Below are 54,500 nucleotides of genomic sequence, written 5' to 3' on the forward strand. Positions count from 1 at the left end.
AAATCCTCGCAAACACCCGGGAACGCCCCAGGAAAACTTGGGAAAGGACAACGAGGCCCGTTCAATCGCCGCTTCGGCTCCCGTTGATCCGGCGGGAACTTCGCCAGATCAAACCGTTAGAGCGAGACATGGATCGTCCGTCGGCCCTTCGGGCCTCATGAGCGGATCCACACATAACGCAGCATACTGTATTTCCCCCAAACATCTGTTCTGTAACGAAAAAACGGCAAAAAATCGGTAACGAGTGATGCCCGGAAAAAAATTACCTCCGCTTTACAATGGGTTGCGAGGGGGGTGGCCACGCCGTGCCACGCTGTGCCACGCTAGATTCGAGGGATTTATCGGGTAAGGGAGGGTGAAAATTACCGCTCATGCTCGTCCTCCTGCTCATGGTCGCGATCTCCATCTGGGCCCCGCTCACGCTCGAGGCGCGCCATCAATTCGCGGTCTTCCTGCTCGAGCTCCAACTCCAGCTGTCGGCTCCGCCGGTCCCGCTCGGGAGACTTCCGCATCTCCCCGATTTGACGCTCGGCCCGATCCATGAGTGCAAGCATCTCTTCTTCCTCGGACGGCGAGAGCATCGCGATCAGTGTTCGGGTTGCGGTAAATTCATCGAAGAGCTGCTGGCTCCATGCGGCCTGCCGCTTGCCAAGATGGATGACCGTCTCATTGAGAGTCGAGAGGTTCGAGGCGAGGTCCGCGAACATTGCGGACAGCTCATCTCGGGTCACAGGTGGTGGGGTGCTTTCGGATGGCTGCGATGCGCCAAGAAGATCGTCGCGGAGAGCGGCAAAGCTGGCTTCCATTGTCTGGCGGATCGGGTCTTCGAGGCGCTCGGGATCGGCGATTTTGTCTGCCTGGCGTTCCAGCTCTTCCACCCGGAGCTTAGCCTTCTCGAAGTCACGCTAGAGGGTCTCGATCGCCTCTTCAAGAGCTGCGGAAACGTTGCCGTCGTCAGGGTCTATCAGGGAGAGAGCTTTGGGTCCGAGATAGGGGCGAACGCGTGGATTCTTGTCGGTACTCATCTGGACATATCCTTCTGTCTTTCACGCACGGTTTCGGCCAGTTCGCGGGCATGGTCGAACGGGTCCTTGCGCTCGGTTTCGGGGGTCTTGTCTTTGGCGTCCGAGGGCTCGTGTGACCGCTCCTGGGAGGCGTCTTTCTCGGGCGTCTGCTCCGGATCCTTGCGCGCCTTTTCGGCCTCCTGTCGCGCCGCGTCAGCCGCGCGCGAAGCCTCGGCGAGATCGTCTTTCATGGCATCGCGCCAGGTAGAGAGCGCGTCCTGACGAACCCCGGTCGTCTCTTGGATCCGGGCCGCGAGCTTGTCGGAATCGGAGGTGAACAGGAGTGCCTCGTCGCGGGCGCGGCTGATCTGGACGTAGAATGATTTCTGCGAGGTCAGCGCTTCATCAGGTCCCATGGCGGCGATCACCCGGTCGACGGTGGCGCCCTGAACAGCGTGAGTAGTCGCTGCATAGTTGTATTGAATGCCGCGCGCTGCGAGCGCGTTCGGGTCCAGATCCAGCTTCGTGCCGTCCTCTTTCTCAATCGAAATCGAGCTCTGGCTGACGGCAGTGATCCGCCCTGTTTCGCCATTGGTGACGTTCGCCTCTTTGTCGGTGATCTTGAATCGGACAGCGTCTCCAGCAGCCACATTACGCTGGTCGGTGTCGTAGGCGATGAGGCTTTGCGCGGCCCGGCTGCCGGGCTGATGGGGACCGTCAGGGGGGTGCCACCTGCCTCGGAGCGCAGGATGAGAGAGCCCTTGTCGAGGTCGACTTGCACCACGTCATAGGTCTCGCCGCGGGAGATGCTAGACGCCTTCACGGAGCGCAGCGCATAGACCACGTCGCCGGTCTTGTAGGAGCGCACATCAGCCGCCTCGGCGCGGGTGAACTGAAGGGGCTCAAGGCTCCGGATCGTCACCTCCCTGCCCCGGATCTTGCCCTCATGTTTCAGCCCCTCGCGGATCGTCTCGTTCATCTCATTGCGCGTCTTGTTGGTGAGCGCGATGAGACGGGTTTTGGCGCGGTCGCTGTCACTGAGACCAAGCCAGGCCTCGGCAGCGGCCTCCTTGAAATCCTCCGACACACGGAGGTTGTCGCCGATCTTGTGGATCGCCGCACGGGCCTCACCTTTGATCGCGTGGTTCACGGCATCGCGAAGCGCAGGATCACGCTGGCGCTGGATGTCATCCATCACGGCGTTCGGGATCCCGGCTTTCTGAAGCTGGTCGAACGGCGTGCCGGCGGCGACCGCGTCGAGCTGCTTCACGTCGCCCAGAAAGACGACCCGCGCCACCCCGGTGCGGGTCGCGTGATCCATCAGCGTCCGCATCTCGCGCGACGAGATCATCGAGGCTTCATCGACGACCATGATGGTCTTCGACTTGTCGATCTCGACGGGATGGGTCCGTTCACGAGTGGTCAGTGAGGCGAGCGTAGTGGTTTGTGGGATGGCCTCCTGAAGGGCGGCAACGGCTACATGGGAGGGGGCATAGCCCTCGACCGTGTATCCGTGCTTTTCAGCGTAGTGCTGGAGCTTCCCCATGGCAAAGGTCTTGCCGGTGCCGGCATAGCCTTGGACGGCAACGTAGCGATCCTTGCGGGAGGAGAGTGAGAGGGCCACAGCGTCGCGCTGCCCCTCGGTCAGGGTGGTTTTGGAGAGTTGACGGGCAAGAGCCGCGTCGCCGGTCAGGCGCTGCACGATGCCCTTTTCCACCCCTCCCGAGCGCCGGGAGGCCCGCCAGGTGCGCAGGTTCTCCCGCTCGATCGCGACCGTGTGCATGTCAGTGAGATTTTCTTTTTCCTCGCCGGAGGCGATCAGGACCTTGGCCTTTTCCAGTCGCGCAACCTCGCGCTCGATCTCCGGCAGCCCGGCAACCTTGGCCGATCTCAGGGCGGTCTCCATCAGATCCACGCGCTCGTAGACGGAGGCGCGCTCGCTCAGATGGGTGTAGGCGCATTTTGACCGCCTGCCGGGCGTCGTTGCGCGGATCGAGCGCAGGCGTGGCCCCGAGGCCTTCGGCCTGACGCGCTTCGGCTTGTGTGATGGCGGCGGCCAGAACCCTTTCACTGACGCCCAATTTGAGGGCTTCGGCCCGCCAGCTTTCGCGGAGTTCGGCCCGATCAATGGCCCCTTGCTTGGCTGCCCGCGTAGCCAGCGCGGCCAGCTGGGAGGTGTGCGGTGTCACAGGCAGGCCGCGTTCCTGAAGGGACTTGAGGTTCTGCTGACCGCGCTTGGCAAAGCCCTGCACAAGGCGCTCATCGACGCCCTGGATGTTTACCTCGTCATATTTGCCCCGCTCCGTCTCATAGCCCAGAGCCCGGATGTTGCGATCAAGCTCGGTCCGGTAGACCTCGGTGATGATCTTACGATTGCGAAAGACCGCATCGTTATGCAGCGCCGTGAATCGACCTTCGCTGTTCTCCACCATTGTCGCGTTTCTCTTAAATACGAGACAGTACGCTTTGGCCGCCCATTCTTTCAAAAATTTTACCCATAAATATGAGACTTTTTATCTATCGCCATGACCCTATTGGGATTTTTTAACGCAGTTGGCTAGAGCGCTATTTCAGAATTATGGGCAACGCGACAGCTGCATATCGACCTCGACCCCGAGAGCGGTTACATCGTCACGTCCACCCTGACCACCGAAAATGTCGGCGACCCTGGTGCGCTGCCTGAGCTGCTGGCTCAGGTGGCGGACTTTGTCTGCTGTTTCATCGGCGATGATCCGAGATGTCTTCGGGCCGGATGTGGAGTTGGTTATTCCGCCACCGGGCAACGCCATCTCAGGCGATTGCGCGACCCGCAATGTCCATATCCAGATGAACGCCGACCACGGTCGCATCGCATGGCAAAAGTCTACCGGCTACGTTCAGCGCTCCCGTGTCGAAGCCCAGATCGACCGCTACAAGCAGGTGATCGGGCCCGCGCTACGAGGCCGAAATATGGAGTGCCAGACGACCGAGCCTCTAATCGCCATCGAAGCCCTCAACCGAATGACCGACCTCGGTCGCGCGGCCTATGAGCGTGTCATCTGTTCAGGCAGGGAAAGCGGCAAATGCGCCCTCAGCTTGATCTATGCTACACGCTCCGGGACATCCTTTACCTTTTCATTGGCGCGATGATCGGCGGCGGACTGGTCCTGAACGGCAGTGTGTTTCAGGGCCGCTCAGGACGTGCTGGCGGTCTTGGTCCCCTCTGGGTGGCCCGTCCCGGAGGCAGCACATCAAGGCTACTGGATCAGGCGTCGCTTTTTGTGCTGGAAAAGCGATTGCGGGCAGGTGGGATAACCCCCGTTTCCCCCGGGAGGTCGGACTTCTGGCGTAATCATCCTGACCTGACAGGCCCGTGGTTGCAGGATGCGTCCGCCGCTCTGACCCAGACGATCTTGTCCAGTCTGTTACTGATCGACTTCGAGGTCGTCATCATCGACGGCTCGATCCCTCCGCAGATCCGGAGCATCATCGTCGATCAAACACGAGCTGAATTTGTGTTACAGGATCTGCAGGGACTTGTTCTGCCCGAATTTCGCGCCGGACAACTTGGTCCCCTCGCCCGCGCTATCGGTGCCGCTGCCACCAGCCTGAACGCTCAGTACGGCATCGATCGGAGTGCATTACACGCAGCGATATGACCGCTGGATTCCCATTCCAGGTTCCAGACACATTCATTTCGGTCATGTCCTGCGATGCTTTCCTTATGCCCAGCATCATCATCCGCGCGCGCGCAGCTGGATGAGAAGGCTGTGGCTCCTGCGCAGGAGGGTCAGTGCCGTACCAGCGATCAGCAGCCACAGCGCGAGGGTCAGGGTCGGGACCCCTGCGAGGTTGGGGGCGACAGTGGCCACCAGCGCCGCGCCTGTTGCCAGCGCCATGCGGTGAGGTTTGGCCATGGGACCCCGGAAATCGGCCGGCACTCCCTGGGCACATCCAAATTCCCGGAGATACGCAGTCCCTATGGCCAGCGCCGCCGCTGCCCAGCCCAGGGCTGGCTGACCCGCGCCCAGCCCCAGCCCCGCGAGGATCATCGCGTCGGCCACGCGGTCGGGAACTTCGTTCCAGAACGGCCCGTCCGCCACGCCCTGTCCACCTTCGACCGCCACCATACCGTCGAGGAGATTGCAGAGCAGCCTGAGCTGACAGCCTGCCGCCGCGGCGACCAGCCCGGCCACGGAGGCAAAACCCGCACCAACGCCGGACACCCAGAAGCCTCCGCCTGCCAGCGCGGCGAACAAGATCGACAGTTGCGATATTCGGTTCGGCGAGACGCCGCGCCGGGCCAGCGCAGCGGCGGCCCGGTTGGCGAGTTTCGTGTCACGTGTGGCGAGGGGACGGCGATTAGGCATGGCGCTTCAATATCACAGTGTAAATGACAGCATAAGTCGTGGAGATCATCAGCGGGACAGAGAGCGTGGTCCAGAATGCGGGCGTACCGGCAAGGGAATGAGCGACCGTCAGCAGCGTCAAAGAGATGCTAAAGGCCGCCAGAGGCGGCAGCAGGTATTGCGCGGGACCGGAGACGCGCCGGAAAAGGCGCTCGATAACCTGTTTCAGAAACAGCGTGATCCCGGCGGTCAGTGCCCCCTGAACGAGACCCGCAACGAGGGGCGCTGGCATTGGGTGCGCACCGTTGGCAAAAGCCGCCCATCCTCCCATGAGGAGAAAGCCGCCGGTCGCATGGACCGCCTTGCCCTGCACCGCGCTCATACGGGCGGCCAGAAATAGCGGACCACGTGAAAGAAGATCGGTGCCGAGAACACAACCGAGTCCAGCCGGTCCACGAAACCACCATGGCCCGCGATCAGGTGCCCCCAGTCCTTCACCCCCTTGTCACGCTTGATAGCAGACATGACGAGCCCGCCAAAAAAGCCCATCACCGCGATCAAAAGCGCGATGACAAATGCCTGCCACGGGGCGAAGGGGGTCATCCACCAGAGCGCCGCGCCGAGAAGGCTCGCCGAGAGGACCCCGCCGAGGAAGCCCTCCCAGGTCTTGGACGGCGACAAGACCGGCGCGATCTTGCGGCGCCCAAAGAGCTTGCCGAACACATATTGCAGCACGTCCGATCCTTGAACGACCACCACGAGAAAGGCGATCAGCAGGATGGACTTTCCTTCAAAGCCAGGGATCCGGAGACTGAGCAACGCGGGGACATGGCTTGCGGCAAAGACGCAGATCATCAGCGCCCACTGGGTTTCCGACACCCGTGTCAGGAAATTTTCCACATTGCCCCTGAGCACGGCGACAATCGGCAGGAACAGAAAGGCGTAAACTGGTATGAAGATCGAATAGAGGCCGTACCAGTCGATCCAGATCAGGTAGTATTGCATCGGCAGAACGACAAAGAACGCGCCCACGAGCGCGTAATGGTCACCGCGGGATTTCGCCGTAAGGGTCAGGAACTCCCGCAAGGCGGCGAAAGACAGGAGCGCAAAGAGCCCCACGACCCCGGCGCGTCCGAAGACCATGGCGAGGGTCAGCAGCGCCACCATCGCCCACCAGGACCGGATTCGGGCCACCAGGTTCTCGATCACCGGATCGGCGCCGTCCGGTCCGGCCCGGCGGGACAGGATGCCTGCGATCAGCGACGCAAAGATCAGAACCGCGAGCACCCCCGCCAGGAGCTGCCAGAATTCCACCGGTGGGCTCATGTAACAGGGCCTTTCTCGCTGAGGATCAACAATGCGGCCCGGCAGCGCGCGAGAAAATCGTCCCGTGTCTCACCATCGCTCAGCCTCATCGCTTCGCCAAACCGCACCGTGCACAAAAGCGGGATCGGGATCACCTCGCCCTTTGGCATCACCCGGTTCAGGTTTTCGATCCAGACCGGCACGAGATCCACTGCCGGACGATGGCGTGCCAGATGATAGAGACCGGTCTTGAACGGGAGCAGGTGCTCCTCGCCCGTATTACGCGTGCCTTCGGGAAACAGGATCAGCGAACTGCCCCCATCGAGCGCGGCCGCCATTTGCGACACAGGGTCGGTCTGGCGGTGGGTCGGGTCGCGCTCGATCAACACCGCATCGAAGACCTCACGCCCGACAAAACGCTTTAGCCCCGAACTGAGCCAATAGTCGGCGGCAGCGACCGGGCGGGTCCTGCGCCTGAGCGATGGGGGCAGGACCGTCCAGATCAAGACAAAATCCCCATTGCTGGTGTGGTTCGCAAAATAGATCCGCTGGGCCTGTATCGGACCGACGCCATCCCAAATCGCCCGGACGGCGGTGATAATCCGGGCCAGAAATTCTATGAGCGCGGCCAGAACCCCCGCAAAAAATGATGCCATTTCCGTGAAACCGATCTGTTCAGGAGGCCCAGCCCGGTTGTGCGCACAGACCTTCGGGACCGCGTTTTGACTCCACCTCTGATCGCCTCATAGTGCCGCCCGACGACGGCCTTTGCAACAGGGTCCCCTTCACCCCCGCGGTCTTCCACATGCGAAACCGGCCCTGTCCGGTGACTTCCCGGATGAGGCCATGCTCCTCCATCCAGGTCAGGTTGCGCTGGACCGCGGCGCGGCTGGCGCCGGTGAGGTCTTCGGCCATGGGCGCCGACAGGAGCGGCCAGCTCGCGAAGGCCTTGCGCAGCGCGGGCGGCGTGCGGCCTGAGAGGCGGGACATGGTGGCCTCGGCGCGCGGGGACCAGAGTTCGATCTCGTCAAGATGGCGCATCGCCGCCAGCACCCCGCTCTCCATGCCCGACAGCCACCGCCCGAGCCGTTCCCCCGGCGTGCCTCCGGGACGCAAGGCCCCTGCCCCGCCCATGGCCACCGGCGCGAAGACCGCCCCGCTGTCGCTGGCGGCGATGCGCGCGGCGGTGACTGCGGCTTCCAGCGGGTCGCCCGTCTCGCCCAGCCCCGCCAGCGCCCAGAGATGCACCCCCATCGCGGCGCGGCTGATCGGGTGCAGCGCGCTGGCCTCAGCCGTGGCCGCCTCCCAGCCCCCGGCCCGGTCGGCAAAGAGGTCCTCGCCCCTGCCAGCCCCCGGGTCGCGCCGGTCGAGGAAACCCGCCAGCCCCGCCTCCGGCCCCGGCCCTCCCGTCAGCCGCCGCATGGCCCAGGCCGCGCGCGCCAGCGCCGCCATGTCGTCCTGCACACCCGCGAGGTGCAACGCCATCCAGAGCGCCAGCCGATCCGTGCCAACCCTGTCGCCCGCGATCCAGCTCAGCTCCGCCGCCTCGGTTAATGCCAGCCGCTGCCGCCAGCCCTCCGGCCCCCGCGACAGCCGGTCTCCAAGCGCCCCGAGTCGCCCCGCCACCTGCGCCAGCCGCGCCGCCTGCCCCGCCTCCGCCGCGCGCCAGTCGCGGAGGAGATCCGCCTCGTCAGGCGGCAGTTGGGGTCCGGGCGGCAAGAGATCCGGCTCCTGTTCCAAGGGCGGCGGCAGGAACCACAGATCTTCTTCGGTCGCGTCTTCAGCGTCCTCAAAGGGATCGTCGGAATTATCCCGGTATGTGGGGCGTTGGGAGGTCATATGTGCATAATACACAGTTTTTGCCGATCACCCAATGAATTTAAAGCGATATTGAAGAAGGGAAGCGTTATGAGCAAATGCGCTCGCCCGGGCCAGCGCCTTCATCCCGCTGAGCCCAAGGAAACAGGACGCAAACCTGCCAGAGCCACCCCTTGCATCCATTTACAATCGACCGTTTATTAGTGGCACCCTTAACTGCAAAGCACCCTGCCCCATGTCCCAGATCGGCTATGCCCGCGTCTCCACCGAGGATCAGACCCCCCTGCCCCAGGTGAAGGCCCTGAAAGCCGCCGGATGCTCCGAGATCCACGAGGAGCACGCCTCGGGCGGCGACCGCGCGCGTCCCGTCCTGACCCGCGTGCTGGAGCGGGTGCGCGTCGGGGATACGCTCGTCGTCGTGCGCATTGACCGGCTGGCCCGCTCGCTCTCGCATCTGCTGGAGGTCATCGAGCGGCTGGAGGCCAAAGGCGCGTTCTTCCGCTCCATTGAGGATCCCATCGACACGGCCTCGCCACAGGGCAAGTTCACGCTTCAGGTCCTTGGGGCCGCAGCCGAATTCGAGCGTGCCCTGATCCGCGAGCGCACCAGGGCTGGTCTGGCCAGCGCCCGCGCCGAGGGCCGGATCGGCGGCAATCCCGGCCTGCGCGCCCGCGACCCCGACGCCCTGCGCAAGGTGCGCCTCGCCCGGCAGGACGGCTATATGGAGCGCCTCGCCCGGACCGCGCCCGACTGGGTGCCCCATGTCCGCCGCCTGCGTCCCGACACGCCATGGGAAGACGTCCTGCGCATCATCAACGCGCCCCTGCCCGAAGCGCGTCGCTGGACCCATGGCCGCCTCCTGCGAGCGGTAAACGCCTATGTTCGCGACGGGTTCCTGCCGCCAGAGGCCCTCACCCGCGCAGGCCGCCGCGCGACGGACGACCGCCTCCCCGCCCTCGTCGCCGCGATCAAGGGCGCCGACCCCGACATCACCCTTCAAGCCATCTGCGACCGGCTTGAGGCCATGCGCGAACCCACACCAAGAGGCCGCAAAACATGGCAACCCTCCTCCGTCAAAATGCTCCTGCGAAGAGCCGCGAAACTAGGGATGCTGTGAGGGTCATCAGGGCCATTGCTGTGCCGCGTGCAGGACGCGCAGGATGGTCACCGTATCGGGAGTTTCGGAGTAGATCACGACGTAGTTCGGCCTGACGATCATCTCCCGCGTGCCCCCGACCCGTCCAGGGCGGTAGATCTGCGGATGCTCTGGCAGGCGCGATGTCTTGTCTTCGATCTCGTCTTTAAGCGCCTGAGCCGCATCCGGGTTGTTCTCCGCGATGTAGCCTATAATTGCCATCAGGTCCGCGATCGCTGCGGTCTTCCACCGAAGATCCGGGTGCTCAGGATCGGGCAAGACGCGTCTCGTCGATCAACGCCTGAACGTCTTGCATGACCTCCGAATGAGGTTTTGCGGGGGTTGGGTCGTCGAGTGCTTCCTGCACCTTGGCGCGGAACCAAGCGTCATAGGCGTCAGGATCCGTCGTCAGGCCTGCGGGCAGCCCGCCCTCGGAGGCGACACGGGTCAACAGGATGCGGACGGCATCGGACAGGGTCAAACCGACATTGGCGAGCGCTTCCGAGGCTTTGCTTTTCAGTTGTTCATCGACTCGGACGTGGAGCATGGACGTCTGGGCAGGCATGGTAGTCCTCCTCTGCTGGCAGGAATGTATCGCAATTGAGAGACAAATTCAAGAATTCGGCATCGGAGACCCGGTCACAGGGCGCCGGGGGTGGCGGATCTCGGCAATAATAAGGCGATCAAGCGTCAAAGGACTTGCGCGACTCGGATTGCTTGCTCAATAGTCACGGAAACAAGGCGGAAAACGCCATAGACCGTGAACACGACCCGGATAACATCGGAGATGTGAAGAGCGGCATCGGCGCGAGAGCGTCGAATGAGGCAGATATAGCGTCACCGTCGTCCCGGGGCCAGTGACACATTGGGAAGAGAGAGCATGGACCAGTTTGGGACAGTGGGTGAACTGAATGCGGTGATCCGCCAGCATTCCGAACGGCTTGCGGGACAGCTTCACGCCCAGCGAGAGACCCTCTTTCCCCCCGATGCCACCAAGGCGATGCGCAAATTCACCTCAGGCGAAGCGGCTGGTTTGCTCGGGGTGAATGACAGCTACCTGCGCAAGCTGCACCTCGATGGCAAAGGCCCCTCCCCGGAACTTACGCCAGGCAACCGGCGGCTTTATTCGGCGGCGGATGTGCAGGACCTCCGCGTACTCCTTGAGAAAACGGCCCGCAAACCGGGGGATTACCTGCCCGGTCGGCGCGATGGGGACCATCTGCAGATTATCGGCGTGATGAATTTCAAGGGCGGATCGGGCAAGACCACGACCTCCGCCCATCTGGCGCAACGACTTGCACTCAAAGGCTACCGGGTCCTGGCCATTGATCTCGATCCACAGGCCTCTCTGACCGCCCTGCACGGGGTGCAGCCGGAGCTGGATCTGGCGGAGGGCGGCACGCTTTACGATGCGATCCGGTTCGACGATCCCTGCCCCATCGACGACGTCATCCGCCCGACCTATATCCCCAATCTCGACCTGATCCCGGGGAATCTCGAGCTGATGGAGTTTGAACATGACACGCCACGCGCCTTGTCCCAAGGCCACGCGGGGCTGTTCTTTTTCCGGGTGCGCGATGCGCTGGAGCAGGTAGATGAGCGCTATGACGTGGTGGTGATCGACTGCCCGCCCCAACTCGGCTTTCTGACGATGTCAGCCCTCTCGGCCGCAACCGGCGTGCTGGTCACGATCCACCCGGAAATGCTCGACGTCATGTCCATGTCGCAATTTTTGCGCATGACGGCTGATCTTATGGATGTCATCGCAGAGAGTGGCGCCGACATGTCCCATGACTGGATGCGCTACCTGCTGACTCGCTACGAGCCCTCGGACGCTCCGCAGAACCGCATCGTCGCGTTCCTCCGCACCATGTACGGGGACTCTGTCCTGAACGCACCGATGCTGAAATCGACGGCGATCTCGGACGCGGGTCTGACGAAGCAGACCCTCTACGAAGTTGAACGCAACGCCTTCACCCGCTCCACCTATGACCGGGCAATGGAGAGCCTCAACGCGGTGAATGACGAGATTTCCCAGCTGATCCAGAAGACATGGGGGCGGCCATGACCACAGGACGGAAAAAGCGGCTATCGATGCTCGATTCGCTCTCGGCGGCGGAGGCCCCTGCCCCGGCGCCCACCGGGTCTATGGTTAGCAGCAACCGGGCCTTGCGCTCGGCCCGGAATGCGGTCGATGCGCATCATGTCTGGGAGCTGGATCCGGACACAATCCTCGATGATCGGCTGGCCGACCGTCTCGACCCCCGCGACGTCATTGACCTCCGCGATGCCATCGAGGCCAATGGCCAGACGGTGCCGATCCTGGTCCGGCGACACCCGAGTGAGGCTGACCGGTATCTCTTGGTGTATGGCCGGCGGCGGCTGGAGGCCATCCGGCTGTCGGAGAAGGTCGATAAGGTTCGCGCGCTTGTGGCCAGTCTCGACGATGATCACGCACTCCGGGCGCAGATCTCTGAGAACATGGCCCGCAGGGATCTCTCCTATATCGAGAAAGCCCTGTTCGCTCAGGAACTTGTCCAGAATGGCTTTGGCACCCAGTCGCAGGTGGCCGAAGTTCTGACGGTGACGAAATCCTCGATTTCCATGGCCCTGTCCGTGGTTGAGGCCGTTGGCGTTGACCTGATCCGCATGATCGGGGCCGCTCACGGGATCGGTCGCCCGAGATGGGAAACACTGGGCCGGGAGATGGAGCAGAGCAGCGCGGACCGGGATGGCCTGATCCGCATTGCCGAGGATGTCTTCACCGCCGCCGACGTGGCACGGGCCCGTGGTGAGGCCAATGAGGATCCGGCCGACACCTCGCGGCACGCCTTTGAGGCGGTGGCCAAGGCCGTAACCCAGACCCTTCGCCGCCAGACACCAGCTCCGGCGGCGAAATCGAAGAGCCGCGCGCTCGTGCTGGATGGCGCCCGCAGCGGGGCCGTCTCGCGTGGCGCCAAGGGGCTGACGATCCGCGTCGATGACAGCGCCTTTGCCGACTGGCTGGACGCGGAGGTCGAGGAGATACTGGCAGAGCTTCACGGGCGCTGGAAACAGCGCGCGGAAGAGTGAGGAAACCGAGCAGACAACAAAAAGGAGGCACGACCGGCCAAAGAAAAGGTCCCGCAAAGCACAGCTCCACGAGACCCTGACTTGTTTCTAGCACCTTCAAGTTAGTCCCCGGAGCTTTCATCCGCAAGTCTCATGTGATTCGCGGAACGGGATTTCTTTGTCTTCGTGACAAAAAACCATGAGTTACACCCCGATAACGCCGTTCCGGCGACCGGTAGATGCTGGCCTGTTGGCACACCAACGGGCCGCCAGCGCTCCCCTGCCCCCGTCCGGGGTCAACAAATGGGAGGTCCTGCGCGAACTCGGCGTGGCGCGTGTCGCGTTCGGCCTGTCAGATCGCGACGTGACAGTGCTTCAGGCGCTGGTGAGTTTTCACCCCACGACAATCCTGGGCGAGAATGATGCCGATCCGGTCGTTCATCCCTCCAACCGCGCAATTTGTGAGCGACTGAATGGCATGCCCACTTCGACCATGCGGCGCCACCTAGGGAACCTGGTGGCCAGCGGGGTGATCCTTCGCCGCGACAGTCCCAACGGAAAGCGCTACGTGCGCCGCGCAGGCGGCGAGCGGATTGTCTTTGGTTTCGACCTCTCCCCCCTCGCCCGCCGCAACGAGGAGATCTGCGCAGCCGCCGAGGAGATCCGGGCCGCAGCGGAGCAGCTCAAGCGGCTGCGCGAGCGCGTCAGCCTCATGCGCCGCGATCTTGCGGGTCTCGCAGCCTATGGCGTCGACGTTCGGCCTGATCTGGCAATCTGGGACGCCTTCTCCGACCTCGCGACCCTTTCGGCCCGGGCTTTGCGTCGTAAGCTGGAAGTGGGTGATCTCGAACTTCTGGAAGCAGACCTTTCACAGGCTCTGAACAGCGCTCGGAACATCATTGAACCATCTGGTGCAGAAATAATGAGCATCAATGACCATCCAAATGAGCAGCACCATCAGAATTCAAATACAAAACATTATGATTCTGAACATCGCTTAGAAAAACCCCAGGAAGCGGGCGTCGTAACAGCAGCATCTGATGATGAGGAGGTTGCCGATGATACTCCTGATGCGAAAATGGCAGAGGACAAAAATCTGCCGAATGTGCCGCTTCGTCTGGTTACGTCCGTGTGTCAGGAATATTTGAATTACACCGAGCAACCAATCCGACACTGGCATGAACTGGTTCATCTGGCGTCAACGCTCCGTCCGATGATCGGAATCACGCTCACGGCGTGGGATGAAGCTTGTGAGCATATGGGGCCAGAGCAAGCGTCTGTTGTGTTGGTTGCGATGCTTGATCGGCTCAACGACATCCGCTCACCGGGCGGGTATTTGAGGGCACTGACGTCGAAAGCAGCGGCAGGAGCATTTTCCTGTGGCCCAATGGTCATGGCCCAAATGCGACGAGAAGCAGCATAGTTTTTGGGGGCGATCAGAGTGCCAGTCGTGGTTGGGGTTCAGGTTCAGAGCCGTGGGATCAATGGTTTGTCCGCGATTAACCTGGGGCTCGGAATTTATCTTCCACCTAATTGACGCAAACCATCGGCCTCAGCCGGTGATACCACGGCATGTGGTGTACGAATTTTCGTTGCAAGGTCTTGTGAGGTTCGATGCGCAAGTGCGTCCGGGATATCATCCGTCAGTATCGGGAGTTTTAGTTCGAACACGATGCTACCGACGCCATCCGTTAGTGGTTCACTTCACATGAGCGATCTGTTGAAAGCTTGTGACGGGGTTGTTCACACCTGTGAACTTCTTGGAATTGAGTTAGTCCAGTAAAAGTTCACAGCTGTGAACCATCATTGCATCGACCTAAACGGAAAATGGGTTAAAACTCTGATTGTTGCAGCGCGATTGCCCGTAACCCACTCGGCCGAGATGCTGCCAGTTCGACCTCCCAGTAGCGCCATCAACCAAGTCTTGATATCCTCTCTCATGGAGGTGCCACCCGTGATGTCTAACGAACCAAACCAGCTGGAGGTCTTCCCCACGGCGCTTGATCTCAAGCGGGTGGAGCTAACCCTGAACATGCGGCGGTTCTACCGGATGAGCGTGCAGCCGGATCTGTTTGGGGGCGCGAGCTTGATACGGGAGTGGGGGCGGATCGGGTGTCGGGGTCGGGTGCTGATTGAGCGCCACGCCGATGAAGGGCAGGCGGTGACGGCTTTGATGAAGCTGGCGGCGGTGAAGACGCGGCGCGGGTATAGGGCGACCGGAGGGTAGGGCAGGGGGCTTCGGTATCGGGTCCGGACCATCCCGCCTTGACCTCACCGTCCTCTCGCGGTGGTATCGCTCAGCACTAGGAGGGCCCCTGCCATGGCCGCGAAGGCGTTGAACAAGAAGAACCTCGTGGGTCTCGGGGCCGAGGCTCTGGCCGATCTTCTGCTGGAGGCGGTCAAGGGTGATGCGGCGCGGCAGCGGCGGGTGCGTATGGTGCTGAACGCCGAACAAAGCCCAGCCGAGGCGGCGGCGGAGGTGCGCAAGCGCTTCGCCCAGATCCGCCGCGCGAAGAGCTGGCTCGACGGTCCCGCCCAGCGCAAGCTTGCCCGGGAACTGACGGGGCTTATCGACCTGATCGGACAGCGGATCGGGACGGAGGAGGCCAAGACCGGGTTCGAGCTCCTCTGGACGCTGCTCGGCCTTGCGCCGCCGATCCAGGAGCGCACCGATGACAGTTACGGCGTCATCGGCGATGTGATGGACGCGGCCATGGACGCCATCGCGGACCTGGCGCCGCGCCTGACGACCGACCCGGAGATGCTCGCCGAGATGGTCTTCGAGGCGCTGATGGATAATGGCTACGGCGAATATGACGGTGCGATCCCGGCGCTGGGCGAGGCGCTGGGACCCAAGGGGCGCACTCGGCTCAAGGCGCTGGCCGAGGCGGCCCGCTCTACGCCGATCAAGGCGGTGGATGTGGAGGGTTACGGCACTCTCGGCGACCCCGCCCGCATTGCCGAGGTCGTGCAGCAGAGCCGCGATCTGACACTGGGGATGATCCTGCAGGACGTGGCCGATCTGGAGGGGGACGTGGACGCCTGGCTCGCCCGCTACACGGCAGAGCAGCTGACCTATCACACCATCGCCCCCGCCGCCGCCCTGCGCTTGCTGGCCGCTGGTCGGGCGGAGGAGGCGCTGGGCCTCGTGCAGACGTGCCTCGCCCGGCAGGAGGCGCGGGAGCGCGCGCTCGACACGCCCGATCTGGACGAGGCGCATTTCGCCAGCCTCGAAGCGCTGGGCCGGGAGGAGGAGTTGCACTCCGCCCTCTGGACCCGGTTCGAGACCCGCCTCTGCGTGCCGACCCTGCGCGCCTATCTCAAGCAGCTGCCCGATTTCGAGGATGATGAGGCTCTAATCCGGGCGCAGGAGCACGTGCTGGCCCACCCGTTGCTCTGGGACGCGCTGGTCTTCTGCCTCGAGTGGCCTGATCCGGCCCTCGGCGCGCGGCTGGTGCTCAGCCGGGCAGGGGAACTCGACGGCGATGCCTACGAGATCCTCACCCCCGCCGCCGAGGCGCTGGCCCCCGAGCATCCCTTGGCCGCGGTGCTGATCTGGCGGTCGATGATCCTCTTCGCGCTGGACGCCGCCCGCTCCAGCCGCTACGGCCACGCCGCCCGCCACCTCGCCTCCTGCGCTGCCGCCGATGGCGCGATCGAGGACTACGGCAGCCACCCGGATCACCAGAGCTTTGTCCAGTCCCTGCGCGCCGCCCATGGCCGCAAGCAGGCATTCTGGAGTCGCGTCGACTGAATGGGGCAGGGGGCTCAACCCCTCCTAAGCCCTGTGCAGCCGCGTCAGATGCTGCAATGCAGCATCACACTGTTGCAGCGCAGCATTTCGTCCCTATCTTGTGTCTCACAAGGACGCAAACACACAGATCCAACCGATAGGAGGCAACGATGGCTGCCACTGCTAAAAAAGTCGAAACCAAAGTCGAAAACGCCGCCGAGACGGTGGAGAACAAAGTCGAGAAACTCGCCGACCGCGCCAGCGCCAACCTGAAAACTGCGACCTCTGAGGCCCGCACCTTCGCCTCGCTCTACACGACCGCGCTGCGCAGCTTCGCCGAGGGCGTGATCGAGGTCGACAAGCTGATCCTGTCGAAGCTCAGCAACGCCGCTTCCGAGACCGTTCAGCAGGGCCAACAGATCCTCCAGGCCCGCGACGTGAAGACCGCCATCGCCATGACCGCCGTCTCCACACAGGTTCTGTCGCAAACTTTTCTGGCGCGAGCAGAGTGCTCTTTGGCCAGACGCACTTAGCCAGCGAGGTCAGCGAGGACCTGGAACGGACTTGAGCCTGCATCGCCAAGTTGCCCCTTCCGGATCATGTGAGCTGTCTCAATTCCCGCGAGGGTCGCCTGCGCCGCATTGAACGATTTGATGCCCTTCATCGGACGGGTGATCTTCTTGATGGTGAGCGCCTGTCCGCGAAGCGGCAAACCATCCGGGGGATGGCTTGTGGCGGGAACATGGTCCTGCTCGATGCGATTGTTCAGATACTTCACCTGCAAGACTTCGATCAGCCAGTACCAGCCGGCCAGGATCAGTGCGATGTTCATGTTGTCGAGGCCAGCAAGATTGGCTCCACTCTTATCGATCACCACCTTGTCCGGCCAGCCGTTCCAGTCGATCGTCCGCTCGAAGAACCGGGTAGCTGCGTCTTCGTCTCGCCTTTCAGACAGCATAAAATCAAGGGTTTGACCGTCCCGATCCACAGCCCTGTAGAGATAGGTCCACTCCCCCTTCACCTTTGTGTATGTCTCGTCGACGCGCCAGGACCCGGCAGTTGCCGCTTTGCGCTGCTGCGCCACGTCTGCAATCAGCGGCGCATATTTCACAACCCAGCGGTTCAGTGTCGCGTGATCGACAGGGACGCCACGCTCGGCCCTCTTCGCCTGCTCACTCGGACCATTGGCGTTTGCAGGCTCAGTCATCCAGGTCACGACATGAAACAGCGTAGCGGACATAGAAGAACACCGCGTAGAGGATGGCGTCCTTGGGATAATGACTGCCCTTGAAGTCGATCAGCCTATCATCCCGTCAGCGGTCACGTGGAGCCGGCGACATACCGACGTCAACTGAAAGACGGAAGATCACACCCAAAATTTGCGACGGAACCTCTTCATGAGCCAGGCCGGTGTTGTCACATTAACAGTGCCGAGTCGCATGAAGGCGATTGTATTAGCCGTTCAAGCCATGCTCGCAGCGACCTTCCACGCGTCGAAGGCTTCCAGGCGGTGGTATCTGATCTGAACTGCGGAACGGCGGCGGGCGGGAACGGAGAAGCGGTTGCGTACGGTTTCCCGGCTGACGGTTACACCGCGTTCGGCTAGAAAATCCTCCACATCCGCCGCTCTGAGCGCAAAGCGATGATAGGCCCATACGGCATAGGCCACGACTTCACGGGGGAAACAATAGCCCTTCAGGCGTGACATCTCGGCTGTAATTTTCATGACAAAATGCTAGACGCACCACGGTGTGTCAGCAAGTTGGTAATGCCCAACAGTCTGTTTCACGCTGGTAATTTGAGTTTCTGCAACTTAAGGCTGCAACTCTATTGTCAGTTTCGCTTATTTATGTAAGCATAATTTCGGGTACGAGAGAGGGTTTCGTGCCATGTATTGGTCGGTCGTCCCGAGCAGCTAGAAGAGTTCAAAACTGGCTCATCCTTGCGCGCCCTGACACCTGCAAACTATACAAAACGGGCCACATGGTCCCGAAGATGGATTAAAGAGTTGATAAAAAATTCCGAAATTCTTCTTGATGAAGGTAGCCAGTTCAGTGATCTTGCTAGGCAGGTTGTCGAGGCGACTTCGCAATCTCAGCTTACAGATATTTTTCAAAAAGCGATTGAGCGGCTTGGCTATTCAAAGTTTGCCTACCACGTTGTTTGCTCTCCGGCATTGATTAACGAAACCAACCGGTCTTCGCTAGGCCTGACATCATATTCCGACAAGTGGCTGAAGCATTATCGTGATTATGGTTACGTCAACCAAGATCCGGTGGTTGATCGGGTGATGAGCCAAAAACAAGCATTCCGCTGGAGCGATGCTTTCCGGGATGCGAAATTCGACAGACGTCAGACTGAGGTCATGGGAGATGCACGCGATGCGGGTATTTTTGATGGCGTCACCGTCCCGCTCAAGTCGCGCAACGGCGAACAGGCCGGTTTCACATTTATTGCTAAAGAGGGTTCAGAGGTCGAAGCGGACCGGCCCATTGGCCTGGAATGCTTGTTGGCCGAGTTTCTGCACGGACAAGCCTTGGAGTTTATTTTATGCGCTGAATATCAGCGCAATTCGCGGCGCAAGACGTCAATCCTGTCGCCTCGCGAAACGCAGGTGCTGACCTGGGCGGCGCGTGGAAAATCGTCTTGGGAAATGTCGCAAATCCTAGAAATTGCGGAGAAATCGGTAGAATTCTATATCGATTCCGCAAAGCGCAAAATGATGGCGTCCAACAGAACCCATGCGGTCGTCAAGGCGATGATGTTGGGCCTGATCGAGTGAAAAATGCGGGGCAAGCGGAATCATACCTTCTGTGCGAAAGATCGGGGGCTGCCACCGCAGCTCCCGTATTTTGTCAGGCGAACAGGAAGTCGTCTTGATCCAGTGCCGAAAGCTGAACATTGGCCAGCGTCAGGCTGTCGCCGTTGCCGAAATCGAGCGTCACATTGCTGCCAGTTTGGCTTGCGGCGGCCGCCACCTTGTCAAAATCTTCGATGCCATCGACACCCAGAAAGATCTGGTCGCCCGGAACATGCCAGCGCCAGACGTCGTACCCGCTTTCAAAATCGGTCACGACGTCTGCGCCATCGCCAGAATTGAAGACAAAGGTGTCGCCGCCGTGACCGCCGGTCAGCATGTCTGCGCCCGCGCCGCCTTGCAAAACGTTGGCAGACCGGTCACCGGTCAGATGGTCGTCATGCGCGGAGCCGGAGACATTTTCGATAGACACCAAGCTGTCGCCCGCGGCATCGCCGCCGGACACAGCGGCCCGCGACAATAGTCCCCTGCCGGTTCCGCCAAGGATGACATGAACGCCTTCGGCGGAGGTGGAATAATCTGCCGTGTCGCGACCGGACCCGCCGATCAGACGGTCGGCACCTTCACCGCCGGACAATACGTCATCGCCCTGTCCGCCGAGCAGAAGATCGTTGCCTACTTCGCCCTGCAGATCGTCTTTGCCAGCGCCGCCGAACAGCCGGTCGTTGCCAGACCCGCCCACCAGCGTGTCCTGACCCGCTTCTCCAAACAACATGTCCGCGCCGGCGCCTCCGTGCAAAAGGTCGGACCCAAACCCGCCTTTTATCAGATCATTGCCGGCAAGGCCTTCAAGATGATCGTCGCCGTCCGTCACCATGTCGCCATCGACGTCGATGTAGCTTGCATCGATAGCATCATTGCCGTCGGTGCCGCGCACGATGTAATCGCTTGCCTGCTCGCTGCTCACGGTCAGTCCAAGCGCGATGATCTGCGTGCCTGCGGCACCGGTGGTGCCGAAATCATCGTCCGAAATGATGACAAGGCTTTGCTGGTCGGCAACGCTGCCATCGGCTTGCGTGACCGGAACCATGGGGCCAAGCGCCATGCCTTCGACGTTTGCAACGTCGATCCCATAATCAGACAGATCCACCAAAAACGTTTTGCGCGCCTCCTGATAGGGCCCGTCCGTCAGAGATTCGAGGCCGTTGACATCGGTGGCCACGCGCAAATCGGCCAGATAAATCTTACCGATGTAAGAGATGCCATCCGCATCTTCGACAATCCCGCGCTCCAAAACCAGAAGCGAGCCGTTGTTGTCGAGCGCCACGAGCTCCATCAGCCCGACGCTGCCAACTGATTCGTCGTTTGCCGCGCTTCCGGGCGCGGCATCAAGCTTGTAGGCAAATTCACCGGTCGCGACGCCATTCACGGTGTCGTATTGCAAGATTCGCACCAATTCACCCGACGCTGCGGATGCATCCTGGATCAGGGCATTTCCCGTTGCCGTCCAAAGCGTTTGTTTGTCGGTCGACAATGTCACGCTTTCAAATCCGGCACCGGATTGGATGCCGGTGCTGCCATCTGTGCTGACAAGAAACTTTTCATCAATCGGCAAGGCGCCAGTCTGGCTCACGGTCAGACCCTGGGCTTGCATGATATAAAGCGCCGGGTTGCCGGTCGCGTCGGTGTCGGTGGCCAGATAGACAGTGGCGGCATCGAAGGCGAGACCCTGAAGCTCTGCTCCGGTGGTTTCGAACTGTCCGCCGTCGGGGGTCAGAAGTTGGGCCATACCCGCAGTGGTTACGTCGCCATCATCGAGGCTTCCGTCGGACAAGTCGATTCGCAGTCCATGAGCGCGGGCGTCGGTGGGATCGTCCGAAATGGCCGCATATGTGTCGGAAAAGGGATTGTAGCCGATACCGGACAAGCCGCCGAGCGTGGTGCCGAACACCTCGATCCCAGTGGCAAGGGTTTGTGTTCCAAGAAAAGTGAGATTGCTGACAGTCGCACGTGTCCCGGTGATGGTTTCCATCGTGGTGTCGTTGCCGGTCGACTGGTCGTTTCGACGTATGATTCTGGGCATTTTTCTTCCTTAAGATGCGCAGTTGAGCGCGCGTTCGTCGCAAGCCCCGTCGGCGCCGAACAGACGCGCATACGGGCCGGATTTCATGGTTGGACGGCCTTTTTCGGTCGGTTTTTCGGTCGTCTGTGATCGAGGCTCCGACGCTCAGACGCGCAGGTCACCCCGCACTCAATGATCCCAAAATCAGCGGCGAGAACTATACGGGGAAAACCCCTATAAGAGATCGCCGGATAGCGCGGAAAAAGCCGAAAGAGTATCCATCGTCGTGACAAAATCGCGATTAGGAACGCTTCGATGATCCAAGTTATCGACTGCAATCAAACCCACGTAAACCTCGACGATCTAAGCGATTTTTTCCGTTTTCGTCACCGGGTTTTCCGCGAGCGTCTGGGCTGGGAAATGCCAAGTTTGTCCCACGATGACGGAGAGGAGGTTGATCAGTTCGACACCGATACGGCCGTCTACATGCTGCACCGCGACGAGAGTGGCGAAGTCGTCGCTGGCCTGCGGCTTTTGCCGACGGATCGGCCCTATCTTCTGGGTGATTGCTTTGGCGACATGATCGACGGTACAGCCCCGCGCCATTCCCGCGTTTACGAAGTGACACGTCTGGCCGTTGACCCCGATGCGGCCCGCAAAAAAAGCACCAGCGCCTATCTGAAGGTTCTGATCTGGGGCCTGATGCAATGGGGCCTGGAGCACGGCGTCGCCGGCTACGTCTCGCTGTCTTATCTGGGTATGGAACGTCTGCTGCGCCACTCCGGGTGCCGCTTCCAGCGGCTGAGTGCGGTGCAACCCATTGCCGGGCGCAAATCCGTCGCGCTGCAGTTCGAGATTGCCTCTGACATTCGCGATTGTTGCCAGGGCCAGATCGACCCGGACCTCGCCGCTGATCTGTCGCTTGCCTCTGTTACGTCCGAAACGTCCGTTCCGGTCATGTCGGCAGGCACCACAAGCGCCCACGACACCTTGCTCAAGACCCATGCCCGGTCGAAAGCACCGTTCAAGGACATCGGTCTGGCCGCCATTGCGCAAATTGGCGCGGCCGGTGCGGCCACCAACTCTCGCTTCCAACACCTCCAGGCACACTGAAACACGGACGGTTTGGACCCTACCGTGGCCTGCAAATTTCCCCCGGGAAAAACCCTGTACTGATTTCCGCCGAATTGAGACGCGCCTCTTTCCAGCGCCTTATCGGAGTCAACGAAACACAAAGACGAAAGGTGGCACATGCGTATTCTGGCTCTCAGCGAGGTTCTCCCGGGTATCCCGATTACGAACGGTGATCTGGCTGAGAAATTCGGACTGCACGAGCAATGGCTCGATCAGATGACCGGGAACCGGCAGAGGTTTTTTTGCAGTCATGACAGCGCGCCCGACGTGCCGTGTTCGACCGGTGATCTGGCCACGGAAGCCGGTCAGCGCGCGCTGGACAAGGCAGGCTGGACCCCGGAAGAGGTGGAATTCCTGATCCTGACGACAGCGTCTCCGGATCACCTCATGCCTGCTACGGTCAATATCGTGGCGGACCGGCTGGGCATCAATGGCGTGCCCGCGCTGCAGATCACTTCGGGCTGTGCTGGTGCGCTGCAAGGGCTTTTCGCGGCGCGAGCGCTCCTGTCCAGCGGTCTGAACCGCGGGCTCGTGATCGGTGCTGACACCTGCATCAAAATGTGGCCGTCCAAGCGCGACGCTAAGGCGATGAAGCCTGCCGAAATGGTGAACTTCGCCATGTTCGGCGACGGTGCAGGGGCGGCGGCGGTCGAGGCAGGCGCGGAAGGCGAGGGGTTCCGTGTGGAACACCTATTCCTGCGGGGCATCGGAAAGGGCCGCAAGCCAGCCCAGATCGTCAAGTGGTTCGGGGCCGAGGGAGCCGAAGAGGGCGAGGCCATGGGTCACGAGGATTACAAGGCTATCGAGCGCCATGTTCCTGAGATCGCCGAAGCCATCCTGAGCGAGCTGGAAACCGAACAGGGCTGGCCGCGTGGCGAGGTTGATTATGTTCTGCTGCCGCAGCTGAACGGGGTGATGACCGAAAAGCTGCGCGTGGGCCTGAACGTGGTCGAGGATCAGGCGGTCTCGTGCGTGTCTGAGACCGGCAACAACGGCAACGCGCTGCCCTTTATCCAGATGAACCGTTTGTCCGAGCGACTGGCCAAAGAGGACCAGACCCTGCCGAGGCGGGCCTTCGTGGCGAACGTGGAATCCTCGAAATGGATCATGGCCGGCATGGCTTTGAGCCACGGTTGAGCAGGAGACAGCTCCATGAGTGACTTTCAATCCATCGACACCACCAACGCGCGCCCGCTCAGTCGCCTTGCCCGCCTGCGGCAACTGCGCCGCGAGGGGTTTGGCGAGACCGCCGATGCCCTGCGGGCCCTGCTGGCCGAGATGACCAGCCCGGTTGATCTGGATGCGGCCGGCGGCTTGCTGGCAGCGAAGGGCCTGCCAGAACAGCTTGCCAGTGTCCCCGGTTTTCGGGAACAGCGCATTGCCGTGCTGGGCAGCTCCACACTGGACATGGTGCCGAACCTGCTGCGCGCGACGCTGATCCGCGAGGGCATTCTGCCGCGCACGCTGACCACCGATTTCAACCAGTGGCACATGGAGATCATGACCGGTGCGCCGAACCTCGCGGCGTTTCAGCCGCACCTGACGCTGTGCCTGCTGGACGAAGAGGCCGTCTTTGACGGTGTTTTGACACCGCATGACGTAGATGCACTGGATACGCGCTGCAAACGGTTCGCCGAAGAGCTGGCCGATTGGGCGCAGCGGTGTCAGCAACTTGCCGGTGGACGCGTTGTGCTAAGCACCGTGCCGCTGTCGCGGCGCCGGGCCGGGCATTTGCTGGACTACGCCGGCAAGGCACGCCTGTCGGCGGCCTGGGCGCGGATGAATGCCGATATTCTGGAACTTTCCGAGCGTGTTGAGGGCGTTTCGGTTCTGGATGCGGCGATCCTGTCGGAAACCGCGGGTATCTGCCACGCACCTGACAGGATGCGCCAGGCGGCGGGACATGCTTTTGCGCCAGAGTTTCTGACGGCATACGCCGAGGAGATCACGCGCCTTGCGCGCGCGGATCTGGGAATGGTGCGCAAGGCGCTGGCGCTTGATCTGGACAACACCCTTTGGGGCGGCGTCGTGGGCGATGCGGGAGTGGGCGCGCTGGCCCTTGGCCGCATGTGGCCCGGCACGCCACACCACGAATTGCAGACCCTGGCTCGGTCCTATGCGGCGCAGGGCGTCATTCTGACCATTTGTTCCAAGAATGACGATGACGTGGCGCGCGGTGCGCTGAAGAACCACCCTGAAATGGTGCTGACCGGCGACGATCTGTCGATGATCTCCGCCAACTGGGAACCGAAGGCACAGAACCTCAAGGCGCAGGCCAAGACTCTGAACATCGGGACAGATGCCTTTGTCTTCATGGATGACCACCCCGTCGAACGCGGTGCCATGCGCGAGTTTTGCCCCGAGGTGTTGACGGTCGAGTTGGAGGAGGATCCGTCGGCCTATGCCAGCGAGCTGGCGACCTGCGGGGCCTTCAACCTGATCCGTCTGACCGACGAGGATCGTCAGCGTACAGAGCTCTACCGCGCACAGGCTGACAGGGCAGAGGCCGCAGTGGGCGTCAGCCTGGAGGATTATCTGCGCACGCTCGACACGCGCATCGTTGTCGAACCTCTTGGCGTTCTGAACGTCACGCGCATCACGCAGCTTTTCGGCAAGACCAATCAGTTCAACCTGACACATGTGCGCTATTCCGAAATCGCGTTGCAGGACGGCACCCGCCGGACCTATGGTGCGCGGCTGTCGGATCGCTTTGGCGACAGCGGGCTGATTGCCGCCATCACGCTGGTTGACCAGCGCGATGGCAGTACGAACATCGAAAACGCGGTACTAAGCTGCCGCGCGTTTTCGCGTGGTGTGGAAGAGACCGTCATGTCGATGGTGCTGACCGATGCGCTGCATCGCGGACGGACCCACGTGACGGGCCGCTACGTGCCCAGCCCGAAGAACGGGCGCTGCGCCACCTTCTTCAAAGACATGGGCTTTGTGCCCGCGGGCGATGGCTGGCGCCATGACCTCGGCGACATCCTCGTCGTGCCCGACTGGATCAACGCGACAGAACAGGAGTGAAACCAATGACCGTATCGCAAATCACCGTGGCAGAGGCGCTGGCAGATTTGCTTGACCTCGACGAAACGACCCTGACACCCGAGACGCTTTTCGAAGAGATCGACGGCTGGGATTCCGTGAACGCCCTGCGCCTGCTGGTGTTTCTGGAGCGCGAGACCGGCGGCAAGCTGGATTACAACGCCTACATGGCCTGTAAGTCGCTTGGCGATCTTGCCGCGCTTGAGGTCCAGCCGGTCGCGGTGGCATCGTGACCGCGCTGGTGGCATCCTTCCCGGCCGAGCGCGCGCATACCTATGCGTTTCTGCGCGACGCACGCGGCACGGCTCATGTCTTCCTGACGGCGGATGTGGATGCCACCGCGTTGCGGGACGCCCGGGCGCGCTCTAACGCTGAGATCAGTTACGTGTCCTACGTGGTCAAGGCTGCGGCTGATGTGCTGGCCCAGTATCCCCAAGCGCGCAGCACGCTGCGTGACGGGCTGCTTCCACGCGTTGTGACTCTGTCGGACGTCACGGCAAAGGTGCTGTTCGACAAGGATTTCGACGGGACACGCTGCGTGGCGGCGGGCACCATCGGCGCACCGGACAAGGCGTCTGTCGCGGTGATCCAGTCGCAGATTGACCACTACAAGACCGCCCCGATTGACGCCGACGGACCGTTTGCACCGCTTTGGGAACTGCGCCGGATACCGCTTTGGGCGGTGCGCCTGATCTACAATCTGCTGCTGGGCAAGCCGGAACGCCGCGCCCGGTTCCAGGGAACCTTTTCCGTGACATCGGTGGGCCACAGGGACGTGCGCTCGATCCTGCCGATGATCGCAACACCCATTGGACTGGGCATGGGGCGCATCGCCGCCACCCCGGTCGTGCGAGACGGCGACATCGTCGTTGCGCCGCAATTCACACTGTCACTGGCCTTTGATCACCGCGTTCTAGACGGCGCGCTCGCGGCGGATCTGCTGACTGAAATCAAACTGAAACTCGAGACTTGGGATAGCTGAGATGACTGAACTTTATGACACGGACGTCCTTGTAATCGGCGCTGGCCCTGCTGGTGCGATTCTGGCGGACGTATTGGCGCGGCAGGGCATTCGCGTGACCCTTGTTGAACGCGCGACCTCCGCAGAACGCTCGTTCCGGGGCGAGACCGTTTCGGCGCTGTCCGTCAAGATCATGAAAGATCTGGGATACGGAGAGCGGCTGCGAGAATCGGGTTACCTGCCGCTGGAAGGGATCGCGTTTCGCGAAGATGGCAAAGAGCTTTTGTCTGCCGATTATAGGCGCTTTCCCATCGGACAGTTGCCGATCGACATGCCGCAGCCGCAATTGCTTGGCGTGGCGATTGATGCGGCGCGCAGTGCTACGGATTTCAAATTCCTGCCCGGCACGCAGTTCTTGTCGCTCATAGAAGAAGGCGATGTCGTAAAGGGTGCGGTGCTGCGCCGGGCGGGCGGAGAGGCCTACGAGGTGCGCGCCCGTCTGACAGTGGGATGCGACGGGCGGTTTTCGCGCGTGCGAAAGCTGTCCGGCCTTGAGGCCAAGGTGACGCCGATGCCTCGCGATTTTTTGTGGTTCAAACTGCCACGCCCGGACAATTGGCAGCAGACCTCGCAGCTTGTGGTCAGCAGCGACCGTCATCTTGTGATCCTGCCCACATGGCCGGATCTGCTGCGCGTTGGCTACAACGTGCCCAAGGGCGGCTTTGGCGACCAGCGTCAGAAGGGGATCGAAGCGTTTCACGACGGCATCGCGGCGCTTGATCCCCGTCTGGCGGATCTGGTGCGCGAACACGTCACCTCGTGGAACGATGTCTCGTTGCTCGATATCTTCACCGCCGAGCTGGACGAGTGGGCCCGCGATGGCCTGCTGCTGATAGGTGACAGTTCGCACACGGTCACGCCAATCTTGGGGCAAGGGGTTAATCTCGCCATTCAGGATGCGATCTGCTTTGCGCCGGTGATCTATCACGCGATCACCGAAGGCACCGAAACCGTTCCGGCCGCCGCGATGCGTGCCGTGATGGCGGAACGCCGAAAGCACAAGGCGATGATCACCAGTTTCCAGCGGATGCAAGAAGCTAATCTCGCCCAGCATACACGGTTTGGTACGTTCCTGCGCCGTCTGAAGATGCGGTTCCTGCATAATTCGCCGGTCAAGTACAAAGTGCTGAACCGGACTCTGAACGCGCCGCACGGGCTGCGCAGTTCGGAGGAATACGTGTCGCTGCTGGAACGTCTGATCCCGATCAGCACTCCGGTGACGAGCGTCACCCCCTCGCCACAGCCCGTGAAACCCGCTTCGGCGGCGTTCGAGGACGCGGTCAATGTCAACGCTGCCTAACTTCGATCAGGCGGATCGGGCGCTGTCCGAGGCACGCGGATTTGTCGAGCTTCATGCCAAACACATGGGGTTCGACGAACGGCGCATTCCGGGGCTGCTGGACCGGATCACCACGCTCGAAGGTGAAGGCCCGTCCGCGTGGGTATCGGTCTTTTCAGGCGAGGCGCTGGCCGCCAGTTCCTCGGGCAAACCTGCCGAGGCTGCGAACCTGTTCAACCTTGCGCGGTTCCCCGTCTCGGACAGCCCGGCCAAGGTGAACGCCCAACGCTCCGCCGCACAGGTGTTCGGCGAACACATTGAGCGTATCGGCCAAGGTGAACGCCGCCTCGTCGAGATTGACGGGCATCAGGTGTCGGTCCTCTTTCGCGCCGCGCGCAGCCCCAAGGCGGGGCTGCTGATTCTGATGGGCGGCATCGTCTCGCTCAAAGAGCAATGGGGGGCGTTTCTGAACCTCGGGCACAAGCTGGGATGCGCGGTTGTCATCGCCGATTTCCCAGGGGTGGGGTGCAATACGTTGCCCTACAGCCGGTCAGCAGCGCGCATCTACGGCGCGATCATGGACAGCGTTTCAGATGTCTGTGACGTGCGCCAGACGATGGTCATCGCGCCCAGCTTTGGTGGGCATCTTGCGATGCTGCACGCCAATGACGATCCGCGCATTCGGCAGATTATCACCATAGGCGCGCCGATCCGGGCGTTCTTTGAACGGGCTGCACAGTGCAACAGCGATGAAATCCCGCTGATCACGCGGGTCGCGCTTGCCCATGCGATGGGACTGGCCGTGCCGGATCTGCCCGAACACTTGCCTCCGTTATCCATGCAGCCCGACGAGCTGCACCGATTGCAGACGCCGGTTTTGTACATCGCCGCAGAGCGGGACGACATTATTCCCGCCGCCGAATGGCGAGAGGTCGCACCACAAGCGCCCAACCTCAGATTGCACAGCTTTGACGACGTTCACGGTGCACCCAACAACCTGCGCACCGTGCGCCTGATCATCCTTGCCATGCTTTTGCGGCACAGCGGGCACACGCTTGCCAGCCGGCTTCTCCAATCCGTCCTGCGTCTGCGCTTTTCCGTGCAGCCGTCTCTGTTCCACACGCTTTGAAAATAGGGTCTGTCATGACGTACCTCGCTCCTCAGAACACCGCTCTCGCCCTGGTCGGTATCGCCGGCCGTTTCCCCGGCGCTGCCGATATGGACGGCCTCTGGTCGCTGCTCAAAGATCGCGGCTTTGCCATTGGTCCCGTTCCTGCTGACCGCTGGGACGCCAGCCAACAACTTGATCCGGAAAAACACGTGCAGGCCGTCGGCGGCTTTATCGACGGTGTCGATCGGTTTGACCCCGGTTTCTTTGGCATTTCCCCGCGCGAGGCCGAAGACATTGATCCGCAGCAGCGCCTGATGCTGGAAGCCAGCTGGACCGCCTTGGAAGACGCGGGCATTCGCCCCGATACCCTGCGCGGCAGCCGCACGGGAGTTTACGTCGGTGCGTCCTGGCATGACTACGAGATTCTGCGCAAGGATCGCGGGCTGAACGCGTCGCAACACACCGCCGTGGGCAACGCGCTGGACGTGATCGCGGCCCGACTGTCCTATTTTTACGGTCTGAAGGGGCCGAGCCTGACGGTCGAGACCGGATGTTCGTCGGCCATGGTCGCGTTGCACCTCGCGGCCCGCGCATTGGCGACAAACGAAATCGACGCGGCCTTTGTCGGCGGCGTGAACCTCATTCTTGCGCCTGATGTATCGGTCGGCCTGACACGGTTTGGTGGCCTGTCGCCCAAGGGCCGTTGCAGCGCGTTTTCCGACGATGCCGACGGCTTTGTGCGCGGTGAAGGCGTCATCGCACTCTACCTCAAACGGCTTGATCAGGCGCAGGCCGATGGAGACCGGATCCATGCCGTAATCGCCGGGACCGGCGTCAACAACGATGGTGGCGGCGACAGCCTTGTCACCCCCAGTCAGGCTGGGCAGGAAGACCTGCTGCAATCGATCTATGGCCAGTCCGGTCTGGACCCGAACAAACTGGCCTATGTCGAGGCGCATGGCACCGGGACCAAGGTTGGCGACCCGATCGAAAGCTCGGCCATCGGTCGGTCGCTGGCCTCGCGCCGCGACCCGGCCAAGGGGCCGCTGCCCGTTGGATCTGTCAAGACCAACATTGGCCATCTTGAAGCGACGGCTGGTCTGGCCGGTCTGGCCAAGGCCGTGCTGGCGATCCGCCACCGCGAGATCCCCGCAAGCCTGCATTCAGAAACGCTGAACCCGTCCATTGACTTTGACGGGCTTGGCCTTGAGGTCGTGCGCGCGCCCATGCCGCTGCCCGAAGGCAGTGACTTCCTTGTTGGCGTGAACTCGTTCGGCTGGGGCGGCACCAACGCTCATGCCGTTCTGGCCCCGGCACCCGAGGCGGTGTCTCCCGCTTCACGCGCAGCCGAAGTCGACAGCACGCCCTTTTTCCTGCCTTTGTCGGCGCAAAACCCCGAACGTCTGCGCGCTCGCGCCGCTGATCTTTTGCCGATTGTGTCGGATAATGCCAACCGTCTTGACGACATCATTGCAACGTTGGGCCACCATCGCGCGCATTTTTCCGAGCGTGTCGGGCTGGTCGGAACTACCCGCGCGGACTTGGCAGAGGCGCTGAGCGCCGTAGCCGAAGGCCGCGACCTTGCCAGCCTGAGCGAAGACCACGCCGAGCCGCAAAATGCGCGGACGAAAGGCCGTGTCGCCTTTGTCTTCCCCGGCCAGGGCTCGCAATGGGCCGGAATGGGCGCACAGCTCATCAAGCAAAGCGCGGTTTTTGCGGAAACCATAGCGGCCTGCTCTGAGGCGCTGAGCCGCTATGTTGACTGGGATCTCGACGCCTTGATCCGCGGTGACCTTGGCACCGACTGGATGGATCGCGTTGATCAGGTGCAACCGGCGCTTTGGGCGATGAAAGTTGCGCTGGCCGCTGTCTGGCGGGCGCAGGGCATCCAGCCCGATGTCGTGGTGGGGCACAGTCAGGGCGAAGTCTCGGCAGCGACAGTTGCGGGAATCCTGTCGCTGGACGACGCCGCGCGCATCGTGGGGCTGCGCTCTCAGATCATCCGCCGCAAGGCGGGCAAGGGTGGCATGTTGTCCGTCGACATGAGCCTGGAAGAGGCCCGTGCCCAGCTTGAAGGGTTTGAGGACAGCATTTCGATCGCGGTCAATAACGGGCCAAGCTCCTGCGTTCTGTCCGGCGACACCGACGCCCTCGACACGCTGACGACGCTTCTGGATGCGGACGAGGTGTTCAACCGTCTGGTCAAGGTGGATTATGCCTCGCACAGCCACCACATGGACGAATTCAAGGAGGAGTTGCGCGAGGCTCTTGTGGGCATCGCGCCGCAATCCAGCGAGGTGATGTTCTATTCGACGGTGGACCTGGAGGTTAAGGACGGCGCGACCCTCGATCCGACCTACTGGGTGCGCAACCTGCGTGAGCCGGTTCTGTTCTACGACGCGATGTCCGCGCTGATGGATGACGGCGTGACCCACGTGATCGAGGTCAGTCCGCACACCGCTCTAGCTCCGTCTTTGCAGCAGATTGCAGCCCTCAAGGACGAACCCGCCCGCATCCTGTCGAGCATGAAGCGCCACAAGGACACGATGGTCGACATGCTGAGCATGAGCGCGCGGGCCTATGTCTCGGGCCTGCTGCCCGTGGGCCTGCGTCCGCACGGCGCGCTGGTCAAGCTGCCGCCCTATCCGTGGCAACGCCAATCGTTCTGGGCCGCCAAGGCGCGGCCAAAGGGATCGGCGCGCAGAGGTCTGGAACTGGCGCTGACGCCGTCCCCGGCCGAGTGCGACACATGGGAAGGCCATCTGGATCTCGCCGTGGCCGACAACCCCTGGCTGTCTGATCACAAAGTGCACGAAGCGACGGTCTTTCCCGGCGCGGGTATGATTGCCGTGATGCTTGCCGCCGGACGAGAACGGTTCGGCGCGCTGCCGCGCAGGCTGCGCCAGGTGCAGTTGCTGGTTGACCTGACATTGGGCGAAGACCCGCGTCGTGCTGCGCTGATACTGCGCGACACCCTGTCGGATGGCGGTGACGTGGCGCTGACCTCTTTGCCTGAGGGCACGACCGAATGGGTTACGCATGCAAGGGCAATTGTCGAGCAGTCGCTGCCCCCCGTGGCGGCACCGATATGCCCCGAGACGCAGGGCTTTGGTCAGGAGCTCTCGGCGGATGCGTTCTATGATGCCTGCACGGCACGGGGCCTGATTTATGGTGATGCGTTCCGTGGCATCACCAGCCTGAGCGTGGCGGAAAACGCGGCGCTCGGACACATTTCGCTGCCCAAGCCCTGCATCGCAAGCGCGAGGGCGCACGGCTTGCACCCCGCACTTCTGGACAGCGCGTTGCAGGTCACTTTGGCGCTTGCCCAAAGTGATGCAACGGTTCTTCCGGTCTCTGTCGACGAATTCCGCCTGTTCATTGACCCCGAGGCACCGGTGACGGAGATCACCGTTCACGCCACCCGCAGCGGCGAAGGCCGGTTCGATCTGGAACTCTTCACTGCTGAGGGACTGCCCCTGGCGGCGATCCTCGGACTGCAACTTGAGGTTTTAATTTTGGACAGCGGCGCCGACACCGACGAGCGCATCCACCGGCTGGACTTTATCCCTGCTGACCGTCGCGACGCGCCGAAAGTGGCGGGCAACTGGTTGATCGCGGGCATGTCGCCGTTCAAGGCGCTTGTCGATGCTCTGACCGCTTTGGGGGCCAAGGTCACACAAGGCCAAACGCCTGCCGACGGCCACACGGCGGTGGCGTTTGTCGCGCCGGATGCGGCCGCAGGGATGGCTGCTCAAAAGACCGCCGTTATGGTACTGGCTCAACTGGTGCGTGATTGCGCGGCGATCGGGAACTTGCCCCGGCTGGCGGTGATCACCAGCGGGGCGCAGGCCCAGCTTTACGGAGAAGTCGCCGATCCGGGAGCCGCCCTTTTCTGGGGGTTCGTGCGGGTTCTGCGACGTGAGCATCCGGAACTTGAGCCGATGATCGTTGACGCCGCACCCGGGCTCGATTGGGCCGAGGTGGCCGCAGAACTGCACGCGTGGTCCGGTGACGACCAGGTGGTTCTGGGCGCGGACACGCGTCTGGTGGGCCGACTGATGCGCGGTGACTCCGATGCCCCGGCAACTGTCACGGATTGGCAGACACCAGCGCAGCCTTTCCGTCTGGTGTCGGGCACGCCAGGTTTCTACGACGGGCTGGAATATCGCCCGCTGAAACGTCAGGCCCCGGACAAAGGGGAGGTCGAGGTCGAAATCTCGGCCGCCGCGCTTAACTTCATCGACGTGATGAAGGCCATGGGCACCTATCCCGGTCTGGATGCGCGTAGCGCGCGTCTGGGTGGCGAGTTCGCGGGCCGTGTTGTTGCGGTGGGCGAAGGTGTATCGGGAGTGAATGTCGGCGAACGGGTTGTCGGTTGCGGCTTTGGCGCATTCGCATCCCATACCTCCGTCCCGGCGGACCATGTACGGGCGATTCCCGACGATATGAGCGATGCGGATGCGGCGGCCCTGCCGCTGGTGATGACCACCGCATGGTACGGTCTGGTCGATTTGGCTGGTCTCGAAAAGGGCGAGACGGTGCTGATCCACTCCGCTGCGGGTGGGCTTGGTCTGGCCGCGATCCAGGTGGCGCGCCATCTTGGGGCCACGGTCATCGCCACTGCGGGCAGCGAGGAGAAACGCGAGATGCTGCGCGGCATGGGCATCGAGCACGTGTTTAACTCGCGCGATCTGTCTTGGGCCGATGGTGTCCGCAAGGCAACGCAGGGCCATGGCGTCGATGTGATCCTCAACTCGCTGACGGGCATGGCCATTCCACTGGGTCTGGAGGCGCTCGCCACAGATGGACGTTTCATCGAGGTCGGCAAAAAGGACATCTACAGCGGGCGCTCGATCAGCCTGTCTGCCTTCCGAAATCGCCTGTCCATCGCGTCCGTCGATATTGCCGGTCTGATGGAAAACCGCGCGGACCGTTTCGGCCGGCTGCTAGGCGATGTGTGGGACGCGGTGAACGCCGGTGATCTGACAACGCTGCCGATCCTGCCCTACAGCTTCGCGGCTGCGGGCGAGGCGTTCCGCACAATGGGCAAGGGCAAGCATGTAGGTAAGTTTGTTCTTATCAATCCGTCCAGCGTGACGACCATTGCACCCACGCCGTTTGCTGATGGGCATTTGAGGAGCGACGGTACTTACCTCGTTACCGGCGGTCTGGGCGCGCTTGGTCTGTCCCTGGCCGAACACATGGCGCAACTTGGCGCAGGCGGGCTTGTCCTGCTGGGACGCTCCGTACCGAAACCCGACGCTCAGGCGCGTATGGATGCTCTGGTGGCGCAGGGGATCAACATCCGCAGCTTTGCGGTTGATGTGTCGGATCGCGAAGCGCTGGCCGCCACTCTGGCCGAGGTTCGCAGCACCATGCCGGCCTTGCGTGGTGTGATCCATGCCGCAGGACTGTTGGACGACGCGCTGATTGACAACATGGCCGAAGATCAGCTGGCGCGTGTTCTGGCACCCAAGATCGACGGGGCGCTGGCGCTGGATGCGCTGACAAAGGACGATCCGCTCGATCTGTTTGTGTTGTTCTCGTCCGCGGCAGCCTTGTTCGGCAATGCCGGTCAGGGGGCATATGCGGCGGGCAACGCGGCGCTTGATGCACTGGCAGAATCCCGGCGCGCCCGTGGCAAGCCCGCGCTCAGCGTGCAGTGGGGGCCCTTTGCCGACATCGGCCTTGCGGCTGCTGATGCAAAGCGCGGTGATCGTCTAGACGAACGCGGCATGGGTAACTTCAGCGCCGAGGATGGCTGGCTGGCGCTGTCCCGCTTCTTGCAAAACGGTGATACCGTGGCTGGTTTCGTGCCCATCGACCTGCGTTTGTGGTTCGACGCTTACCCGGATACAGCGGCTCTGCCGAGCTGGAGCGTTCTGCGCGAAGCCTCGCGTGGCAACGCCAAGGCGTCGGCTGGCGGACAAGCGTTCCGCAACGAACTGGAAAGTGCCGACGCCGAGACCCGCGAAAGCATGGCCGAAGAAAAGGTGCGCGAACTAGCAGGTCGCGTCCTGCGTCTCGACCCCGCTGCCATCGGTCGCGAAACGCCCTTCAAGGCGCTTGGGCTGGACAGCCTGATGGGGCTGGAACTACGCAACCGCCTTGAGACCGCCTTTGGCCTCAAGCTCTCGCCCACCCTGTTGTGGACCTATGGCAACACCAAGGCCATCGCGCCGGTGCTTGTCGACCGGGTCTTCGTAGAGGCGGCCTGACGGCGGCCCTCCAACACACTCACCCAGATGCCTACGCGCTCAAAAGGACCATAGCCATGACCGAACCCAAAGCCGCATCGACACCCTTGTCCCGTGCGCTCGACACGATCAAAAAACTCAAGGCACAGGTGGATGCTCAGACCGGGCAAAAGCCCATCGCGATCATCGGCGCGGGCATGCGCCTGCCCGGTGACATCCAGACGTTGGATCAATTGTGGGAAAACGTCGCCTCTGGTGCTTGCAAAGTGGACCAGATGAGCGCACGCCGCAAGGCACCGTTCGCCGAAGAGTGGAAGGGTCTGCCCACGCGGGGCGGCTATCTTGATGAGGTTTTGGCCTTTGATGCCGAGCATTTCGGCATCTCGCCGCGTGAAGCCCGCGCTCTAGACCCGCAACACCGGTTGCTGCTGGAAGTATCGCTGCGCGCGTTCGAGGACGCGGGTATCCCCCCCGAGGCCACCGAAGGCACGCAGGTCGGGGTTTTTGTCGGGATCACCGGACAGGATTACCGTGACTGGCAAGGCGAAGACAAGGATGCGGTCTGGGCCACCGGAAACGGCCATTGCTTCGCGGCGGGCCGGGTGTCCTACACGCTGGGTCTGACCGGTCAGGCCGTCGCGGTCGACACCGCCTGCTCGTCATCGCTGGTCGCGGTGCATCAGGCGATGCAGTCGATCCGGCGTGGCGAATGTGACATGGCGCTGGCCGGGGGGGTGAACCTCGTGCTGTCGCCGCGTTCGACCAAGCTTGTACAAGAGACCCGGTCGCTGTCCCCCGATGGTCTTTGCAAGGCGTTCGACGCAAGCGCAAACGGGTTTACCCGTGGCGAAGGCGCTGGCGTCATCCTCCTCAAACCGCTGGATGCGGCGTTGCGTGACAACGATCGCATTCATGCGGTGATCGCGGGGTCGACGCTGAACCAGGACGGACGCAGCTCTGGCTTTACCGCGCCCAACGTTCTGTCCCAGATTTCGCTGCTGCAATCGGCGCTTGCGGACGCCGGGCTGACGGCTGCGGATCTTGCCATGATCGAGGCGCACGGCACGGGGACATCACTGGGCGATCCGGTTGAAATGGAGGCCATCGTCGAGGCGGTCGCGCGCCGCAACAACGGCCGTTGCCTGCATATTGGTGCGACGAAGGCAAACCTTGGCCACCTAGAATCCGCCGCCGGGATCGCGGGCATCCTCAAGGCAGTGGCCTGTTTGCGCCATGGGTTCGTGCCCCCCATTGCGCATTTCAGCACGCTCAACCCGCGCATCGATCTGGCCGGTGCCAAAGTGGCCTTTCCCACGCGGGTTGAACCCTTTTCCGATGGGCCGCGCGTGATCGGCATCAGCTCGTTCGGAATGAGCGGGACCAATGCCCATGTGCTTGTCAAGGCCGCCGAAACAACGCAGCCGCCGCAGGACATCACGGCTGTTGATGGCTTTTATCTGAGCGCGCGTACCCACGCCGCGCTGGCCGAACTGGCCGGGCTTTATGCCGCGCGTATGCAAAGCGTGAAGGCCAAGGATTATCCGGCGTTTGCCTGGACCGCGACCCATGGCCGGACACGGCATGACGTGGGGGCCTTTATTCGCGCGGACGCGCCCGACGCGGCCCGTGATGCTTTGCTTGCGCTTTCCGACGGACGCAGCGATCCTCGCGTGGTCACGGGGGCCGACGCCAGCGCCTTGCGCGATGCCGACGTTTCGCCCCGACAGGTGCTGGACGTTCCGGGCTATCCATTGTCGCGCACCTTGTGCGCTCCCGAGACGGCGCTTGCGGCGATGGACGCGTTGGATCGCACGGGTCCGAGCGATATCGACCAAGTGCCTTTGTTCGCGACCCGCTGGGTGCCTGTTGCGCTGACCGAAGGCAAAGCCGGTTCAGGCTTTGCCGTGGTTGGCGACGATGCCGCGCTGATCGCGGGATTGCAGGCACGAGCGCTTGCGACCGCCGATCTGCCGGGCCAGGATCAAAGCTGGGCGGATGTCTGGGCCAAGATCGCTGCCCATGGTGTCAGAACCGCTGTTCTGGCGCTGAAGGCCGACGCGCTGCCCGACGCGCCCGAAGTTGGTGACCCGGTTGTCGCAGGCGCTGCGCTGTGTGCCACACTCAACGCAGCGGTGCACGCGGCCAAACTCACTGGCATTCGCGTATTTGCCACGACACGCGGCACACAAATGCGGCCCGAAGCGGCGTCGCATCACGCGTTGATCAACGGGCTGTCCCCGGTTCTGGGTCTGGAATGCGCAGACGCATGGGGCGGCACGATTGACGTGGCAGTCGCCCCAACGCAGGCGGATTGCGCCGCCCTTGCAGCCTTTGTCGCAAGGGCTGGTGCCGAAGACCGTGTTGCCATTCGCGACGGCGATGTGTTCGGTGCGCGGCTGGTGGAAGAGCGTGCGCCGCAGGCGCCTCTGCCAGCTTGTCCGGAAGGCATTCATATCGTGACCGGCGGTTTGGGCGGGATCGGCCGCGCTGTGGCCGGTGACCTTTTGGCACGCGGTGCCAAGGCTTTGCTGCTGATCGGGCGTACGCCCGAGGACCGCTTGTCTGTCCCCGCGGCTCAGGCGCTGTCCGCGCTGCGCGAACAAGGGACCGACGTTCGCTACGCCGCCATTGATTGCGACGACGGCGCCCAGGTGATCGACTTGATGCGGGCCACGACCGCACAGGGCACGCGGATCGCCGGAATCGTTCATGCCGCAGGGGCGCTGGCCCCCGCCGCATTGGACGGGCTGGATCACGCAGGTTTTGCCGCCGCGCTACGCGGCAAGTATTCTGGCGCGTGGTGGCTGCATTGCGCCACCCGCGACATGGAGCTTGACTACTTCACAACACTGTCGTCCGTCACCGCTGTCTGGGGGACGGAGGGCTTTGGCGCCTACGGTGCCGCCAATGGCGGGCTGGAGGCCGTCACCGTCGCACGCAAGGTGTTGGGTCAACCAGCGGCTTGTGTGGCCCATGGCCCTTGGGCGCTGGACGGCAGCATGGCGGACGAGGCCTCCCGCGCGGGTTTTGCCCGTCTGGGTGTGCAGGCGGTAGAAACCGCGCCGGGCCTCGCGGCCATCAATGCAGCCTTACCCGATGGCGCGGTCAGCATCGTGGCCTGTGGGCTGGATGCGGATCGTTTCGTCAAGGTAATGTCGGCGCACCGGTCGCGGGCCTTGTTCGACGAGCTGACATGCGATCACAGCGTCGAGATGCCCGCTACAATCGACAGCGCCAACGATTTCTTGACCGAGCTGAGCACGCGGTCTGTGGCGGCACAGCCCCGCATCATCGTGCAGAAGGTGCGCGAGGTTTTGGCAGACACGCTGGGTCACGCCGATCCGGCCGCTATCCGCGAGGACAAGGGCTTTTTTGACCTTGGGCTGGATTCGATCATGGCCGTCGACATGGCGGCGGCGTTGGCCGCGATCTTCGAATCGCCGGTCCACATCTCGGATATTTTCGACAATTCGACGATTGCTGCGCTGGCCGCACATCTGGGTGCGCAGGTGGCAGGGCGGCCCGCGCGCCAGGCCCCGGCCGAGCAGACAGCGGTGCCCGAAATTCGGGTCAGCGCGTCCTCCACCCCGATCACTACGGCCGCCAACGTGGAGGCGATGCAGCCCGAAGCGGAACCCATCGCCATCATCGGCATGGCCGGGCGCTTTCCCGGCGCAGACGATCTGGAGGCTTACTGGAACATTCTTGCTACCGGGCAGGATCTGGTGGGCCGCGTGCCGGATGACCGTTTTGATGTCAAGGCGCTCTTCAGCAAAGACCCGCGCAGCACCGGCACGATCAGCTCTGATCAGGGCGGCTTCCTGACCAATATCCGTGCCTTCGACGCTGACTTTTTCAATCTGCCACGCCGCGAGGCCGAAAGCATGGATCCGCAGCAACGCCTGTTGCTGGAAGCGGCCTGGCACGCGCTGGAAGACGCGGGCATCGACGCCCACGCGCTGGCCGGCACCAGGACCGGCGTCTTTGTGGGGGCGACAAACGTCGATTACGCTCGCATCATGGACAAGGCCGGGCTGGCCGGGCTGGACGCGTATTATGGCACGGGTACATCGCTGAACACCTTGCCGGGGCGCATCGCCTATGTGCTGGGCACCCATGGACCGGCCATGGCGGTGGATACGGCGTGCTCGTCTTCACTCGTGGCTATTCACCAGGCCGTGCGCTCGTTGCGCAGCGGCGAATCCTGTCAGGCCCTGGTGGGCGGTGTCAACGTGATCGCCGCGCCGGATTGCTCCGTCGCCGTGAGCCGCGCGCATATGCTGTCGCCGGTGGGCCGGTGCAAGACCTTCTCGGCGGATGCGGACGGATTTGTCCGCGCCGAAGGCTGCGGGGCGCTGGTGCTCAAACGCCTGTCGGACGCGCAGGCTGATGGCGACCGCGTGCTGGCGTTGATCCGCGGATCTGCGGTCGGGCACGACGGTGCCTCGTCCGGCCTGACGGTGCCGTCGGGCAAGGCACAGGCGATGGTCATTCGCGACGCGCTGGAGGATGCAAAGGTCAAACCGGCCGAGGTGTCTTATCTTGAGGCGCACGGGACCGGCACGTCGCTGGGCGATCCGATCGAAGTGGCCGCCGCATGGTCGGTCCTTAAATCGGGCCGCGCACAGGATCACCCGCTGATGCTGGGTTCGGTCAAAAGCAACATAGGTCACGCGGAGTCCGCAGCCGGCATGGCCGGGGTGATCAAAACGGTTCTGGCGATGCGCCATCGTCAATTGCCCGGTAACATAAACGCCACGCCACCCAACCCGCATATCCGTTGGTCGGACATGGATGTTTCGGTGCTCGGCCAGCTGACCGAATGGACGGCAGAACGGCGCATCGCAGGCGTGTCGGGCTTTGGCTTCAGCGGAACCAATGCGCATGTGGTGCTGGAAGAGGCGCCAGCGGTGCCGCAAGAGCAGTCCGAGGCGATTATGCCCGTCCTGCTGCCGGTGTCGGCCGACACGGTCGAGGCGCTGCCACGCCTGGCAGAGCTTTGGGCAGACCGGCTTGAACGGGCCGACGATACCGAACTGGCGGGTCTTGCGGTGACCGCTGGATCGGGCCGCGCGCATCTTCCCGCCCGCCGTGCCGTTCTGGGCGAAACACGCGCGGAACTGGCCGCAGCGTTGCGAAAGGTCAAGGCGTGGCAGCCCGCGTCGAGCAGCCCGCGCGTGGCCTTCCTCTTTTCCGGCCAGGGCAGCCAGTATTTCGGCATGGGGCGCGACCTTTACGAAACCGAGCCGGTCTTTCGCGCGGTCATCGACGAATGCGACAGGACGCTGGAGCCGATCCTGGGCCAGAGCCTGTTGCAGGTTATGTTTTATGGCGCGGACAAGGCGCTGCTGACGCAGACACGCTTTACCCAACCCGCACTTGTTGCGCTGGAACTGGCGCTGGTCGCGCTTTGGGAAAGCTGGGGTGTGACCCCCACAATCGTCATGGGCCACAGTGTCGGCGAGGTGGCTGCTGCCATTCATGCCGGTGTGCTGGACCGTCGCAGCGGTCTGGAGCTGATCGCGCACCGGGCCACACTGATGCAGGGCATGAAGGCAGGCGCAATGCTGGCGGTCGTCGCCACCCCTGACACGGTAACAGACTTGCTGGACGGCACCGGGCTGGACGTGGCCGCGATCAACGGGCCAGAGGCTGTTGTGGTGGCAGGTCCGCAGGACCAGATCGACGCCTTTGCTGCCAGCCTGAAGAAGAAAGGTATCGATGCGAGGGCATTGGTGGTCAGCCATGCGTTCCATTCACGGATGATGCAGCCGATGATCGGCGAGTTCATGGAGCAGTTGTCGACCTACGACTTCCACGAAGCACGCATTCCGATCATTGCCAACCTGCACGGCACTTTGGCCGACAGCACCACTTATGACGCGCAATACTGGTGCGACCACGTGCTGGCGCCGGTGCGGTTCCATGAGGGTGCGCAGGCGATGCTGGCCGATGGTGTGGACATCCTCCTTGAGGTCGGGCCGGACCGGACACTGGTCAGCCTGATGCGTGGGGCGGGTCTGATGCCCGAGGGCGGCATGACCAACTCGCTGCGTCGCGGACTGCCGGAACGCAAGATGCTTCTGACTGCGGCAGGGCACCTTTACGATCGCGGTCAGACCCTTGACTGGGCCAGCGCGCAGGCGGCCTTGCAGGCACGCCGGGCCGATGGGCCGCTTTATCCCTTTGCCCGGACAGAGTACTGGACCGAGGCGCGGCCACCGGTGCCCGCGGTTGCGAAGGGCACGGAAACCCGTCGCCACTGGGGTAACGAGCTGCGCTCGCCCGCTTTGTCGGGTCGCGTGTTCCAGTTCGAACGCGAGCCCGCATTTCCAGCCTACCTCGGCGATCACCGGCTCTATGGCACGGTGGTGACCCCTGTGGCCTCGCATCTGGCGACGATCCTGTCGGCGCTGGGACGCGACGGCACACCGATTGCCATCGAGGATCTGGTTTGCCCGCGTGCGTTGGTTTTGCTGGACGGCGAACGCTACGACGCACAGATCCTCACCGGAGAGGGCGACAATCCGCAACTGACGGTGCAAAGCCTCGTCGATCCGGAGGCAGGGACGTGGCAAACCCACGCCATGTGCCGCCTGAGTTCGAACGGCACGACACGCGCGCCTCAGCTTGATCGCGATGCCTTTATCGCGGGGGCAGAGCGTCACATCACCGGCCAGGCGTTTTACAGCTACTTCCGGACGCTTGGGTACACGCTGGGCTCGTCCTTCCGTTGGATCGGCGATGTCTGGATTGACGGCGATGAGGCGCTGATCCGGTACACTCAACCGGACCTGCCCGAAAATCCGTCGGCCTACGAAATCTACCCGGGCCTGATCGACAGCTGTTTTCAAAGCATCGCGGGCTTCATGGTGGATGACGCGGCCGAGGAAGCGCCCTCGCTTGCCATCCCGTTCGCAGCGCGGCGTCTGGCCTTTGCGGGGCGTCCGCGCGGAGCGGCAGACCTGTGGGGACACGTACGGATCAAAACCGCCGATCCCTTGCCCAATGGCCGTTTGCGCGTCGAGACCGCCGATCTGGCCATGTTCCATGCGGATGGGCAGCCGGTGTTCACAGCCGATACGTTCCGGGTGCGTCACGCCCCGCGCGACGTGCTGGAGCGTGGTCTGCGCAAGGCGCCCGACCATGCGTTCGAACCGGTCTATGTGACGCCGGAAAATGCGATGATGCGGGACGACACCGTGCGCGAAATGCGCCTGCTGACGGACGGTGTGCCGCTTCTCAACGAGCTGGTTCCGGCGCTTGCGGCACGTGGTGTGACCACCCAGGTCGACACGCTTCCGGCGCAGAACGCGGTAGATACGGATGGTGTGCGCATCGTCGATGCCCGCTTTGCATCGGCAGACGGTGTTGCCGCCGAAGATGTGGAGCACGCGGTTTGCCTGCTGTCCGAAACGCTGCGCAAGGTGCCGCATTCGGTGCCTTACATCCTGCTGGTCGACGGCAGCCCAGAGGCCGGACCGCTGCGCGGAGCGCTGTGGGGCATGCTGTCGGCTCTTGAGGCCGAACAGGGCGACAGACGCCTTGTGCGCGTGAGCGTCGGGATGGGTGCATCAGTCGGTGTGCTGGCAGACACGGTTCTGGCGCAGGTCTCCGAAACGCGTTTGTCGGTCGATCATGACGGGATGCGCGTGGCGCGCCTGCTGCCCGCAGCCGCCGTTCAGCTCGAGGGTCTGCCGCAAGGTGCCGCCCTGATCACCGGTGGACTGGGTGCGCTGGGTCTGTCCGTGGCCGAAATGCTGGCCGACGATGGCGCGGCAGGGATTGTCCTGATGGCGCGGCGCGGGCCGGATGCAATCGCACAAAAGGTCATTGACCGCATTCGAGGGCGCGGTGTTCCGGTACAGGTCGTTCAGGGCGACGTGACCAGCGACTCCGATGTTGCAACAGCCGTTGATGCCGCGCGCAGCTTTGGCCAGCTGGGCAGTGTGTTCCACCTTGCCGGTGCGAATGAAGACATGGCTTTTGACAGCATCACGCGGGAGTCGTACGCGCGGGTTTTCAACGCCAAGACACGCGGCGCTCAGGTTCTGGTCCGTGCGTTGCAGGGCGATCCGGATGTGCGTCTTGTCTTCTTCTCGTCGGTGTCCAGTGCGCTGGGATCGGCCGGGCAGGTGAGCTATGCCGCCGCGAACGGCTATCTGGAAGGTCTGGCCGAATACCTGCGTGTGGGTGGCATGCGTGCCTGCGCGGTGGCCTGGGGGCCTTGGGTGCCTGAGGCCAAGGGTGGCATGGCCGCCTCCGATGTGGTGCTGCGGGCCGCGGCACGGTACGGGGTGCGTCCGCTAAACGATGCCGAAGCGTCCGAGCTCGTGACCATTGCCGCCTCTGCTCAATGCGGACGTCTGGTGGCGGTTGCGGCAAACTTTGCCCGCTACCGTGCCGAATTGGGCAGCCACCCGCGCGCAGCGTTCCTGTCGGCGCTGAACACGAATGGCCCGGTGGCCACGCTTAAGGCAAGGACCTCTGAATCGGCACGAGGCTGGCTGAAAGATATGGCCCAGTCCGAAGCCGTTGAAGAGCGGGTCGACGGACTGCGCGAAGCCCTGGCCGACATGGTCGGCGGGGCGCTGGGTGAGACTGATCCGGTGGACCACAACGCAGGCCTTGTCGAGCTTGGGCTCGACTCGATCATGGCGATCGACCTGCGTGCTCAACTCAACCACGCGCTGGACCGTGACCTGCCCGCGACTGTGGCCATGGACTATCCCACTGTCGCGCAACTGGCGGAATTCGTGGCCGAGACCTGCTTTCCCAAGGCAGAGCCTGCGCCCGCCATCGCCCAACCCGGTCCCACCGTTCGGGTTGAGCAATCCAAACCAACGCCCACCCAACCCCAAACCGACGACCTGACCAGCATCGCCATGAGCGACCTCATCGCCGCGGTTCAGGACGACCTCAACTGGATCGAAGGAGAGACCTCATGACCGCCCAAGACCTGCGCCCTCTGGTCGAACAGCAACTGGCTTTGTCCCGTCGCCTGAAGGCCCGTATTCAACAGCTCGAAGCCAAGGCCAATGCACCGCTTGCGGTGGTCGGCATGGGGCTGCGCCTGCCAGGAGACATCACGACGCCTGACGGTTACTGGGATTTCCTGAACAGCGACCGGGACGCGATCACCGAGATCCCCGACAATCGTCCCGGCCTGCGCGCGGTTTATGATCCGCAGCGTGACACACCCGGCAAGTCCTACGTCAACAAGGCAGGGTTTCTGACGGATGTGGAATGCTTCGACGCCCGCTTCTTCGGACTGTCCAAGCGCGAGGCCGAAGCGATGGATCCCCAGCAGCGCCTGCTGCTGGAAACCGCCTGGGAAGCGATGGAACGTGCCGGTATCGGCGTGCGCTGCAGCGACCGTCTTCCGGTTGGTATCTTTGTCGGGATCATGGCGTCCGAGTATGGTGAACGCCAGTCCGGACAGCGCGACAAGACTGGCATCGATCCCTATTACGGTACCGGTGGTGGGCATTGTTTCGCGGCGGGTCGTGTGTCGTATGTCATGGGATTTTCCGGGCCTGCGATCAGCGTCGACACCGCCTGTTCGTCTTCGCTCGTGGCGCTGCATCTTGCCGCGCAAAGCCTACGGCGCGAAGAATGCCGCTATGCCATCGTGGGTGGCTCGAACATGCTCTTTTCAGGCGACTTGATGGTGTCGCTTTGCCAATCCGGTGCCTTAGCGCCCGATGGTCGGTCAAAGACCTTTACCGCGCAGGCGGATGGGTACGGCCGGGGCGAGGGCGTCGGGTGCATCGCGCTGATGCGGCTTGAGGATGCTCAGGTTGCCGGGCATCCCGTTCTTGCAGTGTTGCGCGGCACGGCCACCAACCACGATGGCGCGTCCTCGGGACTGACCGTTCCAAACGGCATGGCGCAACGTGACGTTATCGAAGCCGCGCTCCGCGATGCCAAGGTTGCACCGGGCGACATCGGTTATGTTGAAGCCCACGGCACCGGTACAGCGCTTGGCGACCCGATTGAGGTAAACGCGCTGGATGCCGTGCTTGGCAATGGCGCGGGCGCGCGGGTGGCCCCGCTGGCCCTTGGCAACGTCAAGACACGCATTGGTCATCTGGAGGCTGCCGCCGGCATCGCGGGTGTCATCAAGCTGGTCCTGTCGTTGCAAAAAGGCGTGATTCCCGCAGCGCTGCGTCACAGCGATGGTGCCCTGTCCGATGTAATCGACTGGAACGCTGCTCCGATAGAGGTGCCGCGCCAGACCATGCCATGGCCCGAGGCCTATTCCCGGCGTTGTGCGGCGATTTCAGCCTTCGGCCTGAGCGGCACCAATGCCCATGCGATTTTCGAAGCGCCGCCAGCAAACACCGACGCACTTCCCGAAGCGGCCGGGTCCGTGTCGGAACTGGTCGTTGCCTCGGCCCGGGACGCAAAGACCCTGACCCAACAGGCCCGCCAGACTGCCGAACGGTTGCGCGCGGTTGGTCAAAAGGGGCTTGGCTCTGTCGCGCACACCACGCGCTGTGGTCGCGCGCCGCTGGCGTTCCGCGTCGCGGTGGTCGGCACATCGGCGCAGGACATCGCGCACAAACTGGAAACCGCAAGTTGCCAGAATAGTGGTACCGCGCCGTCGCGCATTCGCCTCTCGGTTGGCGCGGACACCGCAGAGGTTCAGACGCTGATTGACGGGATCTGTGCGGCTTTCCCCGCGCTAATCACGAACTCGGATCAACGGGATTTGGCCTCTCAATTGCACAGTGTGTTGGGCTGGGTCATTCCGCGCCTGCGCCTTCAGCGGGGTGATGCGCCCGGTGTGACCCTGCACTGGAACGACAGTGCGGTGACGTTGGAAAATGGCGTTGCCTTGCGTGACAATCTGCTGAGCCTGTTTGCGCAACTCTATGAGGCCGGTGCCGATCTGCGGTTCGATGCGCTGCGCGCCATCGGGGTCACCGCGGACGCAGGGCTTGGCACCTACCCCTTCGCCGCCGAGCGCTTCTGGATAGAGGAGCCAAATGTCATCGACCTGCCGATTGCGGCAGAGGTGCCCCTGGCGCAGGTCGAACACCTGCAACCCGAAACCGATGAGATCGCCGATTTCGTACATGCCGAACTTGTGTCTTTGCTGCGGGCGGATGAACCGCTTGATCTTGCCGCCAGCTTTCTGGAAGCGGGTGGGGACAGTTTTATCGCGATGCTTTTGAAAAAGGCGGTCGAGCAGAAGTTCCAGGTCGACGTGCCCGCAGAGATCGTGGATGCGACGATTCCCCTGTCGGTCATGTTCAGCGGGATCAGCCGTTTCATTCAGGGAACCCCGATCATCGAGGCGGCGGAATGATGACTCGTCTCAAAGCAACTCCGGAGTTCCAAGGGCTTTTCGCGGCACGGCATGTCGCCGCAACAAAGACCCCGACGCCAAGATGTGATTCATGCTGCACCAGGCACGTCCTGACAGAGTACCGGGTGCGGCGAAACCCAGAAGAGGATTATTACGATGACAGCCTTTTTGCGCCCAAGCACCGTCGAAAACCCAAACCTGCGGCTGGTGATGTTCCACCATGCCGGTGGCTCTGGCAGTACTTTTTTTCAATTGTGCCGGCATCTACCGCCCGATGTGGAGGTTGTTCTGCACGAACAGCCGGGTCGTGGTAGACGTCATGCGCAACATGCCTTCGTGACGATGCCCGATATGGTCGACGGCGTCGCACGCGATCTTGACGATCTTAAGGACGACGTGCCTCTGGCACTTTTCGGGCACAGTCTTGGGGCCATCGTCGCGTCGGAACTGGCACGGAAGTTGACGTCCGAAGGGCGCCCGCCGGTTTGGCTGGGCGTATCCGGGCGGCAGGCCCCGACCATAACGCCGCGCGCCGCCGAACTGCACCTGCTGCCAGATGATGAATTCCTGCGTACGATGCTGGATCTGGGCGGGACGCCGCAGCGCATCCTAGAAGAACCCGAATTCGTGCGCATGTTCCTCAAGCTGGCCCGGGCTGATTTTTCAGCCGTCGACAGTTTTTTCGCGAGGCCGGACCGCATCCGGCTAAGCTGCCCCATGAATGCCTATGCCGCGGTGGATGACCCCTGGGCGCCACCCGGGCTTATGGAGGATTGGGAGCTGGAAACTTATGGCGCGTTTGCAATGACCCTGTTCGAGGGCGGGCATTTTTACTTCGCCGAAGGCGGCTGCGCGGCACTTGGCCGGCAGATGGCCCAGGACCTGGCGCACATGGGTTCGCATACCGCAGCCCTGCAATCCGCGCCCACTCAAGCTAAGGAGACCTCAGTCAAATGGCACGAATAATAGAAACGACAATCGACATTGATGCGCCAAGAACCGCGGTCTGGCGCACACTGACCGACTTCGACCGCTTCCCGGAATGGAGTGCATTCATTCTTGGGATCGAAGGGGATGTGGTGACGGGGAAAATCGTAGCGGTGCGTCTGAACGATGGCGGCGGGGAAATGAAGATGACCCCCCGCATTGTCGCACATGAAGACCCTCACAAGCTGATCTGGCGTGGCAAGATGGCCGCGTCGTGGTTGTTTTCCGGCGAACACCGTTTTGTTCTGTCAAACCTCGAGGGTGGCAAAACCCGTCTGTCTCACAGCGAAGTATTCAGCGGCATTCTGGTGCCGCTACTCTGGAAGATCCTCGACAAGCGGACGCGCCCTGCGTTCCTCGCGTTCAACGAGGCACTGCGCCGCCGTTGCGAAACCCAACAGGAAACGGGCCACGGTTCTGGCGCGGTGGCGACATGACGCGGCTTGGCGAACACTATGACTTTGCGATCCCTGTTCCGCCTACGTTCCTACGCAATATACCCGGCACATCTTTGCTTGGGTCATCGGTGGCAATGGCGCGGGCGGAATATGATGTGACAGCTTTCTCGGACGCGGGGGCGCTAGCTCTGGGCCTTCCGGTGCCCGAGGGACTGTTTCAGGCGGCCCAGCGTCGCAGGGCGGAATACACCGCAGGGCGCTACTGTGCCCGGGCGGCAATGTCCCGCTTTCGCGATGCCACGGGACAACCGTTTCCCGTGCCGGGTCCGTCCGAAGACGCTCCCGCATGGCCCATGGGTCTGGTTGGGTCGATCAGCCATGCGCGCGGGCAGGCCACGGCCGTTGTGGCACCTTCCGACAAAGTGCTGAGCCTTGGCGTGGATATTGAACGGATCATGACGCCAGAACTGACGCGCGACATTGAGGTCTATGTTTGCCCGTCAGAGCGCCAAAATTTGCCTACCTCCCTTCGCTACCGCGCGCTCTATGTGACCGCGATCTTCTCGGCCAAGGAAAGCCTGCTCAAGTGCCTCTATCCGCTGGTTGGTCAAAGGTTCTGGTTCGATGCCGCGACAGTGATGCTCTTGCGTGATATGTCTGGCAAACCGCGGGAATTCCGGGCCTATTTAACCCACGATATTCCGCCGTTCCGCAAGGGATGGAGCGCACGCGGTCTGATCCGATGCGACAACGGATTTGTCCTCAGCGCCATGGCGCTGAAGCAAGCCGATCTGGAAAAGGCAAACGACTGAAGCCGCATCACGCGTTTTGCCGCTACCCGACACGGTGGCGACGGGCATTGCCAAGTTGTCTGATGGGCTTTGTCAGGTTATTTCTCGACGCTTGGATAAGAAGCGGACGCGGTAGCATCAGGCCACTATTCCGCCCACGCAACCAACCCAGAGGCCCTGAGCCTCTGTTCGTTTGCGGCGGTAGTCAGCTGCTGATAGACGGTGGCGTTTCGGGCGAAAGAGAACGGCAGTTTGATCATGGACGGACAGGAACATCTGGGGCTTTGTCAGGTTGCCTGTCGCCGGCTGTGAGGCTACCGCTGGCTGATGATATTCTCAGTCCAGTCGTCGGCCTTGAAGGGCTATCGCTTTCCACGTTCGGTCATTGGCTATGCCGTTTGGGCCTATCACTGCTTCGCTCTCAGCCTGCGGGACGTCGAGGATCTTCTGGCAGAACGCGGCATCACGGTTAGCCCCGAGACGATCCGAGATTGGGTTGCGAAATTTGGAACACAGATTGCTGCCAAGATCCGACGTGATCGAGCGAAGCCCGCCGACAAGTGGCATCTGGACGAAGTTGTGATTACGATCAGCGGGACGAAGCACTGGCTCTGGCGCGCGGTCGATGGCAATGGAGACACCCTCGAGATCCTTGTGCAATCACGCCGAAATGCGAGAGCCGCAAAGCGGTTTCTGCGGAAACTCATGAAGCGATGGGGTGCACCTAGAGTCATCGTGACGGACAAACTGCGCAGTTATCGCGTTGCCACGCGCAAGCTTTGCCCAGGAGTCGATCACAGATCACACAAGGGATTGAACAATCGCAGCGAGGCATCGCATCGGCATACCCGTCGACGGGAGAAGATATTTGGCCGGTTCAAATCAGCAAGACAGGCCCAGATGTGCCTGTCCGTCGAGCGTGTTGCATGAATTCGGCTCACGGGGTAGCAGGCGGTCGGTCTGACGACAGGATACCCAATGCCATTCAAGCACAACGCGTCACGACGGGACAAGTTTGCGAAGGCGAAGTGCCGGGTTACGAACTGGGCGGAATACAACGAGAGCCTTCGCCGGCTCGGTGACGTGACGATCTGGCTCAGCGAAGACGCGATGGCCAGATGGAGCCCACCGCCTGCTGGCAAGCGCGGTGCGCAGAGGCGGTATTCGGACCTGGCGATCGAGGCCTGCCTGACCTTGCGCGTCGTGTTCGGGCTGGCGCTTCGGCAAACGCAGGGCTTCGTTCGAAGTCTTTTGAGGCTCATGCGGATTGACCTGCCCGTGCCGGATTTCTCGACGCTCTGCCGCCGCGCGCCGTCCTTGAAGATAGCGCCGGGCCGGAAACCCACAGGCAGCCCGATCACGCTCATCGTGGACAATGAGCCATGTCGCGCCATCGGTTCGAGCGACCATGGCGAATGGGCTTCGGATCCACGGCGGTCGGGACTGGATGAGTGAAAAGCACGGGCTGCCGAAGGCTCGCAAAACATGGCGTAAACTGCATATCGGCCTTGATCCCGAGAGCGGTCACATCGTCACGTCCCGCCTGACCACCGAGCATGTCGGCGATCCCGGCGCGCTGCCCGGGTTGCTGGCTCAGGTGGCGGACTTTGTCTGCTGTTTCATCGGCGATGGCGCCTATGACGGCGCGCCGCCGGCTGCGATGATCCGAGATGTCTTCGGGCCGGATGTGGAGTTGGCTATTCCTCCGGGGCTCCGCCCGTTCGAGGCTGAATTGATCCACCGGATCAATTCTCTATCGCCTCTCACCAACCGGGCAACGCCGTCCCGGGCGATTGCGCTACCCGCAATGCCCATATCCAGATGATCGCCAACCACGGCTGGATCGCATGGCAAAAGGCGACTGGCTACGCTCAGCGCTCTCGTGTCGAAGCCCAGATCGGCCGCTACAAGCAGGTGATCGGACCCGCGCTACGAGGTCGAAATATGGAGAGCCAAAACTCGAAACCGCGATCGCCGTCAATGCCCTGAACCGAATGACCGACCTCGGTCGCGCGGCCTACGAGCGTGTCATCTGAACCGGCGGGGAAAGGGGGAGCTGCGACCAGCGAATGGTTTATGCAACACGGTCTATGTGGACGGCTCCAAGGAAGCACGGGAAGCCTCCGCGTGGTTCGGCAAGTCTGCCGAGGGCCACAATCTGACAGGCCAGGTCGATGAGGCACGGTTTGCGAAGATCCTTGACGGCGAAACGCCAGATGGCAAGCAGGTCTTGGGCCGCATCAAGGATGGCGAGCGAGAGCACCGCCCCGGCCTCGATCTGACCTTCTCCGCCTCCAAATCTGTCTCAGTCGCCGCACTCGTTTACGGGGATGAGCGCCTGATCAAGGCGCATGACGAGGCGGTCAAAGCGGCCATGACGGTTGTTGAGCAGCGCTACGTCCAGACCCGCGTGCAGAAGAATGGCCATATGGAGACGGAAACCGGCGGCAAAATCGTGGCTGGGCTGTTTCGCCATGACACGTCCCGGGCTCTCGATCCGCAGCTCCACACCCACGCGGTCATCGCCAATATGGTGGAGAACAGCGAAGGTCGATTCACGGCGCTGCATAAGGATGCGATCTTTCGCAACCGCAAGATCATCACCGAAGTCTAACGCACTGAGCTTGATCGCAACATCCGCGCTCTGGGCTATGAGACCGAGCGGGGCAAATATGATGAGGTCAACATTCAGGGTGTGGATGAACGCCTCGTCGAGGGCTTCTCCAAGCGCCGCCAGCAGATCCTTGACGCGCTGAAAGAGCGCGGGATGCCCGTCACCCCCCATACCGCGCAACTAGCCGCCCTCGCCACGCGGGCGGCAAAGCAAGGCGGCATCGATCGGGCCGAGCTGCGGGAAAGCTGGCGCGCGGAAGCAAAGGAGTTTGGTGTTAGTGAAAAGGTGCTTGCGGCCGCCGTTGCACGTGCCGAGCAGCGTCATGCCGAGGGTCCTGCGACCTCCCAGCCACAGGACCGCAGGTCAGATGCCCATGATGCGGTCAAATTCGCCTATACCCATCTGAGCGAGCGCGCCTCGGTTTACGAGCGCCAGGATCTCGTCGAGACCGCTCTGAAGGCGTCAAAGGTCGGCGGTCTTTCCGACATCGAGCGGGAGATCGCCCGCCTTGAGCAGGCCAATGTCCTCATCGCATCTAGTCCCGACAAGGACACCCTGACCGACATGCACACTCTCGCCATCGAGCGCGACAATCTCCGTACGTGGCGGGCCTCACGTCGGGCAGGGGGCGTGGAGAAGGGGATGGTGCAGCGTCTCACCGGCGATGCCGCCCTGAATCGCCAACTTGCCAAGACGACGCTCACCGAGGGCCAGCAGGAGGCTGTTGCGCTCGGGCTATCGTCCGGCAAAGGGCGCTACGTGGCCATTCAGGGTTATGCCGGCACGGGCAAGACTTTCGCCATGGAGCGGCTTGCCCATTATGCGGAAAAGCACGGCTACCAGATCGATGGCTATGCGCCCTCCCATGTCGCCGTCGAGGTCCTGAAGGAACCCATCTCACAGACCACGACGCTGGCCATGCTCACGACGCGGGAACGCACCCATCCGGTGGAGCGGGACAAGTCCAAGACGATCATGGTGATCAACGAATCCTCAATGGTCTCGTCGCGGGACATGCGGACCCTGATGGACCATGCAGAACGGACGGGCGTTGCCCGGGTCGTCCTTCTGGGCGACTTGAAGCAGCTCGATGCCGTGAATGCAGGGACACCGTTCGAGCAGCTTCAGAAGGCGGGTATCCCTACCGCTGTGATGAATGACATCCAGCGCCAGAGAAACCCTGACCTTCTGGACGCGGTCAATCACGCGATCAAGGGCGAGGCCCACGCGGCCCTTCTCAAGATCGGAGACAATGTGTGGGTGAGCGAGGACTACAGGTCAGACGCAGCCGCTGCATGGCTCGCTCTGAGCGACAAGGAGCGCGACAGGACCCGCCTCATCACCCTGACTAATGACACCCGGACAAAGATGAATGAGACCATCCGCGACGCTCTGAAGTCCGAGGGTAAGATCTCTGGTCAGGGCATCACGGCAGAGGCTCTGACCCCGCTTCAGCTCACCCGTGCCGAAGCCGCCGACGTCGCTTCCTACAAGACCGGCGATGTGGTCCATGCGCTTCGGTCGATCAAGACGGCCGGGATTACCCGCGGCGAAACCTATCGCGTCGACGGCATCGATCAGACCAGCAGCGAGATCATCCTGCGCGCCGAGTCCGGAGGAGATCCCCTGAGGGTCCATCTGTCGCCCCACAACCGCGCCGGATCGAGCCTGCTCGCCTATGAGCCCGAGACCCGTGAACTGGCGGCGGGAGACGCCATCCGGTTCAAGATCACCGACAAGGAGGCCGGGATCATGAATGGGCAAACCGGGCGGATCTCGGGCATCACTCCAAACTCCGTGACGGTCCAAAGGGATGCCGGAAACAGCGTCGAACTCGAACTTCACACGCTCGTCGCCCGTGGCATTCAACACAATTATGCGGCGACTACTCACGCCGATCAGGGCGCGACCGTCGACCGTGTGATCGCCGCCATGGGACCTGATGAAGCGCTGACCTCGCAGAAATCATTCTACGTCCAGATCAGCCGCGCCCGCGACGAGGCGCTCCTGTTCACCTCCGATTCCGACAAGCTCGCGGCCCGGATCGAGAAGACCACGGGCGTCCGACCAGACGCGCTCGGGCTCTGGAAAGAGCAGATGTCCGATGAGCTCTCCAAGAAGGCCGAGGAGAGCCGGAGACAAGCCAAGGACGACAAGTCTGCCCCCGAGGACCCTGCACAGGAGCCGGAAAAAGAAGCCCGCTCCGAGCCCTGTGAGAGCCGGAAAGACGCGGCTGAAATCGAGCCCGCCCGCGAGCGGAAAGACCCCTTCGAACACGCCGCCGAATTGGTCGACGCCCACAGAGACCGACAGAAGGATATGACGAGATGACGACCGAAAGTAATTCGCGAATTCGTATCTATCTTGGCCCGGTTGCAAGCGGCCTTGTTGAGGGTGACGAGTCCAATCGTGCAGCCAATCTTGACGCTGCCATCTCCCAGCTCAGATCAGATCTTCAGGCCGCCCGGCAGGAGGCTGAAGCGGCCCAAGGCCCACACTTCCCCCCCTGTCTCCGAGAGACCTCCAAACTGCCCTTTCTGACGTCCTCACCCCTTTCCGGGACGAACTCACAGCGGCGATCAGCGACGCAGGCGGAGACGAAAATCAGGCTTCTGAAGACGCGATTGCAAGCGCGGTGAAGGCGGCTGTCGCGCCGTCGCTCTCCTCCCTGACACGGATGATCGTCGCCCTTGGAAGGAGACAGTCCGACTGGAACCGCCAGCTCCACGAGGAGATGTCGGCCACGCGCGCGATGATCGCCATGCTGGCCGCGACGACTGACGAAGAGCTGTCGGCGCTGATGGAACGGACCAACCTGCGGATCGAGCAGATGCGTCTCTCGCCTGACCATGATCTCGGCAAACAACAGCTCGAACTTGATCTCGAAGAACAGCGCCAGGTCATGGCCCGCATGGAGCGTGAGCGCGGTCCAGATGGCGATCCGGAAGTGGAGCGGGAGGACGAACATGAAAGGTAATCTGGTCATCTCTTTTTGCGCGTCACGCGTAATTTCCGATTCAACAGGTGATGGAACGGGCTGGTTTTCCGGTGGCTTTTGCTGGCTTTGGCTTGGCTCTTGGTTGGCTTTGCCCTGGCTTTCGCCTGGCTTTGGCAAAGCCACCCCCCTCGCAACCCATTGTAAAGCGGAGGTAATTTTTTTCCGGGCATCACTCGTTACCGATTTTTTGCCGTTTTTTCGTTACAGAACAGATGTTTGGGGGAAATACAGTATGCTGCGTTATGTGTGGATCCGCTCATGAGGCCCGAAGGGCCGACGGACGATCCATGTCTCGCTCTAACGGTTTGATCTGGCGAAGTTCCCGCCGGATCAACGGGAGCCGAAGCGGCGATTGAACGGGCCTCGTTGTCCTTTCCCAAGTTTTCCTGGGGCGTTCCCGGGTGTTTGCGAGGATTT

At 62.4% G+C, this 54,500-nt stretch carries 39 protein-coding genes and 4 pseudogenes; 29 read left to right on the forward strand and 14 right to left on the reverse strand.

The genetic code is table 11. The annotated features are described in order from the left end of the window. Positions 1-362 precede the first annotated feature (362 nt). From FEV53_RS12450 to FEV53_RS21520, 4 genes are all read right to left on the reverse strand, one after another. Positions 363-878 (reverse strand): hypothetical protein, encoded by a 516-nt coding sequence (locus FEV53_RS12450; RefSeq protein WP_142835147.1) that lies wholly within the window; start codon positions 876-878, stop codon positions 363-365. Between the two features lie 143 nt (positions 879-1,021). Beyond that, positions 1,022-1,420 carry a hypothetical protein gene (locus tag FEV53_RS12455; protein ID WP_142835149.1) on the reverse strand — a complete coding sequence of 133 codons (399 nt, stop codon included), beginning with the start codon at positions 1,418-1,420 and terminating at the stop codon, positions 1,022-1,024. An 8-nt stretch (positions 1,421-1,428) separates the two neighbouring features. Beyond that, entirely contained in the window at positions 1,429-2,787 is a 1,359-nt protein-coding gene (locus FEV53_RS12460) for an AAA family ATPase (RefSeq protein ID WP_246100808.1), read from the reverse strand. Position 2,788: 1 nt separating this feature from the next. Beyond that, on the reverse strand, positions 2,789-3,436 hold the full coding sequence (locus FEV53_RS21520; protein ID WP_142835153.1) for a relaxase domain-containing protein: 648 nt from the start codon (positions 3,434-3,436) through the stop codon (positions 2,789-2,791). Between the two features lie 274 nt (positions 3,437-3,710). Between FEV53_RS21520 and FEV53_RS12470 the strand changes: the two genes are divergently transcribed. Beyond that, positions 3,711-4,133, forward strand: coding sequence for a hypothetical protein (locus FEV53_RS12470; RefSeq protein WP_142835155.1), 423 nt, complete (start codon positions 3,711-3,713; stop codon positions 4,131-4,133). Then, complete coding sequence (locus FEV53_RS12475; protein ID WP_142835157.1) at positions 4,067-4,642, forward strand: ROK family protein; 576 nt, start codon at positions 4,067-4,069, stop codon at positions 4,640-4,642. Before FEV53_RS12470 ends, FEV53_RS12475 begins: the two co-directional genes overlap by 67 nt. Positions 4,643-4,720: 78 nt before the next feature. On the opposite strand, the gene FEV53_RS12480 is transcribed toward FEV53_RS12475, so the two are convergent. The 5 genes from FEV53_RS12480 to FEV53_RS12500 are packed head-to-tail and all read right to left on the reverse strand — an operon-like array spanning position 4,721 to position 8,476. Beyond that, on the reverse strand, positions 4,721-5,353 hold the full coding sequence (locus tag FEV53_RS12480) for a CDP-alcohol phosphatidyltransferase family protein (RefSeq protein ID WP_142835159.1): 633 nt from the start codon (positions 5,351-5,353) through the stop codon (positions 4,721-4,723). Beyond that, positions 5,346-5,714, reverse strand: a complete 369-nt coding sequence (locus tag FEV53_RS12485; protein WP_142835161.1) for a hypothetical protein — start codon at positions 5,712-5,714, stop codon at positions 5,346-5,348. The genes FEV53_RS12480 and FEV53_RS12485 overlap by 8 nt, the downstream gene beginning before the upstream one ends. Beyond that, the gene (locus FEV53_RS12490; RefSeq protein WP_142835163.1) at positions 5,711-6,658 is read right to left on the reverse strand and encodes a phosphatidate cytidylyltransferase; all 948 of its coding nucleotides are present in this window, start codon (positions 6,656-6,658) and stop codon (positions 5,711-5,713) included. The genes FEV53_RS12485 and FEV53_RS12490 overlap by 4 nt, the downstream gene beginning before the upstream one ends. After that, entirely contained in the window at positions 6,655-7,293 is a 639-nt protein-coding gene (locus tag FEV53_RS12495; protein WP_142835165.1) for a lysophospholipid acyltransferase family protein, read from the reverse strand. The genes FEV53_RS12490 and FEV53_RS12495 overlap by 4 nt, the downstream gene beginning before the upstream one ends. A 19-nt stretch (positions 7,294-7,312) precedes the next feature. Then, the gene (locus FEV53_RS12500; protein ID WP_142835167.1) at positions 7,313-8,476 is read right to left on the reverse strand and encodes a hypothetical protein; all 1,164 of its coding nucleotides are present in this window, start codon (positions 8,474-8,476) and stop codon (positions 7,313-7,315) included. Between the two features lie 214 nt (positions 8,477-8,690). Here FEV53_RS12500 and FEV53_RS12505 point away from each other — a divergent pair, with 214 nt between their 5' ends. After that, entirely contained in the window at positions 8,691-9,572 is an 882-nt protein-coding gene (locus FEV53_RS12505; RefSeq protein ID WP_142835169.1) for a recombinase family protein, read from the forward strand. A 6-nt stretch (positions 9,573-9,578) separates the two neighbouring features. Here the strand turns inward: FEV53_RS12505 and FEV53_RS12510 are convergent, their stop codons facing one another. Together FEV53_RS12510 and FEV53_RS12515 are read right to left on the reverse strand one after the other, a co-directional pair. Further along, positions 9,579-9,869 carry a type II toxin-antitoxin system RelE/ParE family toxin gene (locus FEV53_RS12510; RefSeq protein WP_246100805.1) on the reverse strand — a complete coding sequence of 97 codons (291 nt, stop codon included), beginning with the start codon at positions 9,867-9,869 and terminating at the stop codon, positions 9,579-9,581. After that, entirely contained in the window at positions 9,856-10,155 is a 300-nt protein-coding gene (locus FEV53_RS12515; RefSeq protein ID WP_142835170.1) for a type II toxin-antitoxin system RelB/DinJ family antitoxin, read from the reverse strand. The genes FEV53_RS12510 and FEV53_RS12515 overlap by 14 nt, the downstream gene beginning before the upstream one ends. 315 nt (positions 10,156-10,470) lie before the next feature. Between FEV53_RS12515 and repA the strand changes: the two genes are divergently transcribed. The 6 genes from repA to FEV53_RS12545 all read left to right on the forward strand — a co-directional run bounded on the left by repA (position 10,471) and on the right by FEV53_RS12545 (position 16,907). Then, entirely contained in the window at positions 10,471-11,658 is a 1,188-nt protein-coding gene (gene repA / locus FEV53_RS12520) for a plasmid partitioning protein RepA (protein WP_142835171.1), read from the forward strand. Continuing rightward, on the forward strand, positions 11,655-12,662 hold the full coding sequence (gene repB, locus FEV53_RS12525; protein ID WP_142835172.1) for a plasmid partitioning protein RepB: 1,008 nt from the start codon (positions 11,655-11,657) through the stop codon (positions 12,660-12,662). The genes repA and repB overlap by 4 nt, the downstream gene beginning before the upstream one ends. Positions 12,663-12,840: 178 nt before the next feature. Continuing rightward, a complete protein-coding gene (gene repC, locus FEV53_RS12530; protein ID WP_142835173.1) occupies positions 12,841-14,064 on the forward strand; it encodes a plasmid replication protein RepC in 1,224 nt (407 codons plus the stop codon). Between the two features lie 534 nt (positions 14,065-14,598). Next, complete coding sequence (locus FEV53_RS12535) at positions 14,599-14,868, forward strand: WGR domain-containing protein (protein WP_142835174.1); 270 nt, start codon at positions 14,599-14,601, stop codon at positions 14,866-14,868. A 93-nt stretch (positions 14,869-14,961) separates the two neighbouring features. Further along, a complete protein-coding gene (locus tag FEV53_RS12540; protein ID WP_142835175.1) occupies positions 14,962-16,395 on the forward strand; it encodes a DUF6880 family protein in 1,434 nt (477 codons plus the stop codon). A gap of 149 nt (positions 16,396-16,544) precedes the next feature. Next, positions 16,545-16,907 carry a hypothetical protein gene (locus tag FEV53_RS12545; RefSeq protein ID WP_142835176.1) on the forward strand — a complete coding sequence of 121 codons (363 nt, stop codon included), beginning with the start codon at positions 16,545-16,547 and terminating at the stop codon, positions 16,905-16,907. On the opposite strand, the pseudogene FEV53_RS12550 reads toward FEV53_RS12545, so the two are convergent. Together FEV53_RS12550 and FEV53_RS12555 are read right to left on the reverse strand one after the other, a co-directional pair. Further along, positions 16,904-17,675, reverse strand: a pseudogene (locus FEV53_RS12550) (IS6 family transposase). The gene FEV53_RS12545 and the pseudogene FEV53_RS12550 sit on opposite strands and share 4 nt — an antisense overlap. Before the next feature lie 185 nt (positions 17,676-17,860). Further along, positions 17,861-18,100 (reverse strand): annotated as a pseudogene (locus tag FEV53_RS12555) (IS6 family transposase); the annotation flags it as partial. Positions 18,101-18,316: 216 nt separating this feature from the next. Between FEV53_RS12555 and FEV53_RS12560 the strand changes: the two are divergent. Beyond that, positions 18,317-19,156 (forward strand): helix-turn-helix transcriptional regulator, encoded by an 840-nt coding sequence (locus FEV53_RS12560; RefSeq protein ID WP_185962192.1) that lies wholly within the window; start codon positions 18,317-18,319, stop codon positions 19,154-19,156. A gap of 73 nt (positions 19,157-19,229) precedes the next feature. On the opposite strand, the gene FEV53_RS21235 is transcribed toward FEV53_RS12560, so the two are convergent. Beyond that, complete coding sequence (locus tag FEV53_RS21235) at positions 19,230-21,215, reverse strand: esterase-like activity of phytase family protein (protein ID WP_221931613.1); 1,986 nt, start codon at positions 21,213-21,215, stop codon at positions 19,230-19,232. A 294-nt stretch (positions 21,216-21,509) separates the two neighbouring features. Between FEV53_RS21235 and FEV53_RS12570 the strand changes: the two genes are divergently transcribed. From FEV53_RS12570 to FEV53_RS12665, 19 genes and pseudogenes are all read left to right on the forward strand, one after another. Next, entirely contained in the window at positions 21,510-22,307 is a 798-nt protein-coding gene (locus tag FEV53_RS12570) for an acyl-homoserine-lactone synthase (protein ID WP_142835178.1), read from the forward strand. A gap of 138 nt (positions 22,308-22,445) precedes the next feature. Further along, a complete protein-coding gene (locus FEV53_RS12575) occupies positions 22,446-23,465 on the forward strand; it encodes a 3-oxoacyl-ACP synthase III family protein (protein ID WP_142835179.1) in 1,020 nt (339 codons plus the stop codon). A 15-nt stretch (positions 23,466-23,480) separates the two neighbouring features. Next, complete coding sequence (locus tag FEV53_RS12580) at positions 23,481-25,355, forward strand: HAD-IIIC family phosphatase (protein ID WP_142835180.1); 1,875 nt, start codon at positions 23,481-23,483, stop codon at positions 25,353-25,355. 5 nt (positions 25,356-25,360) lie between these two features. Beyond that, a complete protein-coding gene (locus tag FEV53_RS12585; protein WP_142835181.1) occupies positions 25,361-25,606 on the forward strand; it encodes an acyl carrier protein in 246 nt (81 codons plus the stop codon). Further along, on the forward strand, positions 25,603-26,355 hold the full coding sequence (locus FEV53_RS12590; RefSeq protein ID WP_142835182.1) for a 2-oxo acid dehydrogenase subunit E2: 753 nt from the start codon (positions 25,603-25,605) through the stop codon (positions 26,353-26,355). Before FEV53_RS12585 ends, FEV53_RS12590 begins: the two co-directional genes overlap by 4 nt. Before the next feature lies 1 nt (position 26,356). Next, a complete protein-coding gene (locus FEV53_RS12595; protein ID WP_142835183.1) occupies positions 26,357-27,694 on the forward strand; it encodes an FAD-dependent monooxygenase in 1,338 nt (445 codons plus the stop codon). Further along, entirely contained in the window at positions 27,678-28,802 is a 1,125-nt protein-coding gene (locus FEV53_RS12600) for an alpha/beta fold hydrolase (protein WP_142835184.1), read from the forward strand. The genes FEV53_RS12595 and FEV53_RS12600 overlap by 17 nt, the downstream gene beginning before the upstream one ends. 14 nt (positions 28,803-28,816) lie before the next feature. Next, complete coding sequence (locus FEV53_RS12605; protein WP_142835185.1) at positions 28,817-35,002, forward strand: type I polyketide synthase; 6,186 nt, start codon at positions 28,817-28,819, stop codon at positions 35,000-35,002. Positions 35,003-35,058: 56 nt separating this feature from the next. Next, complete coding sequence (locus FEV53_RS12610) at positions 35,059-43,929, forward strand: type I polyketide synthase (RefSeq protein ID WP_142835186.1); 8,871 nt, start codon at positions 35,059-35,061, stop codon at positions 43,927-43,929. Then, on the forward strand, positions 43,926-46,295 hold the full coding sequence (locus tag FEV53_RS12615) for a beta-ketoacyl synthase N-terminal-like domain-containing protein (protein WP_142835187.1): 2,370 nt from the start codon (positions 43,926-43,928) through the stop codon (positions 46,293-46,295). Before FEV53_RS12610 ends, FEV53_RS12615 begins: the two co-directional genes overlap by 4 nt. A gap of 156 nt (positions 46,296-46,451) precedes the next feature. Further along, a complete protein-coding gene (locus FEV53_RS12620) occupies positions 46,452-47,261 on the forward strand; it encodes a thioesterase II family protein (RefSeq protein ID WP_142835188.1) in 810 nt (269 codons plus the stop codon). Beyond that, positions 47,249-47,719: an SRPBCC domain-containing protein gene (locus FEV53_RS12625; protein ID WP_142835189.1), complete on the forward strand. Its 471-nt coding sequence runs from the start codon at positions 47,249-47,251 to the stop codon at positions 47,717-47,719. Before FEV53_RS12620 ends, FEV53_RS12625 begins: the two co-directional genes overlap by 13 nt. Continuing rightward, complete coding sequence (locus FEV53_RS12630; RefSeq protein WP_142835190.1) at positions 47,716-48,492, forward strand: 4'-phosphopantetheinyl transferase family protein; 777 nt, start codon at positions 47,716-47,718, stop codon at positions 48,490-48,492. The genes FEV53_RS12625 and FEV53_RS12630 overlap by 4 nt, the downstream gene beginning before the upstream one ends. 306 nt (positions 48,493-48,798) lie before the next feature. Then, positions 48,799-49,389, forward strand: a pseudogene (locus tag FEV53_RS12640) (IS6 family transposase); the annotation flags it as partial. A 60-nt stretch (positions 49,390-49,449) separates the two neighbouring features. Next, positions 49,450-49,926, forward strand: coding sequence for a transposase (locus FEV53_RS21525; protein ID WP_246100806.1), 477 nt, complete (start codon positions 49,450-49,452; stop codon positions 49,924-49,926). Beyond that, on the forward strand, positions 49,919-50,296 hold the full coding sequence (locus tag FEV53_RS21530) for a transposase (protein WP_246100807.1): 378 nt from the start codon (positions 49,919-49,921) through the stop codon (positions 50,294-50,296). Before FEV53_RS21525 ends, FEV53_RS21530 begins: the two co-directional genes overlap by 8 nt. Positions 50,297-50,563: 267 nt before the next feature. Next, positions 50,564-53,416, forward strand: a pseudogene (gene mobF, locus FEV53_RS22045) (MobF family relaxase). A 304-nt stretch (positions 53,417-53,720) separates the two neighbouring features. Further along, the gene (locus FEV53_RS12660) at positions 53,721-54,062 is read left to right on the forward strand and encodes a hypothetical protein (RefSeq protein WP_142835192.1); all 342 of its coding nucleotides are present in this window, start codon (positions 53,721-53,723) and stop codon (positions 54,060-54,062) included. Then, complete coding sequence (locus FEV53_RS12665) at positions 54,052-54,345, forward strand: hypothetical protein (RefSeq protein ID WP_142835193.1); 294 nt, start codon at positions 54,052-54,054, stop codon at positions 54,343-54,345. The genes FEV53_RS12660 and FEV53_RS12665 overlap by 11 nt, the downstream gene beginning before the upstream one ends. Positions 54,346-54,500: the final 155 nt, after the last annotated feature.

It is taken from the genome of Palleronia caenipelagi (assembly GCF_007004065.1).
In the GTDB taxonomy this organism is placed as follows: Bacteria; Pseudomonadota; Alphaproteobacteria; order Rhodobacterales; family Rhodobacteraceae; genus Palleronia; species Palleronia caenipelagi.

What these genes read in the sequence shown, in the direction of transcription:
- FEV53_RS12545 (WP_142835176.1), top strand. Translation starts at nt 16,545, where the DNA reads ATGGCTGCCACTGCTAAAAAAGTCGAAACCAAAGTCGAAAACGCCGCC.
- FEV53_RS12580 (WP_142835180.1), top strand. Translation starts at nt 23,481, where the DNA reads ATGAGTGACTTTCAATCCATCGACACCACCAACGCGCGCCCGCTCAGT.
- FEV53_RS21530 (WP_246100807.1), top strand. Translation starts at nt 49,919, where the DNA reads ATGAGTGAAAAGCACGGGCTGCCGAAGGCTCGCAAAACATGGCGTAAA.
- repA (WP_142835171.1), top strand. Translation starts at nt 10,471, where the DNA reads ATGGACCAGTTTGGGACAGTGGGTGAACTGAATGCGGTGATCCGCCAG.
- repB (WP_142835172.1), top strand. Translation starts at nt 11,655, where the DNA reads ATGACCACAGGACGGAAAAAGCGGCTATCGATGCTCGATTCGCTCTCG.
- FEV53_RS12630 (WP_142835190.1), top strand. Translation starts at nt 47,716, where the DNA reads ATGACGCGGCTTGGCGAACACTATGACTTTGCGATCCCTGTTCCGCCT.
- FEV53_RS12535 (WP_142835174.1), top strand. Translation starts at nt 14,599, where the DNA reads ATGTCTAACGAACCAAACCAGCTGGAGGTCTTCCCCACGGCGCTTGAT.
- FEV53_RS12610 (WP_142835186.1), top strand. Translation starts at nt 35,059, where the DNA reads ATGACCGAACCCAAAGCCGCATCGACACCCTTGTCCCGTGCGCTCGAC.
- FEV53_RS21520 (WP_142835153.1), bottom strand. Translation starts at nt 3,436, where the DNA reads ATGGTGGAGAACAGCGAAGGTCGATTCACGGCGCTGCATAACGATGCG.
- FEV53_RS12575 (WP_142835179.1), top strand. Translation starts at nt 22,446, where the DNA reads ATGCGTATTCTGGCTCTCAGCGAGGTTCTCCCGGGTATCCCGATTACG.
- FEV53_RS21525 (WP_246100806.1), top strand. Translation starts at nt 49,450, where the DNA reads ATGCCATTCAAGCACAACGCGTCACGACGGGACAAGTTTGCGAAGGCG.
- FEV53_RS12615 (WP_142835187.1), top strand. Translation starts at nt 43,926, where the DNA reads ATGACCGCCCAAGACCTGCGCCCTCTGGTCGAACAGCAACTGGCTTTG.
- repC (WP_142835173.1), top strand. Translation starts at nt 12,841, where the DNA reads ATGAGTTACACCCCGATAACGCCGTTCCGGCGACCGGTAGATGCTGGC.
- FEV53_RS12605 (WP_142835185.1), top strand. Translation starts at nt 28,817, where the DNA reads ATGACGTACCTCGCTCCTCAGAACACCGCTCTCGCCCTGGTCGGTATC.
- FEV53_RS12495 (WP_142835165.1), bottom strand. Translation starts at nt 7,293, where the DNA reads ATGGCATCATTTTTTGCGGGGGTTCTGGCCGCGCTCATAGAATTTCTG.
- FEV53_RS12625 (WP_142835189.1), top strand. Translation starts at nt 47,249, where the DNA reads ATGGCACGAATAATAGAAACGACAATCGACATTGATGCGCCAAGAACC.
- FEV53_RS12505 (WP_142835169.1), top strand. Translation starts at nt 8,691, where the DNA reads ATGTCCCAGATCGGCTATGCCCGCGTCTCCACCGAGGATCAGACCCCC.
- FEV53_RS12475 (WP_142835157.1), top strand. Translation starts at nt 4,067, where the DNA reads ATGCGCCCTCAGCTTGATCTATGCTACACGCTCCGGGACATCCTTTAC.
- FEV53_RS21235 (WP_221931613.1), bottom strand. Translation starts at nt 21,215, where the DNA reads ATGCCCAGAATCATACGTCGAAACGACCAGTCGACCGGCAACGACACC.
- FEV53_RS12455 (WP_142835149.1), bottom strand. Translation starts at nt 1,420, where the DNA reads ATGGGACCTGATGAAGCGCTGACCTCGCAGAAATCATTCTACGTCCAG.
- FEV53_RS12460 (WP_246100808.1), bottom strand. Translation starts at nt 2,787, where the DNA reads ATGCACACGGTCGCGATCGAGCGGGAGAACCTGCGCACCTGGCGGGCC.
- FEV53_RS12500 (WP_142835167.1), bottom strand. Translation starts at nt 8,476, where the DNA reads ATGACCTCCCAACGCCCCACATACCGGGATAATTCCGACGATCCCTTT.
- FEV53_RS12490 (WP_142835163.1), bottom strand. Translation starts at nt 6,658, where the DNA reads ATGAGCCCACCGGTGGAATTCTGGCAGCTCCTGGCGGGGGTGCTCGCG.
- FEV53_RS12585 (WP_142835181.1), top strand. Translation starts at nt 25,361, where the DNA reads ATGACCGTATCGCAAATCACCGTGGCAGAGGCGCTGGCAGATTTGCTT.
- FEV53_RS12540 (WP_142835175.1), top strand. Translation starts at nt 14,962, where the DNA reads ATGGCCGCGAAGGCGTTGAACAAGAAGAACCTCGTGGGTCTCGGGGCC.
- FEV53_RS12515 (WP_142835170.1), bottom strand. Translation starts at nt 10,155, where the DNA reads ATGCCTGCCCAGACGTCCATGCTCCACGTCCGAGTCGATGAACAACTG.
- FEV53_RS12595 (WP_142835183.1), top strand. Translation starts at nt 26,357, where the DNA reads ATGACTGAACTTTATGACACGGACGTCCTTGTAATCGGCGCTGGCCCT.
- FEV53_RS12485 (WP_142835161.1), bottom strand. Translation starts at nt 5,714, where the DNA reads ATGAGCGCGGTGCAGGGCAAGGCGGTCCATGCGACCGGCGGCTTTCTC.
- FEV53_RS12600 (WP_142835184.1), top strand. Translation starts at nt 27,678, where the DNA reads ATGTCAACGCTGCCTAACTTCGATCAGGCGGATCGGGCGCTGTCCGAG.
- FEV53_RS12620 (WP_142835188.1), top strand. Translation starts at nt 46,452, where the DNA reads ATGACAGCCTTTTTGCGCCCAAGCACCGTCGAAAACCCAAACCTGCGG.
- FEV53_RS12665 (WP_142835193.1), top strand. Translation starts at nt 54,052, where the DNA reads ATGAAAGGTAATCTGGTCATCTCTTTTTGCGCGTCACGCGTAATTTCC.
- FEV53_RS12570 (WP_142835178.1), top strand. Translation starts at nt 21,510, where the DNA reads ATGATCCAAGTTATCGACTGCAATCAAACCCACGTAAACCTCGACGAT.
- FEV53_RS12480 (WP_142835159.1), bottom strand. Translation starts at nt 5,353, where the DNA reads ATGCCTAATCGCCGTCCCCTCGCCACACGTGACACGAAACTCGCCAAC.